The following is a 57,274-nucleotide window of genomic DNA, read 5'->3' as shown; positions in this document are numbered from 1 at the left end:
GGCGGGGCGGCTGCGCCTCATCCGCTCGTCCTCGGCGTCGCTGCCGCCCCAGGTGATGGAGGAGCTGGAGCAGGTGTTCGGCGTGCCGGTGCTCGAGAGCTACGGCATGACGGAGGCCTCGCACCAGATGGCCTCGAATCCGCTGCCGCCGAAGCCGCGCCATCCGGGCTCGGTGGGTATCGCGGCGGGGCCGGAGGTGGCCATCATGGACGAGGCCGGAAACCTGTTGCCGCGAGGCTCGCTCGGCGAGGTCGTCATCCGGGGCCGAAACGTCATGGCCGGCTACGAGAACAACCCCGAGGCCAATGCCAAGGCCTTCACGCACGGCTGGTTCCGCACGGGGGACCAGGGGGTGCTCGACGAAGCGGGTTACCTGCGGCTCACCGGCCGGCTCAAGGAGATCATCAACCGGGGGGGCGAGAAGCTCAGCCCGCTGGAGATCGACACGGTGCTGATGGACCACCCGGCGGTGCAGCAGGTGGTGACGTTCGCCCTGCCGCACCCGAAGCTCGGTGAGGACGTGGCCGCCGCCGTGGTGCTGCGCGAGGGCATGAGTGTCACGGAGCGCGAGCTCCAGGACTTCGCCTCCAAGCGGCTGGCGGACTTCAAGGTGCCGCGCAAAATCGTCTTCCTGGCGGAGATTCCCAAGGGAGCGACGGGCAAGCTGCAGCGCATCGGGCTCGCCGCGCGCCTGGGGCTCACGTCATGAAGCTGGCCATCTTCGGCGCGGGAGCGATGGGCGGGTTCTTCGGGGCCCGGCTGCTCCAGGCGGGAGTGGATGTCACCTTCATCGCGCGAGGAGCACACCTCGCGGCGATGCGCGACAAGGGCCTCACCCTGCGCAGCGGCGGCGAGAGCATCACCGTGCGCCCTCGTTGCACGGACAACCCGGCCGAGGCGGGGCCCCAGGACTACGTCCTCGTCACGCTGAAGGCGCATGCGTTGCCGGGCGCGGCGGCGCAGATGGTGCCCCTGCTGGGCCCCGAGACGGCGATCGTCACCGGCACCAACGGCGTGCCCTATTGGTACTTCTACGGGCTCGAGGGGCCCTACCGGGACCGGCCGGTGGAGAGCGTGGACCCGGGAGGCAAGCTCTGGGAGACGCTGCACCCGTCGCGAGCCATCGGCTCGGTGCTCTACCCGGCGGCCGAGGTGGTGGAGCCCGGCGTCATCGAGCACACCTACGGGGACCGCATCACCCTGGGTGAGCCCGATGGCACCAAGAGCCCTCGCGTCGAGGCGCTGTCAAAGTTGTTCATCCAGGCGGGCTTGAAGGCGCCCATCCGCCCGCGCATCCGCGATGAAATCTGGGTGAAGCTCTGGGGCAACCTCGCCTTCAATCCGCTCTCGGCGCTCACGGGCGCGACGCTCGACACACTGGCAATCCAGGGAGACCTGCGAGCGGTGGCGCGCTCCATGATGGCCGAGGCCCAGGGAGTCGCCGAGGCGCTGGGCGTGCGCTTCCCCATCGACGTGGACAAGCGGATTCAAGGCGCGGCCGAGGTCGGCGCGCATAAAACATCCATGCTGCAGGACCTGGAGCGGGGCCGGCCGATGGAGATCGACGCGCTGCTGGGCGCGGTGGTGGAGCTCGGGCAACTCGTGAGCAAGCCAATGCCCACGTGCGAGCTGGTGCTGACGCTGGTGCGCGAGCGGGGGCGGCGGGCGGGCTGCTACCCGGCCGCGAGCCCGTGACGATTTGTCCGCATGGAGCGGACCATTCCACGCAGTCGGGGTCATTATGGAGAGCCTGGGATTCGCGCCATGCCCCCAATGCTTGGCTTAAGCAGCGCGTCTCCGGGCTACTTCGCGGCGCCTCCGCCGAAGTACCAGCCCGGCGAGCGCTAGCACTCCCACGCTCCAGCCCGGAGCGGAGCCGCAGCCACAGGCCCCGGGCTCGGTCACCTGGGGCACGGGTCCGGGAATGCCTCGCATGTCCGCGGTGCGAGCAATCCACAGGTGACTGGTAACGGTGCGCGGATGGCCGTTCATCCACACCTCCACGCGGAAGCGGTCTTCCCCATGCTCGGGCGCTGTGACTTCCCGCTCCACCACGAAGTCCTCCGACGTCACCTCCACGAGCGGCAGGCGCACGCTATTGTGGACGAAGCGCACCTGGAGTCCCTGGGCGCCGGTGACCCGGGCACTCAGCTTCGCGCGCTCGGCGAGCACGGTGTCTCCAGTGGGCGTCACGTTGCTCGTCAGCTCCGCCATGGGGTCCTCGGGCCCCTGGAGCTTCACCACGGTGCGGCTGTCGCGGATGCCGTCCAGCAGCGCCGCCACGCTCAGCTCGCGCGCGTACACGAGTGTGGCGGGGTTGCCGATGGCGCTCTGCTTGTAGTCCAGGTCCACTCCGGCCCGGTGGTCATCGCTGCCTCCGAGCGCCGCGGCGTGGTGCCCCTGTGAGAGCAGCCAGTCCCAATACCCGATGGCCCCCTCGCTGAAGAAGCGCCCCAGCTTCTCCCACTCGGGATTGGCCACCTCGACCGCGTCCACTCCGCCCGGCGGCACGGCGTGTTGCCACGCGCAGCCGATGCACAAATCCCCCACGTCATACACGGGGTGGTTGATGGAGAAGAGCGCGCCCTGGCGGTGGAAGGCCTCCATGGCCTCCTCCAGGGTGATGCCCTCGCCCAAGCGCGGCGGCACGTAGCCGGTGGCGCCGAGCGCGTTCGCATGGCCCGCGTAGGTGGTGTACTCGACGCCCGGCACCAGCAGCAGGCCGGGGAAGCGCGACTGCGCGTCCACGAGGAAGTCGAGCGTGGACGTGGTGTTGTGGTCCGTGAGCACGACGAAGTCGAGCCCGTGTCCCCGCGCGTAGCGGGCAATCTCATCCAGTGGGGGACGGGCATCTCCGCTCTCGCGCGAGTGCACGTGGAAGTCGCCCGTGTACCAGCGGGCCTGGTCCGAGAGCGCGTCGGAGGCATGGTAGGGCTGGCGCTCGGGCTGGGGCGCGAGCGTGGCCTGCGTGCGCAGGTGCACTTCAATCCGGTAGCGCGCGGGCGTCTTGCCAATCTTCGCCTTGCCCACCGTCACCTTCCACGTGCCCGCGGGCAGTGGCCCCGCGAGGTACGAGCGCGACGCCGCCTTCTCGCTCACGAGGGCGGGCTCCTCGTTGCCGCCGCCATAACCCCGGAAGCCGTTCGGGTCCTCCAGCCCCCAGTCGAGGATGTTCTCGCTGGCGAGGTCGTCATGGCGAACCTCCAGCTCCACGGTGCCCGGAGGCACCTCGAAGGGGACGTCGAAGAAGCTGCCCTCGGTGGGCACCTCTCCCTCCAGCACGAGCGGGCCAGCGGCCAGCGCGGAGGAGCAGACGAGAAGACAGACGAGCAGTGTTCCGGGAGTAGGAATCAGGGGGCGCAAGGGGCCCGCAGCCTACCCGATACCCGCTGCCGGATTCTCCGTGCCCTGTCCCGAGCGCGGCGTCAGCTCGCCGAGGAAGTCCACCTGGAGCCCGCCGTACTCCGAGCGTCCCAGCTCCAGGCTCCACCCGTGCAGCACCGTCACTTTCCAGGCGATGTTCAGGCCCAGGCCGTGCCCGTGCACCCCGCGCGTGCGTGCCGCGTCGCCCCGGACGCGCCGCTCGAGGATGCCTGACAGCTCGTTCTCGGGGATGCCGGGCCCGTCGTCGAGCACTCTCAAGCGGAACGCCTCTCCGGGCGTGCGCTCGAGCACCACGGCCACATGGCCATCGCGCGAGTTGTAGCGCACGGCGTTGTAGACGACGTTGCTCACCGCCTGCTCGATGAGCGTGACGTCTCCCTCCACGATCACCGGGGACTCGGGGACGGCGCTCTCGAGCGCCACGCCGAGCTGCCTCGCGATGGGCCGGTGGCGGCTCATGCACCGCTCCACCAGCGCGTTGAGGTCCACCGGGGCCCGCTGCACGGCCGGCTCGCCCGCTTCCAACCGGGCCGCGGCGCCCAGGTTGTGGATGAGCGCCGCCATGTAGTGCGCCTCCCGGCTCGCCGCCGTCACGGTCGACGCGTCCACCGGCTCTCCCCGGGCCGCGCGCTGCTGCAGCTCGGCCAGGTGCCCCTGGAGCACCGTCAGGGGGATCATCACGTCGTGCGTGGTGTTCTCCAGGAAGGTGCGCAGCGTCTGCTCGCGCTTCTCCTTGAGGTCCATCTGCGCGTGCACTTCGCGTCCCGCCTCGTCGAAGGCGCGCGCCAGCTCGGAGATTTCATCGTTGCCCCGCGAGGTGATGGTTCCCTGATAGGCGCTGCGCACGAAGGTCCGCACCTCGCCGGTGAGCTGGCGCAGGCGGCGCACCACCGGAGCCATCGTCAGCAGCACGCCCGCCAGGGCGCTCAAGGTGGGGAGCAACCAGAGCTCGGGCGGGGGCAGCGCGTGTCCCCGCTTTCCCTCACCGGGCGGCTCCTGCTTCCAGACGAGCACGAAGGCGCACGGGCCGGAACCCCAGGGCATGCGCACCAGCAGCTCGCTCGGGCCGTGCGGTCCGTGACCGGAGGACCGGCTGGCCGTGTCCGCTCCCCGCCGCATGGCCTTCACGAGCGCTTCGTCGAGGGGCGGCGCGCTGGGGTTGCGCGACGAGAGCCCGGCGTCGTAGGCGAAGAGCTGCATGCCCATGCCCGCTCTGCCCGGGCCCAGGTTCGGCGGCGGCTTCGGGCGCCCTCCGGGTCCCCCCGGCCCGTCCGGAGGGAAGGGCGGCGCTCCACCTTCTGCTGGCTCGGACGGGGGCGCGGACAGCGTGCCCCGGGGCGGGAGTGGGCCCCGGAAGGATGGGGATTGGAGACTCCAGGTCCCGGGAGTGGCTTCGCAGCTCTCGCGTCCGCCCTCGAGCATGGTCGCGACGACGTACTCGGAGAGGACAGACTCGTGCGCGTTCGCCTCGACGGTCTTGTGGACCCACCCCATGCCCAGCGTGATGGGGATGGCCACCGCCGCCGTGGTGAGCGCCAGCCGCACCCGCAGCTTCACGAGTCCCCTCCCTCACCCAACCGGTAACCGATGCCCCACACCGTCTCGATGTGCTTGCCGGGGCCCAGCTTGCGCCGCAGCCGTGACACGTGCACGTCCAGGGTCCGCTCGGTGCCCTCGCGCTCGGGGTCCAGCACGTGGTCCACCAGCCACTGGCGCGTCACCGCCGCTCCGGGGCGCCGGGCGAGCGCGGCCAGCAGGTCGAACTCCACGCGCGTGAGCTCCACCGGCTTGCCCTGGACGCGCACCTCGCGCGCCTCGAGGTCCACCTGGAGCGCACCCATCTCCACGCCGCCCTGCCGCTGCATCACCGGCCGGCGCAGCCGCGCGCGCACGCGCTCCACCAGCTCCTCGGGCCAGAAGGGCTTGGTCATGTAGTCGTCGGCCCCCAGCTTCAGGGCCCGCACCTTGTCGGAGCTCTCGTTGCGCGCGCTGAGGATGAGCACCGGCACGTCCGAGCCGTCGCGCAATTGACGCAGCATGTCCATGCCATGCGTCCCGGGCAGCATCAGGTCCAGGATGACGAGCCGCCAGGCCACCGCGTCTCCGGGCGCCACGGGCCGGCCCTCGGTCCACCAGGTGGGCTCGAAGCCCGCCTTGCCCAGGCAGTCGACGATTTGAGCTCCCAGTTGTGGGTCGTCCTCGACGAGCAGGATGCGCTCTCCCATGGGGTGTTCGTCCTCTCCGTGGCACCCCGACCGTCAGGGTGCCGTCATGCTTCATGCCCTGGGGTACGGGACAGCTCGTAAGAGAATCTTAAGATTGCCTCTCTAGCCAGGGATGCGGTGGAGCAGGCCACTGCTGCACCGCTGGGATACTGGAGAAGCGAGGAGTCAGGACCATGAGGCGTTGGCTGGATGCGAAGAAGGGCCTGGGCGGCGGGACGCTGCTGGGGGCCGTGATGCTCGCGATGGCGCTGGGCGCTGGCTGCAAGGGGGACTCGACGACGGAAGCTCCCGCGGCCGCGGCGAGCGATGCGCTGGGGATGGCGAGCGACTCGTCTCATTTCGCGGAGCTGGAGGGGTTGATCGCCGGGGTGGAGGGTGAGCTGGGCCGCCCGGGGCGCAACCAGCAGGACGCGTTCCGCTGTGACCCGGAGCCGGACGTCACCGAGGTCCCGGTGTGCGACCGGACGATTCCCTCGCGGATGCACTTCGAGTGGAGCGGCTGCGATCTCACGGCGATGCCCCAGCGTCCGCCGCCGCCGCCGGGCATGGAGCCGCCGCGGGGAGACGGACAGCGTCCGCCGCCGGGGGATGGACAGCACGCGCGGCCCGTCAGCTCCAGCGGCACGGTGGAGCTCGTGCACGACGTGACCGTGAATGGCACGTGCGGGAGCGGGGACGAGAGCTTCGACAGCCTGGAGAACGCGACCTTCTCCACCACGCAGACGCTGTCGGACGGAACGGTGCGCAGCTTCCAGGGGACGACGACCTCGACGGGGAGCCACTCCGCCAGCGAGACGGTGTTCACGCGCACCGGCACGCTCGACACCACGCGCGAGGTGCGGGACGCCGACGGGCAGCTGACGCGCGGCCTGCACCTGTCGGGCACGCTCGCCGTCACGTTCGATCGCTCGAGCGGAGAGCCGACCCGCACGCTCGATGGCTCGTTCGAGGCCACGTATTCGGACAGCGCGACGTCCGTCATCACGGTGACGAACCTGTTGCGGCCGGCGCCGTTCGTCTGCCGCTTCCCCACGGCCGGCACGGTGAAGCAGGTGCAACAGGATGGCACCATGCATGTGCTGGTCTACGGCCCGGAGTGCGGCACGGCCACGCTCGATGGCGCGGCGTACACGCCCCACACGGGTGGCCCCGGTGGGCACGGAGGCCCGGGTGGGCACGGAGGCCCGGGTGGACACGGGCCTCGTCCGGGTGGCCCGGGCCGTGGCCCGCATTGAGCTGAGTGGCCGTGGTGGATGACCCGGCCCGGCGCCTCTTCACGGAGACGCCGGGCTTTTCATGGGCGACGGCGCCGCGCCATGAATGCGCCTGGCTTCGCGGAAGAGCTGGGTCATGGAGTAGTCCAGGGGCGCGTCCTTGCCTTCCAGGGCATGGCGGGCGCGCAGGAAGGGCAGCCAGGCCCGGTCGCCTACCACCACGGCGGTCTCCTCGAGGTTGCGGCGGGGGACCCAGCGGCCTCCCAGCTCGCGTACCAGCATCACGCCGAGGTAGGCCCCGAGCCCCTTGAAGAGGATGTCGCGGGTGATTGGGAGAGCGTTCTTGCTGCCCCAGCCCATGCGCCACACCCTCCAGTCCATGTGAGGCAGCGCCTCGAGCGAGCGGGCCTTGATGGCGGGCGTCAGCTTGTTCAGCGGAGACTGGAGTACCTGGATGAAGCTCCGCTCGAAGGCATCGAGGTATCCCCGCACCTTCTCGGGGCCGCCTACGTCCGGCCAGCGCTGCTGGTCAGCGGGGAGCCACTCGGAAACGGGAGGCGGGTGGTAGGCGTTGAATTTCTCCACCATCTCGCGTTGACGGAAGAGCCCATGGAACCTCACCTCCTCGAGGAGGATTTCGGCCACGTCGGGGTGGAACTGGATGGGCACCGGGACGAAGTGGAGGGAGCGCTGGCGAAGGGTGGTGAGGGTTTCCTCCAGCTTCAGGTCCGGGCGGAGGTGCACGAGGGCGCGCGCCTGGGCGAGACGGGACTCCTCGGAGTCGAAGTCCGCGGGAGTGGGGCGAGTGAGAAGCATCACCGCGCCGTGGGGGAGCTCCTCGACATGGGCAGCGGGAGTGGAGAACACACGCTCGCGGCCCATGGCTTCCACCAGGCTCGGGCCGTACACGTTGAGCCAGTAGGTTCCGATCGCCTGCTCGGGAACGAACTTCTTACGGAGAAGTGAGGATTCCGGCCCGAGGCGGTAGTCGGTGAAGCTGTGGGCGTAGCCATAGGACAGTGGAAGCCGGGCGGCGAGGGCGCGCACGAGGTCCAGGCAGCGCGCGGCACGTTCCTCCTCCTTGCCGGGCTCACGGAACCAGGCGAAGGGCTCGACGTGGAAGTCCAACGTGAAGCGTGCGTTCTGGGTACCTTCGAAGCAGGAGATCCACCACGAGGCATCCGGGGGCCGTGAGCGGAAGAGGATGATGCTCGTATCGCCACCTACCCCCGTGGCCTTGTCGATGTGCTTGCGCAAGGCCTGACGCGAATACTTCATCCGGCGCTTGATGACGGACAGCTTGTCTGGCCGCAGCTCGTCCATGGACTCGATGACATCGAGTACTTCTCCCAATCCATCAACGCCCCGGCTGAGTGGGTACACCGGGGAGTGGAGCTCGAGCTCAAACCTGTCTGACTTGTTCCAGTCATTGGGGTTCATGGAAGTGGATCTCGACGTTCTTCCTACGCAGTGCCTGCTCAAGAAGACCCCTGACGTCTTCAGTGGCCATCGCTGCGTCATATACGAGATGAACCTTGGATACGGTAACCTCCTGGCCGAAAAGGGGATGACCGGCACGCCTCACCTGGAGGATGCCGCCGTACTTGGTCAAAGCCTCGTCCGCATCAAGAACTGCTTGTTCGCGGATTTGCTCTTTGCTCATGCTGTTGAAGTCGCGGCTCTTGTTGCTGAAGGCCTCGACGTGAGGCCGGGTACCCGGTTTCAGCGTGGCTTCGTCGACGACGAGTTGGTCGGGATAGAGGACCTGGGGTCGGCCCGTACGGGCCACGCCGACGTTTTCCGCCAGCAGAGGCTTCTTCATGTTGGGAACCAGGTGGCGTTGCGCTTCGGGGAGCGTCAGTTCCCACCGCATCGCCTCGGAGACGGAGCGCTGGAATTCACTGCCGCGCAGGACGGTGTCCTGGAAGTGGTGGTAGGCATCCCACGTGAGGGGTGGTTTCGGCTTCGGTGCTCCAGCGGGAGTCGGGCTCTTTCCCGCAAGCTCCGCGTAGCGCTGCTCCCAGTAGGCCACGTAGTCGCTCCACATCGCGTCGCCGCTGGCCGTGCCCTCGGGCGGGTTGTCGAGCGCGGGGCGGAGACGGGCGAGCTTCGACGGGGCCGCTGGATGCCGCGGGCCCGTGGCCAGGGCTTCTTCTTCCAGCAGCCGTGCCGCCAGGGCTTCGGCGTCGGTGGAGACCATGGCGAGCTGGCTCTCGGTGCCCGCCTGCAATTCACTTCCCGCCGCTTCGCCTTCCGCGGCCACCTCCTTCATCACCGCCATGGCCGTGCCGCCGGCGAGCAGCAGGTTGAGCGAGGAGACGATGATGGACTTCTCCAGGCCGCGTCGCTGGGCGCGTTGCTCGAAGGTCCGCGCGAGCGTCAGCCGCAGGTGCTGTGCACCCGGGCCGCGCGAGGTCATGAACCGGTCGACGAAGGCCCAGTCCGTCACGCAGCCGCGCAGCGGCAGGGCCAGACAGCGCACCGAGGTGGCCGCATCGGCGGCCTGTTGTCCGATGAGGACGAAGGTCTCCTCGAGCTGCCGGAAGACCTCCCGGGCGCGCGCCTCGCCGTGCCTCGCATCCGCGTACACCCGCTCCAGGTGTGACGGGCGGCGCACGAGCAGGACGGCGGAGTCCTCGCCCACGAGGGTGCCTCGGGTATCGCAATAGAGCCCGTAGTCGAAGGCGGGCTCCTCGACGGAGGAGAGGGCGCGGACGTAGGGCTCGTCCTCGGTGCAGGCCGCATGCGAGACGGCCAGGAGCAGCATCAACCCCGCGGACAGTGGACGGAGCAGCTTCATGCTCGCCAGCCTGTCACGAACGACAGGCGCCTGGCCGCATGCTTCCCGAGCGTGAGTGACTCCAGGCAGGCAGGCATCGAAGCGCCGCGGGTGTGTTCCATCCGCCCCTGCCGCGGATGCAGCGGGCTCCCATCATGTCCACATCACCCTGCGGTGCGTCAGGAGGTGGTGTGGCGTGAGCGAGAGCACGGAACGCCGGGATGTCGGGCGGAGGGCCTCCAGGAGCAGGGCGGGCAGGTGCGGAGCCCTCGTGGGGCTGGGCCTGCTCGTGCTCTCGGGCTGCAAGCAGGCGGGCCCGGAGTCGGCCAGCGCCCAGGCCCAGCAGCAGGCACCGGTGGCGCTCGGGCCGGAGGACGTGGTGCGCGTGGAGCAGCGGGAGCTGCAGAGTGGTCCCGTCCTCTCCGGCACGCTCCAGGCCCGCCGCGCCGCCGCCATGCGCTCCGAAGTTCAAGGCGCCGTGGTGGAGATGGCCGTCGAGCAGGGCCAGGAGGTGAAGAAGGGCCAGCTGCTCGCGCGTATCGAGGACACCACGCTGCGGAACCAGCTCATCGCCGCGCGCACCGCGGTGCGGCTGGCGCACAACAGCCTGCAGGTGGCCCGGGCCGAGGAGGAGCGCAATCGCAAGCTGTCCGACGCGGGCGTCATCACCCGGAGAGAGCTCGAGCGCGCGGTGCTCGCGCACTACCAGGCCCAGGCGCAGCTCTCCGAGGCCGAGGCCCGGCTCGCGCTCGCGCAACAGCAGCTGAGCCGCACCCACCTCCGCGCGCCCTTCGATGGCGTGGTGAGCGAGCGCCACGCGAGCGCGGGCGACATCGTCCAGCCGGGCGCGCCGCTCTACACCGTCATCGATCCCACCAGCCTGCGGCTGGAGGCCTCCGTCCCGGCCTCGCAGTTGAATCTGCTCGAGCCCGGCGTGCGGGTGGACTTCAACGTCAGCGGCTACGGCGAGCGCACCTTCGCGGGCCGCATCGAGCGCATCAACCCCGCGGTGGACCCCGCCACCGGCCAGGTGCGCCTCTACGTCACCCTGCCCAACACTGAGCAGACGCTGCTCACCGGGCTCTCCGCCGAGGGCCGGGTGGCGGCGCTGCAGCGTCAGGCGCTCGCGGTCCCCGTCTCCGTGGTGGACACGCGCAACGAGCCCCCCGTGGTGCTGCGCGTGAAGAATGGCCGCGTGGAGCGAGTGCCGGTGACGCTCGGCATGACGGACGCGTTGGCGGGCCAGGTGGAGCTGCGCTCTGGCGTGCAGCAGGGGGACGTGCTGCTGCGCGGCTCGGCGAAGGACCTGGCCGTGGGCACGCGCGTGCAGGTGCGGGCGCCCGAGCGGCCCCAGGAAGCCGGGCCGGGCGTGGGCGGCGCGGGCACTCCCCAGGACGACTAGCGCCGCGCCCATCCTCACCGAGAGGGAGCCATCCCGTGTTCATCTCCAACTTCGCCATCAAGAAGCCCATCGTCACCATCACCGCCATGTTGGCGCTGGTGGTGTTCGGCCTGGTGGCGCTCGTGGTGTTGCAGACGGACGAGTTCCCGGACGTCCAGCAGCCCATCATCAACGTCACCATCGTCTACCCGGGGGCCTCGCCCGAAGTGGTCGAGCGCGAGGTGGTGGAGCCCGTCGAGGACGCGCTCTTCAGCATCAGCGGGGTGGATGCCGCGAAGTCCACCTCCAGCGCCATCGACGGCCTGGCGCAATTCACCATCTTCTTCGACTACGAAAAGGACATCCAACAGGCGGCCCAGGACGTGCGCGACGCCATCTCCGGCAAGCGCAATGACCTGCCGGACGAGATGGAGGAGCCCGTCCTCACCCGGTTCGATCCGGCGGACATGCCCATCGTCTCGCTGGCCATCACCTCGGACAACCTGCCGGCCACGGCGCTCACGCGGCTCGCGGACCCGGGCATCGTGGGCGAATTGCGCTCCATCCCCGGTGTGGCGCAGGCCTCGGTGGTGGGTGGCATCGAGCGGGAGATGACGGTGTTCGTGCGCCCCGAGGCGCTGCGGGCCGCGGGGCTGAGCATCGGGCAGGTGGTGCAGGCGCTGCAGGAGCAGAACCTCGCCGCGCCGGTGGGGCGGCTGGACGGACCGCTGGAGGAGACCACCATCCGTCTCAAGGGCCGGCTGGAGACGCCCGAGGACTTCGCGCGCGTCGTCATCGCCGAGCGCGGGGGCCAGCCCATCCGGCTCGGCGAGGTGGCCAAGGTGGTGGATGGCACCGAGGACCCTCGCACCCTGGCCCTCTTCAACAACCGCGAGGCGGTGGGCATCGAGATCCTCAAGGCCAAGGGTTACAGCACCACCCAGGTGGCGGACCTCATCCGCGAGCGCATCGCCGCGCTCCAGCCCACGCTGCCCCCGGGCGTGAAGATGGAGATCGTCCGCGACTCGGGCGTCCGGGTGGAGCAGGCCGTGGACAACGTGAAGTCGGCGCTCGTCGAGGGCGCGGTGCTCACGGTGCTGACGGTGTTCCTCTTCCTCAACTCGTGGCGCTCCACGGTGATTACCGGCCTGGCGCTGCCGGTGAGCGTGCTGGCGTCCTTCATCAGCGTGTGGGCGTTCGGCTTCACGCTCAACACCATGTCGCTGCTGGGGCTCAACCTCGCCATCGGTATCCTCATCGACGACGCCATCGTGGTGCGCGAGAACATCGTGCGTCACATCGAGATGGGGAAGGCCCACTACACGGCCTCGCGCGAGGGCACGAGTGAGATTGGCCTCGCGGTGGCGGCGACGACGTTCTCCATCGTCGCGGTGTTCGTGCCGGTGGCCTTCATGTACGGCGTGGCCGGGCAGTGGTTCAAGCCCTTCGCCCTCACCATCGCGTGCTCGGTGCTGGTGTCGCTCTTCGTGAGCTTCTCGTTGGACCCGATGCTCTCGGCGTACTGGCCGGACCCGGCGGTGGAGCAGGGGGCGCACAGGGGCCCCATCTCGCGGGTGCTCGCGCGCTTCAACCGCTGGTTCGACCGGCAGGCGGACCGCTACAAGGGCGTCATCGCCTGGGCGTTGGACCACCGGCTGGCCATGGTGCTGGTGGCGGTGGGCTCGCTGGTGGGCGCGCTGGTGCTGCAGGGGGCCTTCGGCGGCGCGGGCTTCGTCCCGATGAGCGATCGCGCCGAGGTGGAGCTGCTGGTGGAGACGCCCGCGGGCTCCAGCCTCGACTACACGCGGCGCAAGGTGGAGGAGGTGTCCCAGCTCGCGCGCAACCACGCGGAGGTGCGCTACACCTTCACCACCATCGGCACGCCGCTGCCGCTGCGCTCGCCGGGCGTGGACCAGGCGCTGGTGTACGTGCGGCTCACGCCCAAGCATGAGCGCCACGTGAGCCAGGATGTGATTGGCGCCACGCTGCGCCAGGAGCTCTCGCGCGTGGCCGGGGTGAAGGTGTCCGTCTTCACCAGCGGCTTCGGCGGCGCCTTCAAGCAGATTCAGCTGGAGCTGCGCGGGCCGGACGCGCGCGAGCTGACGCGGCTGGCCGAGCAGGTGCGCCGCGAGGTGGAGCAGGTGCCGGGCGCGGTGGACGTGGGCCTGTCCACGCGCGGGGAGAAGCCGGAGGTGGAGGTGGAGGTGGACCGCGGCGTGGCGGGCCGGCTCAACGTGACGGTGGCCCAGATTGGCCAGTCCTTGCGCGCGGCCTTCGCGGGGGTGGACTCGGGCGACTGGGTGGACCCCTCGGGCGAGACGCGGGACGTGGTGGTGCGGCTGGTGCCCGAGGCCCGCACGCGCCCGAGTGACCTCGAGCAGCTCCCGCTGGTGGCGGGCGCGTCGCCGGGGGGCCCTCCGGCGCTCGTCCCACTGGGCCAGGTGGCGCGCATCCGCGAGACGGTGGGCCCCGCGCAGATCAACCACCTCAACCGCGAGAAGGTCATCAACGTGCAGGCCAACGTGCAGGGGCGCTCGCTCTCGGAGGTGATGACGGACATCCGGGCTGGGGTGGGCAACGTGCGGCTGCCTCCGGGCTACATGCTGGGCGAGGGCGGCGAGGCGCGCGACCAGGCCGAGGTGTTCGGCCGCGTCTTCCTCGCGCTCGGGGTGGCGGTGCTGCTCATGTACCTCATCCTCGTCATCCAGTTCGGCTCGTTCCTGGATCCGCTGGCCATCCTCGTCTCGCTGCCGCTGTCGCTCATCGGCGTGGTGCTGGCGCTGCTGATTACAGGGGATGCCATCAACATCATGAGCCTCATCGGCGTCATCCTGCTGATGGGGATTGTCGCCAAGAACGCCATCCTGCTCATCGACTTCGCCAAGTGGGCGCACTCGCGGGGCAAGCCCATGCGCGAGGCGCTCATCGAAGCGGGGCGCATCCGCCTGCGGCCCATCATGATGACGACGTTCGCCCTCATCGCGGGCATGGTGCCGGTGGCGCTGGGCACGGGCGAGGGCGGTGACTTCCGCGCGCCGCTGGGCCGGGCCGTCATCGGCGGCGTCATCACCTCCACGCTGCTCACGCTGCTGGTGATTCCGACGGTGTACGAAATCCTCCACGACTTCCGCACCTGGGCGTTGGGCAAGCTGCGGCGGAGCGTGGGGCAAGGCGGCCACGGGCCGATGCACGGCCCTCCCCAGGCCCGTCCGGGGGCGTAGAAGGGCACCGGGTTGGGGCTCTCCCTCTGCCGGGGGCTGGTACAGGCCCATGGGGGCTCGCCACTGAGCGGGCGGGCAGGCATCTGGTATCGAACAGTCCGGGCGGGTGTGCCACACTGGCGCCCCGGTTTCCGCGTGGTGGCGGAGGCCGGAGCCTTTCGGGGGTAGCTCCCATGACGGACATGCGCTGGACGAACGAGTTCCTGGATTCCATGCGCCAGCAGTGCGACGCGCCGGCGGACGAGGCGGTGCGCAGCCTCTTCGCGCAGGGGCAGGTGGGCTCGGCCAACGAGCTGATGCGGCAGCTGGTGGCCCACGAGACGGTGGTGGCCGAGCAGCTCCCCGCGCCGCTGCGCGGCTACTTCGAGCAGAGCGCGCGCCTTCCCTCGTGGGCGGACAAGCAGCTCATCTACGAGGGGCAGGCGGTGTTCAGCCGCTGTGGCTCGCTGTCGATTGTCGCGCTCATCTGCGCGGCGCTGCCCACCTGCTACGCGGGCGCCCAGGGCGTGCAGGTGCTCCACCTCACCGCGCGCCTGGAGACGGACACCAAGCGCCGCATCGTGGAGACGGCGCAGATGGTGGTGGACGTCATGGGCCATGGCGGCCTGGAGCCGGACGGCTGGGGTGTGCGGGACGCGCAGAAGGTGCGGCTCATGCACGCCGCCGTGCGCCACCTCATCCGCCAGAGCGGCCAGTGGAAGCCCGAGTTTGGCGAGCCCATCAACCAGGAGGACATGGCGGGCACGCTGCTGACGTTCTCGGTGGTGACCATCCGCGCGCTGGTGAAGCTGGGCTACACGCTCGAGGCGCGCGAGGCGCAGGCCTACTACCACGCGTGGCGCGTGGTGGGTTACATCATGGGCGTGGACGAGCGGCTGCTGCCGGAGAACCTGGAAGACGCCGAGCTGCTGGCGGACGCCATCTTCAAGCGCGTGTTCCGCGCCTGCCCCGAGGGCCAGGCCATGACGAAGGCCCTCATCGAGCAGGTGGAGCACATCATCCCCGGCGACCTCTTCGACGGCCTGTGCCGCACGCTCATCCGCCACCTGGTGGGCGACGACGTGGCGGAGCTGCTCGCCGTGCCCCCCGCGGACTGGACGCGCGCGCTCATCAAGCCGCTGCAGCTGCTGGGCTGGGTGATGGACGAGGGCGACGAGGCGAACGTGGTGAACGCCAGGCTCAGCGAGCTCTTCGGCCGCAAGCTGCTCGAGGGCGTCGTCTGGGTGAGCCGCGGCAACGAGCGCCCGCCCTTCCGCATCCCGGAGCAACTGCGCGAGGCCTGGAAGGTGCGCAGCCGCGAGCAGCAGCTCTGAGGTGTGAAGCACGGGCGGGGCCGCACGTCGCCCCGCCGATGTCCAGCCCAAAATCGGCGTTTGTCGGGAACGCGCGCTTGCTGGCGTACCGCGGGGTGGGTCCCTAGCTTGTCCAACACCGGCGCGCTTATACAGCCCCGGTGTGCGTGCGAGGCGTGACATGGCAATCGGAAAGGCGCGAGTAGGCCAGAAGGCCCTGGGTCTGGGAGTGCTGCTGGTGTGGCTCGGGGGATGCGGGTCCGGACTGGAGGAGACGAAGGACTCCGAGACCCCGGTGCTCCCCGAACCCTCGCCGGACGACGCGTCCGAGCCGCCTCCGGATGGACGGTTGGTTCCCCCGGGAGGGCAGCACGGCGATTCGAGTGCCCCCGCGGTGGCCCTGGATGCACGTGGCCGGCCCGTGGTGGTGTGGAGTGAGTTCGACGGCTACCGCCGCTACCTCGCCGTGCAGGCCTGGAGTGGCTCGAAGTGGCAGGCCCTGGGCGAGGGGCCGGGAGTACGGGTGGTGGACTCGTCGCCGTCCTGGCCCACGGTGGCCGTGGACGCGCGGGGCCGGACCGTCGTGGCGTGGACGGACACGTCCGCGGAGGGCAACGACCGCGACGTCTACGTCAGCCGGTGGGAGGGCCAGCGGTGGGTGGCCCTCGGCAAACCCCTGCACATCTACTCGGGGTACCTCTCGGCCGCCCGGGCGCCGTCCCTGGTGCTCGACGCGGAGGGGAACCCGGTCGTCGCCTGGCTCGAGAACAACGGCCGCACCGATGACGTCCTCGTGTGGCGCTGGAACGGGATGACGTGGCTGCCGGTGGGGGACATGCAGAGGGCAGGGCCCACCGAGGCCGAATCGCAGGCGGGCCCCGTGTCGCTCGTGCTCGACCCTCGGGGCCGTCCGCTCGTCGCGTGGCAGGCGGGCGCGAGCCCCAGCCGCATCTTCGTCCGGGCGTGGGACGGGAGTGCCTGGCGGCCCCTGGGCGCGCCCCTGAGCGCGCGCGAGGACACCCTCGCTGGAGATCCCTCGCTCGCGCTGGCGCCGGATGGAACGCCCTACGTCGCCTGGACCGAGTCGGACGGCCAGACGCCCGGCCGGGTGTATGTCCGCACGTGGGATGGCGCCGCGTGGAAGCCCCTGTCGGAGCAGGCGGCGGGAATCGACCGGGCGTACTCGGCCCGGCTCGCCGTGGATTCGGACGGAGTCCCGAGGCTGGCCTGGGTGGAGTGGGGTGACTCCGCGAACGGGCTGCTCCACCTGGGGCGTTGGAACGGCTCCCAATGGCTGCCCGAGCCGCTGCCGCGTCACCAGGGACAGGCGCCCGCCCTGGCCGTGTCGTCCCGGGGCCGGCCCTTCCTCGCGGCGCTGGAGGGCAGCGGCCCCAATGGCACGTATGGGGTGCTCGTGCTGCGCCCGGAGACGGCGCCCTAGCGGGACTGGAGGGCCTCGGCGGCACCGAGTGTGAAGCGGAACGTGCTGCCCTGGCCCGGCGTGGACTCCACCCAGATGCGCCCGCCGTGGCGCTCGACGATCTTCTTGCAGATGGACAGGCCGATGCCCGTGCCCGGGTACTCCTCCTTGCCGTGCAGCCGCTGGAAGATGGCGAAGATGCGCTCGTAGTACTGGGGCTCGATGCCGATGCCGTTGTCCTCCACGGCGACGGTGACGGTGTCGTCCTCGCGCGTAGCGGACACGCGGATGAGCGGGGGCCGCTCGCCGCGGAACTTCAGCGCGTTGCCCACCAGGTTCTGCAGCAGTTGCGCGAGCTGGGGCTCGTCTCCCTTCACCCACGGGAGCGGCTCCACCTTCACCTGCGCGCCGGACTCCTCGATGGCCAGCCGCAGGTGGGACAGGGCGCGCTCCAGGCTCTTCTCCAGGGGCATGGGCACCAGCTCCTTGCCCCGCGTGCCCACGCGCGAGTAGGCCAGCAAGTCATTGATGAGCGCCTGCATGCGCGTGGCGCCGTCCACCGCGTAGCGGATGAACTCGTCCGCGTCCGCGTCCAGCTTGCCCTTGTAGCGCCGTGACAGGAGTTGCACGTAGCTGGCCACCATGCGCAGCGGCTCCTGCAAATCATGCGAGGCCACGTAGGCGAACTGCTCCAGGTCCGCGTTGGAGCGGGCGAGCTCCTGGGCGCGCTGGGCCAGCTCGGCCTGGGCCTGGCGCAGGCTCTCCAGCAGCTCGGTGGTGTGCTGGCGGGCCCGCTCGGCCTCGGCGCGCGCTGCCTGCTCGCGCACCAGCCGCCGCGCGTCTTCCTCCAGGGCGAGCCGCTCGGTGATGTCGGTGCACACGCCGGTGAGGCGCGAGGGCTGGCCCTGCTCGTCCAGCGTGAGGTGGCCGTGGGCCTCCAGCCAGCGCACCTGCTCGTCCGGACGGATGATGCGGTACTGCACGTGGTGCTCCGGTTGGCGCTCGGCCACCACGCGCTGGATGCTGGAGATCACGTGCTCCCGGTCCTCCGGGTGCATGTCGCTCTGGTAGTCCTGGAAGGAGCCGCCGAAGCTGCCCTCGGGGATACCGTGGATGCGCTCGAGCGTGGGCGCCCAGGTGACGCGCTGGGCTGGAATATCCCACTCCCAGGCGCCCATGCGGCCCGCCTCGAGCGCCACCTCCTGCCGGGCCTGGGCGCGCTTCGCCTCCGCGTAGAGGCGCGCGTTGTCCACCGCGAGCGCCGCGCGGCGGGCCAGCTCCTCCACCAGCCGCAGCTCCTCGGGGCCCAGCGGGCGCGAGGACTCGGCATTGGCCACGGTGAGGGTGCCCAGCGTCCGGCCCCGGGCGTTGAGGGGCACCACCATGATCGAGCGCAGGCCCAGCTCGCGCAACATGCGCAGGTGCTCCGCGTCGTGCGCGGCCGCCACCAGCATCTCATCCGTGATGTGCGGGGTGAGCTGCGGCTGGCCCGTCTGGATGACGTGGGCGATGGTGCCGGAGCTGCGCGCATCCGCGGGGTAGAGCTCGCGCATCCGGCGGGCCAGCTCCACCTTGGTGGGGTCTGCGTGGACGGACGCCACCTGCCGCGAGGACGCGGGGCCCTCCGCCAGGTCCACCCCGCACCAGTCGCCCAGCCGGGGCACCAGCAGGCGCGCGGTGGCGATGAGGGTGCTCTCCAGGTCGAGCGAGGCGGAGAGCAGCTCACCGGCCTCGGCCAGCAGGCTCAAGCGCTCCTGGGTGCGCATCACCTCGGTGATGTCCCGGAAGACGTTGACGGCGTACACCACCTGGCCGTGCGCGTCGCGCACCGGGGCCGCGGACACCCGGCTCCACGACTCCTGGCCCGTATGCCTGTCGCGGAAGCGCAGCACGCGCTCGGTGACGCTCTGGCCCGCGAGCACCTGGCGGCCGGGCAGCGAATCGAGGTCGAGCGGCCGGCCCGAGGCGTCGAGCACCTGGAAGCGCGCGAACACCGCGGCGGCCACCGGTCCCAGCAGCTCCTCCGGCGAGGACGCCCCGAGCAGGCGCGCGGCGGCGGGGTTGACGAAGCACAGCGAGAGGTCCGGGGCCTGCACGGTGACGCCGTCGTTCACCTGCGCGAAGAGGGCCTCCACCAGCGGGCGGGCGCGCTCGAAGAGTTGAGCCAGCATCTCCGCCGACAGCCCCGCACCGGCCCGAGTCGTAGGTAACTCCATGCCCGGACCCTCCCAACCGCGGGCGGGAGCGTCCATGCACACGCCGTCCCAGTGTTCAGAACCGTTTCCACTTGGTGATGCGCACCAGGGTGCCCTGGCCGGGCTGGGACTCGATGTGGAACTCGTCCACCAGCCGCCGGGTGCCGCTCAGCCCCAGGCCCAGGGACGCCGCGGTGCTGTGTCCGTCGGTCAGGGCCCAGTCGAGGTCGGGGATGCCGGGCCCCTCGTCGTGGAACTCCGCCCGGATGCCCGTGCGCACTCCGTCCGTCACCTCCTCGATGAGGGCCCTGCCCCGTTGGGCATGCACCCACACGTTGCGGCTGAGCTCGGTGACGGCGGTGGTGAGGGCCGCCGTGGTGAACGAGTCGAAGCTCCGGGCCTCCGCCAGCAAGCGCACGGCGCGGCGCACGAGGACCACGTCCTCCTCGTTGTCTATCTTCAGCTCCTGCAGGGAGAGGACGTGGAGCGTCATGGCCCGCCCACGGGAGCTCGCATGGCGCGAAAGGTGGAGAGGTGGTCGTTGCGAGGCAAGAGGCCTCGAGGACAGGTCGCGCACAACGTGCCCGGGAGGGCATACGAGAGAGGGCGGGTGGGGGTTGCCATTGCCCTGGAGTCGGAGCCGCTCAGTGCGGCAGCGGCTGCTCCTCCCGCGCGGGGGCGGTGGAGATGGGCACGGTGAAGACGAACGTCGTTCCCTGTCCCAACTGGCTCTCCACCCAGATGCGGCCGCCGTGCGCCTCGACGATGCCCTTGACGATGGCCAGGCCCAGCCCGGCGCCCTCGGTGCGCCGCTCCTGCCAGAAGGGCTCGAAGAGGTGGGGCAGGGACTCCTGGGCGATGCCCGGCCCGGTGTCCGTCACCGAGAGGTGCACCTCCTGGCCCACCCGCCAGGCCTTCAGCGAGATGCGCCCGCCCTCGGGGGTGAAGCGCAGGGCGTTGCCCATCAGGTTCTGCAGCACCTGGAGAATCCGCTCCCGGTCCACCGACACCGCGGGCAGGGCCCCCTGCACGGACTCCTCCAGGTGGATGCCCTTCTCCTCGGCCAGCGTGCGCTGCAACTCCAGCGCGTCGTGCATCAGCGGCGCCACCTCCTCGCGCCGCCGCTCCACCGACAGGTGCCCGGCCTCCATCCGCGCCACGTCGAGCAGGTCCTGGATGAGGCGGTTCATCCGCTCGGCCGAGCGCTGGATGGCCTGGAGCTGCCGCCGCTCTCGCGTCTTCTCCGGGGGCGTCTTCTCCAGCAGCAGCTTGCCGCTCATGGAGATGGTGCTGAGGGGATTGCGCAGGTCATGGGAGACGATGGCGAGCACCTCGTCGCGGGCGCGGGTGGCGCGCTGGGAGGCGTGGTAGAGGCGGGCGTTCTCGATGGCGAGCCCCGCGCGGCTGGCGAGCTCCTCGGCGAGCACGAGGTCCGCCGGGCCGTAGTGCCGCTCCCGCCGCGACGAGGCGAGGAAGAGGGCGCCGAGGGTGCGCTCGCGGAACGTCAGCGGCACCAGCATCACCGAGGTGGGGGCGAGCTCGCGCAGGAGGCGGAAGTGCTCCTCGCCGCGGCTGATGGCCCGGAGCCAGGCCTCGGTGACGTCGCTCACCCGTTCCGGCTCGCCCACGCGGAGCACCCGGGAGATGCCCTGCTGCTGGTCTCCTTCCGGGGGCAGGCCGCGCAGCCTCTCGAGCAGCTCCCCGCTGTCCTTCCCGTGCAGGGCCGCCGCCACCGGCCGGGCCTTGCCGTCCCTTCCCACCCAGTAGGTGATGCAGCAGTCCGCCAGCCGCGACACCGCCAGCCGGGTGAGGCTGTCGAGGACGGCCTGGCGCTCGAGCGACCCGGCGAAGGTGCGGCTGGCCTCGGAGAGGAACTGCTGGGCCTCCTCCACCTGTTTGCGCTCGGCGATGTCGCGCGCGATGGTGGAGAGGTACGCCACCGCCCCATTCGGCTGCCGGTGGGCGATGAGGACCTGGGAGGTGGGCAGCTCCTTGCGGTCCGCGCGCACCACGGCCGTCTCTCCGCTCCAGGAGCCCTCGCGGATGGCGGTGGGGATGCCCTCGCGCAGCAGCAGCGAGGCGGCCCATTCCGGGTGGAGATCCACGAGGGTGCTCCGGGTGAGCTGCTCCTCGTCCAGTCCGAGCAGCCGCCGCCCCGCGCGGTTGAGGTACAGCAGCCGCCCCGCGGCGTCGAAGGTGCCCACCAGGTCGGGGGTGGCCTCGAGGATGGCGGTGAGGCGCCGCTGCTCCGCGAGCAGGGCCTCCATCCGCCGGCGCGCCACCTCCGCCTCGGTGCGGGCCGCCTCCTCCCGGGCCAGCTTCAACGTCATCTCCTCCGTGCGCTTGCGCTCGGTGATGTCGCGCACGAAGCCGACCATGCGCGGGGTGCCCTTCCCGGCGCCGGAGTAGAAGCAGCCGGTGTCCCAGACGTGGCGCACCGAGCCGTCCTTGTGCAGGATGCGAAAGCCCAGGTCGAGCCGCGTGCCCTCGGTCCTCGTCTTCTCCAGCTCGGTGATGAAGTGGGCCCGGTCCTCCGGATGGATGACCTCCATCGCCTGGGTCAGCGTGCCGGGCATCTCCTCCGCCGAGTAGCCGATGACCCGCTCCACATCCCCGTCGAAGGCGATCTCATCGCTGATGGGATCCCAGTCGAAGAAGAGCTGGCCGCTGGCGTGGACGGCGGCATCGAGGCGGCTGTTGGCCTCGAGGAGCTTCTCCCGCTCCCGCTTCTGCTCGGTGAAGTCGATGCTCACCGACACGGCGCCGGTGATGCGGCCGGTCGCGTCGCGGATGGGACGCGCATGGTGGAGGATGCTCTTGTGCTCGCCGGTGAAGGTTTCGATCTCCAGCTCCTCCGGGCCGGAGATATCCCCCTTCTCGATGGCGCGGGCCATGCCCCACTCGTGTGCGCCGAGGCGGCGGCCCGTGCGCGGCCACCACGCCTTGAAGCGGTCGTAGTTCTCCGGCGTCTCCCCCAGGGGCATGCCGGGGCCCCAGAGGGCATAGGCGGCGGGATTGGCCTCGATGAGCTGGCCCGAGCGATCCGCGAGGGTGACCCCGACCGGAAGGATTTTCAGCACCGCCTGGAGCCGCTGCCGCTCGGTGGCGCGCACGAGGAAGGACGCGACGAAGCCGGCCAGGAAGCTCAGGTGCTCCACGTCCGCATCGCTGAAGGCGTTCGGCCCGTCCGAGTGCAGCTCGAGCACGCCGATGGGCCTGCGGTGGTGGAAGAGGGGGGCGACGAGCAGGGAGCGGATGCCCATGCGCCGCAGCAGCTCCGCCTCCTTCCGCTCATCGGCCCACGAGTCATCGAGCTTGAGGGCCTGACTGGTCCGGACGCTCGAGCCGCACAGGGTCTCGTCGAGCCGGAAGCGTGCACCCTGGTGGGCGATCGCCTGGCCGCTGGCCATCTGGAAGACGAGCGAGTCGTCCTCGAGCAGCGCGATGACGGCGCCCGTGGAGCGCATGAGCGCCTGCACCCGTCCGGTGATGAGGCTCATGAGCGCGTCCGGCTCGAGCTCCTCGGCGGCGAGCTCCCGCTGGAGGGCGATGAGATCGGCGCGGCGGGCGGCCTGCTCCCGGGCCGCGTCGGTGGTGAGCTTGTTGTCGGTGAGGTCCCGGCTCACCTTGACGAAGCCGATGAGCTGGCCTTCCTCGTCCCGGAGCGCCGTGGTGACGATGCGGGCCCAGAGACGGCTGCCGTCCTTGCGCAGGTACCACCGCTCGTCCGTGACCCTGCCTTCCGTGCTGGCCGTGGCCATCAGGTGCTCCGGCGCGTGCCGCTCGCGGTCCTCGGGCGTGAAGACGAGGGAGCAGGGTTGGCCCAGGAGCTCCGCGCTCCGGTACCCGAAGAGCCGCTCGGACCCCAGGTTCCAGCCGGTGATGAGGCCGTGGGGGTCCGCCGTCGCGATGGCCACGTCCTCGATGCTCTCCACCACCCGCCTGCAGAGGGCCGCATCGTGGGCAAGCGCGTCCCGCTCCCGCTCGGGCCCGGACCGGGTTGATGGGGTCGGCTCCGCTTCGCTGCGATGGCTCTCGGGCAAGGGCTCCTCCTGTGCTCGAGATGGACGTTCCTCGGCCCGATTCCACAATGTTCATGGCAACGTGCTCATTCCACGCTCGGAGGGCATCGCCCGGGAGGGCCTGGCTGCTGCGCCCCAGGGAGGGCAGGGCTCCTCCCGGGGCGGGGAGTTGTTCAGGAGCCGGGGGGTGGGGCGGGCAGGGGTTCACGGCCCCGCCGCTATCTCGTAGGGTGGGGGGCCCCTCCCCCGGAGCCGTGCCGATGCCCCGAGGAACCCTGCCCGAAGACTACCGGCGACACGTGACGGCGGCGCTGGCCGCGTTGAACGTGCGCAACCTGGTGCTGAGCCTCCACGACCCGAGCTTCCCGAGCGCTCCGGGCGAGGACGTGGGCCGGGGCTCGCCGTACTCGGAGGGGGGCCTGGGCTTCCTCGAGTTCGCGCGCGAGCTGGGCTTCAACGGCATTCAGCTCGGCCCGCAGGGGCAGAGCACGGAGGACAACGCCTCGCCGTACGACGGGACGCTCTTCTCGCGCAACGTGCTGAACGTGGCGCTCGCGTCCCTCACGAACGAGGAGTCCTGGGGTGGACTGCTGCGGCCCGAGCGGGTGCAGGCGCTCGTCGGGGCGCGGCCCGGCGGTGACGCCCGGGTGAAGCACGGCTACGTCTTCCGCGCCCAGCACGAGGCGTTGCAGGAGGCGTGGGAGGCCTTCCAGCACAAGCGCGCGCGGGCGGCGCCGGGCAGTGCCATCGCGTGGCTCTCCGGGCACTTCGACACCTTCCAGCGCGAGCACCGCGAGTGGTTGGAGCGCGACTCGCTCTACGACGCGCTGTGCACGGAGCACGGGCGCCCCTACTGGAAGGAGTGGCCGAGCGAGTGGGACCGGCGGCTGTGGAGCCCGCGTCCCGGCGAGGAGGCGGCGTTCGGCACGCGCCGGCAGGTGCTGCTGAAGAAGTACGCCGGGCAGGTGGAGGCGTATGCGTTCCGGCAGTTCCTCGTGCACTCGCAGCACGCGGCGCTGCGGGAGCGGACGGCGGCGTGGGGGCTGAAGCTCTTCGGGGATTTGCAGATTGGTTTTTCGCCGCGGGATGCGTGGGCGTACCAGGGGCTGTTCCTGGGCTCGTACCTGATGGGGGCGCCTCCGAGCCGCACCAATCCCGAGGGCCAGCCGTGGAACTACCCGGTGTTGGATCCGGCGCAATACCACGCGCCGCCGGCCACGACGGGCATGTACGCGGGGGTGCCCCAGCCCGGCCCGGTGTTGTGGTTCATGGGCCTGCGGGTGAACAAGATGCTGTCCGAGTACGACGGGCTGCGCATCGACCATCCGCACGGACTGGTGTGCCCGTGGGTGTACCGGGCCGGGGAGATGAACACGCTGCGCGCGGTGCAGCATGGCGCGCGGCTGTTCTCCTCGCCGGACCTGCCGGACCATCCGGAGCTGGCGCGCTGGGCGATTGTTCCGCCGGCGCAGTTGGACCGCTCGCTGCCGCGCCACGCGGACGGCTGGGTGCGCGAGCTGAACCCGGCCCAGGTGCGCCGCTACGGCGCCATCTTCGATGCCATCATCGCCGCGGCGCAGGCGCAGGGGCGCAAGGTGTCGGACCTGCTGTGCGAGGTGTTGAGCACGCAGCCCCATCCGCTGAAGCGGGTGGTGGAGCAGTACGGGCTGGGACGCTTCCGCGTGACGCAGAAGGCGGACCTGACGAATCCCCAGGACGTGTACCGCGGCGAGAACGCCGCGCCCCAGGATTGGATCATGGTGGGCAACCACGACACGCGGCCCCTCTGGGCGCTGGCGGAGCGGTGGCGGCAGGAGGGCGAGGCGAAGGCGCAGGCGGACTACCTGGCGTGGAGGCTGCACCCGGAGGAGGAGGGGCGCGAGGAGCTCGCGAGGCGGCTGCTGACGGAGCCGGGGATGCTGGAGCAGGCGAAGTTCGCGGACCTCTTCGCGAGCCGGGCGGAGAACGTGATGGTGTTCTTCGCGGACCTGCTGGGGATGAAGGAGACGTACAACGCGCCGGGCACGGTGAGCGAGGAGAACTGGAGCCTGCGCGTGCCCAACGACTACCGGCGCGAGTACGTGGAGAAGCTCGGGAGCAACGCGGCGCTGAACCTGCCGAGGGCGTTGGCCCTGGCGCTGCGCGCGGGCGGTGCGGAGGCCCGGGCGCGGCACCGGCAGCTCATCGCGGCGCTGGAGCGTCTGGCCGAGGAGCTGCCACGCGGGTGAGGGGCGTGCTCAGTGCCGCACGTCCACCACGAGGCGGGTGGGCTCCTTCAGCTCCATGACACGGTACGTGTTGGGGTGCTTCACGCCGAGCACCCAGGTGGTTTCGCCCTCGAAGTCGCACGTGAGCTCCAGCTCCTCGAGGAGGGGCAGCCCGGGCTTGCGCTCGCGAGCGCCGACGGTGGCCTTACCGCCCTCGTGCGCCTGCGCGGGCTGCAGGCGCACCTGGAGCCAGCCCTGGCCGGCGATGGCCGTGGGGTCTCCCGAGCCGCATTTGATGACGGGCGCGTCGATGTACTCGAGGTGGTAGCCGGGCAGTTGATCGCCGTCGAACTGGAACACGACGCGGTCGAAGCCCTCGTTGCGGGCCTCGCGCACCTCGCGCAGCGTCACGGGCTTCAGGCTGGCGCGCGGCAGGTCCACGACGCCCGCGGTCCACTCGCGATTCTTCGGGTTCTCCGGCGCGACGGCCTGGGTGCCCGGGCCGGGCGGGGGCGTCTGTTGAGTCGCTCCGGGAGCGGGCGCGGCACCGGCGTCGGCCTCGGGGGGCGCACCGGCGTCGGCCTCGGGGGCCGGAGGAGCGCCCGCGTCGACGGGCTGCGCGGCGGGAGCGGAGGGCTCCGCGGGCGGGGGCGGAGCCGTCTCCTCCTTCTTGCAGCCGGAAGCCGCGAGGCAGGCGGCGAGCCCGAGCGTCGGCATCCAGCGTCCCAGCATCTTCATCATCATCCTCCCTGCGGCCCGAGAGGCCGGGCCGGACGGGGCCCCATGTGGCACGAGCGCCGTCCGAGTTCCAGCACGATTGCCGGGGAGGAGGAGGGCGTCAGTAGGTGACGTTGCTGAACTGGCCGCGAATCTCCCCCATGGGGAAGTTCTCGGAGTGGATGTTTACGTAGAAGAGCCCGCCCTTGAAGGCTGTCTTCTGGGTGTCGTTGAGCGTCTTCTTCCCGGAGAAGGCCCCGCTGCGCGAGTCGGCGCCGGGGGTGACGTCGAGGTTGAAGACGATGTCACCATTCTGGCCCGCGGCCGCCTGGTGGACGTGCGCCCCGCTGCCGGACACCTCGTGCAGGGCGCTCGACAGTCCGCTGAAGCTGCCGGTGACGGTGAGGTCATCCCCATCGAGCGTGGCGGTGGCCGTGCCGGTGGCGGAGGACGACGTCGGGGGAACCTCGTTGGTGCCCTGCAATTGAGTGGTCGATACGGACGCGCCCCCGCAGCCGGCCAGCAGCAGCCCGGCCACCATCGACGTCAGCACCGCCAAGCGCTTCGTGTCACGAATGTGCATCACAGTCTCCTGTCTGTACCCCTGGAGGGTGGGGCAGCGTGTCTAAAGGACTTCCGCGGCGCCATTGATCCACGAGGCGGAGAAAGTGCCCGGTATCGGGCAGTTGCCCGGGGCCGAGTGAGGAAGGAGGCGTTCGGAGCGGGTGCCCGCGGGGGAGGCGGAAAATCCCACGCGGCACTTGGGATGGCGTACCGCGCCGCGTATATCGTTCGGCTGGACGCGGCCCCCCACCCCTTGGAGTGAAGCTCCCATGGCACTCGACCTTACCCCCCTGCTCGGCACCCGGAGGGACGACACCGTCAGCACGCTGGCGCGTGGCCTCATCGGCAGCGAAATCCTCCGCATCTCGGGGGAGATCCGCGAGCTGGTGACCCAGGGCAAGCAGGTGTGCAACCTCACCGTGGGAGACTTCAACCCCAAGGAGTTCCCCATTCCCACCGCGCTGGGCGAGGCCATCGCCGCGGCGCTGAAGGCGGGCGAGACGAACTACCCGCCCTCGGATGGAGTGCTGTCGCTGCGGCAGGCGGTGCAGCGCTTCTACGAGCGCGCGCTGGGCCTGAAGTATCCGCTGGAGAGCGTGCTCATCGCCGGAGGCGCGCGGCCGCTCATCTACGCCATCTTCCGCGCGGTGGTGGATGCGGGGGACACGGTCGTCTACCCGGTGCCGTCGTGGAACAACAACCACTACTCGTACATGGCGGGGGCGAAGCGGGTGGAGGTGGTGACGTCCGCCGAGCACGGCTTCATGCCCACGGTGGAGCAGCTGGCGCCGCACCTGCCGGAGGCGCGGCTGTTGTGTCTGTGCAGCCCGCTCAATCCCACGGGGACGATGATTTCGGCCGAGGCCCTGCGGGACATCGGCCAGCGCGTGGTGGAGGAGAACCGCAAGCGCGAGGCGGCGGGGCGCAAGCCGCTCGTCGTGATGTACGACCAGATTTATTGGACGCTCACGTTCGGGCAGGCGAAGCACGTGACGCCGCTGGAGCTGGTGCCGGAACTGGCGCCGTACACGGTATTCGTGGATGGCATCTCGAAGGCGTTCGCGGCGACGGGCGTGCGCGTGGGCTGGTCGCTGGGGCCGCCGTCCATCATCTCGAGGATGAAGGACGTGTTGGGGCACGTGGGCGCGTGGGCGCCGAAGGCCGAGCAGGTGGCGGTGGCGCGCTTCCTGGATGACGTGCCGGCGGTGTCGAGCTACCTGGAGACGATGAAGCGGCGGGTGGACGAGCGGCTGGTGGCGTTGCACCAGGGCCTCTCGGCGATGCGGGAGGCGGGGCTGCCGGTGCGCTCCATCGCGCCGCAGGGCGCCATCTACCTGTCGGCGCAGTTCGACCTCGTCGGCAGGGCGGGGCTGAAGACGAACGACGACATCCGCAAGCTGCTGTTGGACAAGGCGGGCTTCGCGCTGGTGCCCTTCCAGGCCTTCGGCCTGAAGGACGAGACGGGTTGGTTCCGCCTGTCGGTGGGCGCGGTGTCGATGGAGGAAATCAAGGCCGCGCTGCCGAGGGTGGAAGCGGTGCTGCGCGAGGCGGTGGGCAAGTAGCCGCACCCGAGGGCTGGGGGCGCTTCACGCGAGGTCCTGGAGCGCTCCGGCCGGGGGGCTGGTGGGAGCCATGAGGCTCGGGAATAGTACCTACGTGCCGCGGTTGGTGGCGGCACGCTCGGGGGGGAAGCACCCCCTGGCCGAGTGCACCCGGGGACGGCACCAGCACCCATGCTCAAGAGATTCGTGAACGTGAAGGACGAGGAGGTGGGCTCGGTCCTGCTGTCCTTCGTCTACTTCTTCACGCTGATGTGCGGCTACGCCATCCTCAAGCCGCTGCGCGACGAGATGGCGACGGCGGGGGGCGTGAAGAACGTGCCGTGGCTCTTCACGGCGACCTTCGTGGTGATGCTGGTGGCGGTGCCGGCCTTCTCGGCGCTGGTGGCGCGCTGGCCGAGGCAGCGGGTGATACCGCTCGTCTACCGCTTCTTCCTGCTCAACCTGCTGGCCTTCTTCGGGGTGCTGAAGCTGGGGGTGGCGCGGGACGAGGTGGCGCGGGCCTTCTTCGTCTGGGTGAGCGTCTACAACCTCTTCGTCGTCTCCGTCTTCTGGAGCTTCATGGCGGACCTGTTCGTGAGCGAGCAGGGCCGGCGCCTCTTCGGCTTCATCGCCGCGGGAGGCACGGCGGGGATGTTGGTGGGGCCCTTCCTGGTGAAGCTGCTGGCCGAGCCGCTGGGGGCCACCCACCTGATGCTGCTCACCGCGGTGCTGCTGGAGGGCAGCGCGCGGTGCGTGCGGCTGTTGTCGCGCCGGGCCACGCTCGTGCAGCCCCGGGCGGGTGCCACCGAGGCCCCGGTGGGCGGCGGCGTGTTCGCCGGGCTGCGGCTGCTCTTCTCCTCGCCGCTGCTGCTGGGGCTGGCGCTGCAGATGCTCCTGTACGCCGCCACCTCCACGTTCCTCTACAACCAGCAGGCCCACATCGTGGACAAGGTGGCCTCCGGCGCCAACGCGCGCGCGGCTGCTTTCGCGGACATCGACTTCTGGGTGCAGGTGCTCACGCTCGTGTTGCAGACGGTGGTGACGGGGCGCCTCATTCCGCGCTTCGGCCTGGGCGCGGCGCTGGCCATGGCACCGCTGCTCACCGCGCTCGGTTTCGCCGGGCTGGCGGTGGTGCCCTCGCTGGGCGTGCTCATCGGCTTCAAGTCGCTGCGCAATGCCTCGCACTACGCCTTCGAGCGGCCCGGCCGGGAAATCCTCTTCACCAGCGTGGACCGCGAGACGAAGTACAAGTCCAAGGGCTTCATCGACACGGTGGTGTACCGCGGCAGCGACTCGGTGAGCGCCTGGATGTACACGGGACTCGACACGCTCGGGCTGGGCACGGCGGGGCTGGCGCTGGCGGCGGTGCCCGTGGCGGGCCTGTGGCTCGCGGTGTCCCTGTGGCTCGCCCGGCACCAGCGCACCTCCGCTCCGGCCGAGGCGCCCGTGCTCGCTCCGGCCGCCGACGCGGCCCGCTGAATCGCCGGCCCGTGGGACGGCACGCTTTCATCCGTTGCACTCGAAGAGGGGGTCATCCACATGAAGCTGTCTCGTAGAGGGGTGCTGAAGGGAGCCGCCGCGCTCGGCTCGCTCTGGGCCGTGCGGTGTGCCGCGACGAAGGAGGGCCAGACGGCGCCTGCTGAAGCGGCCCGGACGTCCCCGCCGCGGGGTGGGAGCAAGCGCATCCTCATCCTCGGAGGGACGGGCTTCCTCGGTCCCCAGTTGGTGGAGGCGGCCCGGGCGCGCGGCCACACCGTCACCCTCTTCAACCGCGGCAAGACGCGGCCCCAGCTCTTCCCCGACGTGGAGAAGCTGCACGGGGACCGGGACCCGAGGAATGGCGAGGGCCTCAAGGCGCTCGAGGGGCGCGGCTGGGACGCCGTCATCGACACCTCGGGCTACGTGCCCCGCATCGTGCGCGCCTCGGCGGAGCTGCTGGCCCCCAACGTGGGCCACTACGTCTTCATCTCCACCATCTCCGTCTACAAGGAGCTGCCCCGGCCGGGCATGGATGAGAGCTCGCCGCTGGCCACCGTGAGCGACCCCACCAACGAGGACGTCCGCGAGAACTACGGCGCCCTCAAGGCCCTCTGCGAACAGGCGGCCGAGGCGGCCTTCCCCGGCCGCGCCACCCTCATCCGCCCGGGCCTCATCGTGGGCCCGGATGACCCCACCCAGCGCTTCACCTACTGGCCGGTGCGCGTGGCCCAGGGCGGCGAGGTGCTCGCTCCCGGCAACGGCTCGGATTCGGCGCAGTTCATCGACGTGCGCGACCTGGCCGAGTGGGCCATCCTCACCGTGGAGAGCCGGGACGTGGGCACCTTCAACGCCACGGGCCCGGACAAGCCGCTCACCATGAAGGGGCTGCTGGAGGCCTGCAAGCAGGCCAGCACCAGCGACGCCACCTTCACCTGGACCGACGCCGCCTTCCTGGAGAAGCAGAACGTGAGGGCGTGGATGGACATGCCCGTGTGGGTGACGCCCGGGGGCGAGCTGGCGGGCATGAGCGCCGTGAGCAACGCCCGGGCGGTGGCGCGCGGGCTGAGGTTCCGCCCCACGGTGGACACGGCGCGCGACACGCTGGCCTGGTTCAACGGGCTGCCCCCGGAGCGGCAGGTGGAGCTGCGCAAGCGCGCCGGCCTCACCCCGGAGCGCGAGCGCGAGGTGCTCGCCGCCTGGCATCAGCAGCAGGCCGGGACGGCCCAGGCGCGCTGAAGGCAAAAAAAATGGGGGATGCCTCGTTTCTGAGCGAGACATCCCCCATCACTCCGACCTCGACCTCGTCTGCCCGCCCCCTCCGGCGGGCAGGAGTCGTGGGGTCGTCAGCCTCGGAGTCCCACCCCCGTGGGGCTCCCAGGCCGGCCCCCCGGTGCACCAGGGGGGCTGAAAGCAAAGGCCCTACCAGCTGTAGATACCGCCCTCGTCCCCCCACTCGTCGGCGCCGTGGTGGGGGACGAAGCCCACCGGCTCGGAGCGCGAGGCCCGGCCGGCGCTGAAGCCTTCACCTCTGGCGAGCACGATGGGGGCCGCCGCCAGCCTCGGTGACAGCGGCCGGACCGCGGCCAGGCACGTCACCCCCGTGACCACCCGACGCAGCTCGGCCATCACCGCGGCCTCCGTCAGCACCGCCAGCTGGGTCCGCTTCGCCCCCGCGAAGGACGCCAGCCGGGGCACTTCCAGTCGGTTGCCCCCATCGCGCTCGGTCTGACCGGCCCTCCACGACAGCCGGCCCAGAGTCTTCGTCACCGACGCGTCGGGCTTCCCCCCCACATGCAGGACCACGCCCGCCTTCCCTTCCGTCCGCTTCCCGTGGCCCTGATGACGCGATGCATTCATGGCATCCTCCACCGTGAGCTGCATGGGCCGCCCCCCTCGTGGCGGGCCCGTGAGCGCGTGAGTGACAGGCGGGATATTGGCCAAAGTGCGATCGTGAGTTTTCCGCTGGGACGACAACCGCTTGCGTAAGGACGCCAAGCGGGTTGCCGAGCGCCGAAGGAAGGCAAGCGGGCGAGCGCCACTCATACCCCGCGTCTGCTCGCCTGCTCTCCGAGTAGGGAAGCGGGGTGGCTGAACGGCCTTGCAGGTGGGAGGGGTGGGCGCGGTATGCAGGAGGATGGGTTGCGATGAGGTGGGATGACCATGGGTGACGGAGGACGGGGCGTGCTGGCCGTGGTGGCGGAGAAGCCGGCCATGGCGCGCGACATCGCGCGGGTGCTGGGCGCTCGCGAGCCGGGCGAGGGGTGTTTCCGCGGCAATGGCTACGTGGTGACGTGGGCCATCGGCCACCTGGTGGGGCTGGCGCAGCCGCACGAGATGAAGCCGGAGTGGAAGCGCTGGCAGCGCGAGCTGTTGCCCATGCTGCCTCGGGACTGGCCGCTGGTGGTGGAGGAGAAGACGGCGAGCCAGTTCAAGGTGGTGCGCCGGGTGATGACCGCGCCCGAGGTGGACGGCGTGGTGTGCGCGACGGACGCCGGGCGCGAGGGCGAGCTCATCTTCCGCTACATCTACGAGGCGGCGGGGTGCCGCAAGCCGGTGCGGCGGCTGTGGGTGTCCTCGCTGACGGAGGGCGCCATCCGCGAGGGCTTCCGCGCGCTGAAGTCGGGCAAGGAGTACGACGGGCTGGCGGACGCGGCGCGGGGGCGCAGCCGGGCGGACTGGCTGGTGGGGATGAACCTGTCGCGCCTGTACACGCTGGCGTGCGGGGACACGTTCTCGGTGGGGCGGGTGCAGACGCCCACGCTGGCCATGGTGGTGGAGCGCGAGCTGGCCATCCGCGACTTCGTGCCCAGGGACTACCTGGAGATTGTCGCCACCTTCGGTCCGGCGGGCCCCGAGGGTCCCCAGGGTAGCTACCAGGGCACGTGGTTCCGTCCCGCCGAGCGGGGCCAGGAGAAGGAGTGGGACGCGCGCGAGGCGCGGCGGCTGAGCGCGGACGGCGAGGAGGCCGGGCGCATCGTCGAGCGCGTGAAGGCGGGCCGCGCGGCCGTGGAGTCCGTCACCTCCGAGACGAAGCGGATGGCGCCGCCGCTGCTCTACGATTTGACGGAGCTCCAGCGCCACGCCAACCGCCTGTATGGCTACAGCGCCCAGCGCACGTTGGAGCTGGCGCAGGCGCTCTACGAGAAGCACAAGCTGCTGAGCTACCCGCGTACCGCCAGCCGGCACCTGTCGAAGCAGGTGGCGGACACGCTGCCGGACGTGGTGCGAGCCATTCGTGGGCCCTGGGAGGCGCTGCTCGCGCCGGGCACCGGGCAGAAGCCGCTGGGCCGCCGCTTCGTGGACGACGCGAAGGTGACGGACCACCACGCCATCATCCCCACCACCACCTCGCCCGAGGGCGCGCGGCTGTCCGCGGAGGAGCGGCACATCTACGAGCTCGTCTGCCGCCGGCTGCTGGCGGCGTGGCACGAGGACTTCGTCTGGTCGGTGACGACCGTCATCACCGCCGTGAGCGCGAAGGCGGCGGAGGGCGAGGCGCCCGGGGTGGACCGCTTCCACAGCTCGGGGATGATGGTGGAGCGCCAGGGCTGGAAGGTGCTGGACGTGGGGGGAGGGGACAAGGCGCCCAAGCCTCGCGAGGCGGGGAAGAAGGGGCGCGGCGAGGCCGAGGCGGAGGAGCCGGAGGACGACCAGGAGCTGCCCTCGGGGCTGGCGAAGGGACAGGCGCGCACGGTGCGCGACGCGAAGCCGGTGACGAAGCGGACGCGGCCGCCGCCGAGGCTGACGGACGGGAGCTTGCTCACGGCGATGGAGACGGCGGGGCGGACGCTGGACGACAAGGAGCTGGCGGACGCGATGCGGGAGTCGGGGCTGGGGACACCGGCCACGCGCGCGGCCATCATCGAGACGCTGCTGGACCGGGGCTACCTGGTGCGGCGGGGCAAGTCGTTCGAGGCGACGGAGAAGGGAATCGGGCTCATCCGGGTGGTGCATCCGGACGTGAAGAGTCCGGCGATGACGGGGCAGTGGGAGGCGTGGCTGCAGCGCATCGAGCAGGGCAGTGGAGACCTGGACTCGTTCCTGCGAGGCATCGAGGAGTATGTGATTGAGGTGGTGGGCAAGGTGCCGCCCAACATCCCCATGCCGTCACTGCCCCCTCGCCCTCCGGCAGAGGGACGGGGTGAGGGGAGCCGGGCCCCGAGGTCCTCTCCGCGAGCCACCACCCCTCTCCTTCCGGTCCAGCCCGAGCCCCCGCGCAACCCGCTCGCGCCGGGCGCCGCGCGTCCCCGCAACACCGCGCGCCCTCCACTCACGCTCACGAGCCCCAACACCGTGCGGCCCGAGCGCAAGCCGCGCGAGCCCACGCCGCCCCAGGCGCTGCGTGGGCTGTTGCAGGAGGTGTACGGCTTCGCGGACTTCCGGCCGTACCAGGAGGCGGTGTGCCGCGCCGCCACCGAGGGCAAGGATCTGCTGCTCGTCATGCCGACGGGCGCGGGCAAGTCGCTCTGCTACCAGCTGCCGGGCCTGGCGCGCGCGGGGACGACGCTCGTCATCAGCCCGCTCATCGCGCTCATGGAGGACCAGGTGGCGCGGCTCCAGTCGCTCGGGCTGGCGGCGGAGCGCATCCACTCGGGGAGGGACAGGGCCACCTCGCGCCAGGTGTGCGCGGACTACCTCGAGGGCCGGCTGGACTTCCTCTTCATCGCGCCCGAGCGGCTCGGTGTGCCGGGCTTCGTGGAGCTGCTGGCCCGGCGCACGCCCTCGCTCGTCGCGGTGGATGAGGCCCACTGCATCTCCCAGTGGGGGCATGACTTCCGCCCGGACTACCGGCTGCTCGGTGGCCGTCTGCCCATGCTGCGCCCCGCGCCCGTCGTCGCGCTCACCGCCACGGCCACCCCGGACGTGCAGCATGACATCGTCCAGCAGCTCGGGTTGCGCGGTGCGGGCACGGCCCCCGCGCGCACCTTCATCCACGGCTTCCGGCGCACCAACATCGCCATCGAGGTGCGCGAGCTCAACCCGAGCCAGCGCTCCGACGCCATCCGCGAGCTGCTCGCCGAGCCCTCGCACCGTCCGGCCATCGTCTACGCCTCCACCCGCAAGCACGCGGAGCGCTATGCCGAGGCGCTCGGCATGGACTTCCGCACGGGCACCTACCACGCGGGCATGAGCGCCTCGGAGCGCGACGAGGTGCAGTCGGCGTTCCTCGGCGGACGGCTGGAGGTCATCGTCGCCACCACCGCCTTCGGCATGGGCATCGACAAGGCGGACGTGCGCACCGTGGTGCACGCCGCGCTGCCGGCGAGCCTCGAGGGCTACTACCAGGAGCTGGGCCGCGCGGGCCGGGATGGCAAACCCTCGCGCGCCGTGCTGCTGCACTCCTTCATCGACCGGCGCACGCACGAGTTCTTCCACCAGCGCGACTACCCCGAGCCCTCCGTGCTCGAGCGCCTCTACCGCTCCACCCGCGAGGAGCCCGAGCCCAAGGAGTCGCTCGCGGCCCGCGTCCGCATGCAGTCCGACGTCTTCGACAAGGCGCTCGAGCAACTGTGGATTCACGGCGGCGTGGAGCTCACCCCCGACGAGTCCGTGCGCCGCGGCAAGCCGGGGTGGATGGCCGCGTACTCGGCGCAGCGCGAGCACAAGCAGTCGCAGCTCGAGCACATGGCCCGCTATGGCGAGTCGCACGGCTGCCGGATGAAGCACCTCGTGGCGCACTTCGGCGACGTGCAGGACACGGGCGCCGCCTGCGGCCTGTGTGACGTCTGCGCTCCCGAGTCCTGCGCCACCCTGCGCTTCGGCGAGCCCTCGGCCTCCGAGGCCCAGGCGCTCACGCGCATCCTCGAGGCCCTCCACGAGCGCGATGCCCAGGCCACCGGCCGGCTCCACCGCGAGCTCTTCGGCGAGTCCCTGCCCCGCCGCGACTTCGAGCGGCTCCTCGGGGGCCTGGTGCGCGCCGGGCTCGTGCGCCTGTCCGAGGACACCTTCGAGAAGGACGGGCAGAACATCACCTTCCAGCGCGTGACGCTCACCCCCGAGGGCCGCCGCACCCACGCGCCCGCCCCCGGACAGGTGCAGCTGCCCCGGCCTCCCGACGAGGGCCCCGCTCGCAAGCGCCGTGGCTCCCGCGCCAAGGGCACCGCGGCTGGAGGCAGCCAGCGCACCTCGCGCCGCAAGCGGGCCGCCTCGGGGACAGCGAAGGCCGCCAAGGGCAGCGGGCGCAAGCGCGCGGCCTCGTCGCGGTTCGCGCCCAAAGCCGAGCCCGCTTCCGAGCCCGCTTCCGAGGTCGAGTACGAGCCGGAGTACGAGCCCGACTTCGACACCGGGGACGACGGCGACGAGGCGCGGCCGGTGGCGGCGGCTCGGGCGCCCGCGGGACGCGAGGCCCTGGCGCGGGCGTTGGAGCGCTCTCGGCGCAGCGGGGCGACGCTCGGGGTGAGCACGGCCTCGCCCCAGCTCGTCGAGGCCCTGCGCGCCTGGCGTCTCACCGAGGCCCGCCGCCGCCGCGTGCCCGCCTTCCGCATCCTCACCGACAAGGTGCTCGGCGCCATCGCCAGCTCGTGCCCCCGGGACAGCACGGCGTTGCAGCGCATCCACGGCGTCGGCCCCAAGCTCGCCGAGCGCTACGGCGAGGCCATCCTCGCGCTCGTCGGCCGCATGTCATCCTGAGGCCTACAGCCTCCCTCCGGCCCTGGAACCCGACCCAGGGGGTAGCGGACGCGTTTTTCTTTATGAGAAAGTGAGCATCCGTTCTCGACGAGGCAGGCGCCCGGGTGCCGGAACCGCTTTCCTGTGGGGGGCGCCGATGAGGTGCCAAAGGGAGCGAGATGCCAGCGGAGAAGCGGGTATTTGCCTCGGCCATCGAGGCGCTGTTCGTCCGGGAGCTGGGGGCGAACCTCACCCCCTTCGCCCGGCGGCGGCTGCGCGAGGTGGGGTTGGACCTGGAGCATCCGCTCGACGTCTCCTACCCGCTCGAGCAGTGGAAGGACTTCGTGCGCATCGGCGCCGAGTCGCTCTATTCCCACCTGCCTCCCGAACAGGCCCACTGGTGGATGGGCATCCACTTCATGGAGGGCCACCTCCTGGCGTCCACCGGGCGCGTGCTCTCGGAGCTGGCGCCGGCGCTCGGGCCCCGGTGGATGCTGGAGCGGCTCGGGCAGGACCTGCGCAGCTTCAACAACTTCAGCGAGGTGCGGCTGGAGCACACGCCCCGGCACTCGGAGCTGTGGGTGAATGACGTGCTCGACGCGCACCCCTCCTTCGTCGCGGGCTTCATCCTCCGCGCCCAGCAGGTGGCGGGCGCTCGCAACGTGCACGTGGACGTGTGGTCCTTCGACGGCACCGCCTGCACCTTCCTCGTGCGCTGGCGCGAGGCCACCATCCCCCAGGCCGTCAATGGCTGAAGCCATGTCCGGGGCGCGCGCTTCAGTGGCGCCACCCGGGGCCACCGCCCGGGCCCTTCTGGAGGCACTCCGGGGCGGGGCATATTCTCGCGCGCCATGGAGCCCCTGCCCGACGTCACCCGCTTCTTCCACCCCGTCCTCTCCGCCCGTGAGCTGAAGGACAAGCCGGTGCGCGTGGAGCTCGCGGGCCGCGCCTATGTGCTCTTCCGCGATGCCGAGCGCCGTCCGGCCGCGCTCGCCGACGCGTGCCCCCACCGCTTCGCCCCGCTGTCCTCCGGCCGCGTCACCCGTGAGGGCCGCCTCGAGTGCCCCTACCATGGCTGGCTCTTCGACGCCGGCGGCCACGGCCACAGCCCCAGCCAGCCCGACCTCAAGAAGTGCGACGCGCGCTCCTTCCAGCTCGTCGAGCGCTTCGGTTGGCTGTGGCTCTCCGCGCGCGACACGCCCCTGTCCGCCTTCCCCGACTTCGCGCCCCCGGGCTACGACTTCCACGGCGCCTTCTCCATGCTCTTCCGCGCGCCGCTGCACGTGGCGCTCGACAACTTCAGCGAGGACGAGCACACCCCCTTCGTCCACACCCGCCTGGGGTGGAATCGCGAGCAGGCGAAGGAGATTGAGTACGAGGCCCACAACTTCGAGGACCGCACCGAGGTGCGTTACCGCGCGCCCCAGCGGCCCTCGTACCTCCTGCCCCTGGTGCTGCTGCGCAAGGGCGACGTCTTCCACAACCACTGGGTGACGCGCTTCGACCCGGTGCGCACCGACTACACCGTCAGCTGGACGAGCTCCACCGGCCAGCCGCGCCCCTTCACCACCCGCGCCATCATCTTCTTCGTCCCGGAGACGGCCACCACCACGCGCCTGCACGCCTTCTCCTTCGGCCTGCTCCACGCCGCGCGCCTGCGCCCGCTCCTGCCCCTGGTGCGCCGGGCCGCGCTCGCCCTCACCTGGTTCGAAATCCGCGACGACGCCCGCTTCATCCCCCTGGTGGCCCACACCCCCTACAGCATGAAGGGCATGCGCCTGGGCAAGTACGACAAGCCCCTCATCCACCACCGCAAGCTGCTCGAGCGCCTCTACTTCGCCCAGGACGAGGCCCGCCTCCCGCCCGCTCCTCGCGAGCTGAGGCCGGGTTGAGACACAGGCCGGGGAGGCACGCGTCCCTGGCCCCTACGCCGGGGATGGCGCCGAGGCCTCGTCGAGCAGCTCGTGCGGCTCGAAGTAGATGAGCGTGCGCACGTGGTCCGCGTCCTCGATGTCGAGCAGCTCGAGCTCCCCGCGCTCGGTCTCCTCGGCCCACACGTGCTCCGGATGGATGATGCGGTGGGTGAGCTCCTCGCCCGGATGGCCCACCGTCACCTCGATGGCGCCCGCCTCGCTGCCCTTCTCCGCCACGGCGATGTCCACCAGCGGCAGGCTGCCCACCACCGGCTCGTCTCCCACCTCGGGCCCCCGGGCCTGGATGCGCACCGGATGCTCGAACTCCACGGTGCTCAGCAGGGAAAGGTAGTCGGCCCACCCCTCCCGGGGAATCTCACGCGTGTGATGCATGGCTCACCTCGCTGGCCGCTGCCGCGGCGCTCACTTCTTCTGGGGGGCGGAGGAGGCGGGGAGGAGCTCCACCGTGGTGGCCTCGTACTTCCCCTGGTCCTCGTCGTAGGAGGCGCGCACCTGCACGCCCTCGCGCAGCTGGGCCCGGTCCGCCGGCTGGCCCTCGCGCACGAAGCGCGTGTCCTCGTCCAGCGCGAGCGTCATCGTGGTGCTCCCACTGGGGTTGCGCACGGTGAGGCTGTTGCCGGCCACCCCCGTCACCGTCCCGTAGATTTCCTGGTCCGCCAGGTCCTCGCCGCCGGTGAGCTCCGGGTTCTGCTCGGGCTGGCGCGAGTCGGCCAGCGGGGTGTCGGCGCCCTCGTGGCCCGGCTGCACCGTCTTCGCACGCTCGGCGCGGCCCTCGTCGTTGCTGTCTCTCTTGCAGCCGGAGGCGAGTCCCAGCAGGGCCACCGCCGTCAGGCTCCACGTCCACTTGTGCAGGCTCATGCGCTCTCCACCGCGTTCGAGGGCTCTCCGGCACAAGGTGGGCAGCGGGAGCGAGCGGGCACAACCGGGCGGGAGGGGAGGGGCCGCTCCACCGCCTGTCTGGTGGGCGGGCGCGAGGCCGGGCGTCGAGCCCCTGGAGCGAGGGCGAGCCACAGCCGGAAACGACGGCCCCGCTCGCGTGGACGCAACGAGCGGGGCCGGGGGACGACGGAATTACAGCGTGGGGGCGCCGACGATGTTGCCGCAGTAGCCGCTGGAGCCGCAGGTGGTGCCCTTGCTGGTGTACCAGGCCGAGGCGCGGGTGCCGTACTGGCGGTTGTCCGAGTGCGAGTGCGGGCCGGTGGCGCTGCCGGTGCCGCCGACGAGGCCCAGCGCGCAGCCGTCGCACGTCGCGGTGCCGGAGCTCACGTTGCTGATGAAGTGCAGCTGGCGGAAGTCCCAGCCGTTGGCGCCGGTGACGACGTAGTAGTTGCCCGCGCCGCCGTTGCAGGTCGAGCCGTTGCAGGCCGCCGCACAGCCGCCGTAGAACACATAGCGGTAGCTGCCCGACAGCATCGCGCGGTGGTTCCACTCGTTGCAGGACGCGTTGCCGATGTCGAGCGCGGTGTGGCTGCTGCCCGAGCAGTTGTAATACGTGGTCGAGTTCACCCACGCGCTGGTCTCGCAGATGGGACCCTTGGCGGTGGCGGACACGGCGACTCCGGCGTAACCGGCGGCGAGCGCCGCGACGGCGTACATCAGCTTCTTCACATTCATACTTCCTCCCTCTGGGTTTGAACTGCGCTACTGCGGTCCCCCCCAAAACGCCCCACGGCCGCGCTACTTGCGGATGCGCTCCTTCTCGCGCAGCACCAGGCGCCACTCCTGGAGGTTGCGCTCGAGCGCGGCCTTCCAGGCGTCGATCTCCGGGTCCAACCCGGGCGCCACGCCGCGCAGCGACTCGAGCGTGGAGAGAGAGCCCCCCATGCCCAGTTGCACGATTCCCCGCAGCGCCGCCTTGCGCACGGCCGGGTCCTTCTCGTCGCGGTAGAGCTTCACGAGCGCGTCGCGCGAGCCGCCCGACTCCGCCCCGGGCACGCCCCCGAGCGCCGTCGCCGCCGCCGAGCGCAGCGCCGGGTCATCCGAGCGCAGCGAGCCGCGCAGCCGCTCCACCGTCTCGTGGCCCACCTGCTCCATGGAGACCTCGGACAGCAGCTTCGCGGCCACCGCGGGATCCTGGGCGGCCAGCGCCGTGGCCACCGCCGTCTCGGACACGGTGCGGTCGTGGCCGAAGTACACCTTGGCGCTCTCGTGCACGAGGTTGTCCACCACCGCCTGGCGCACCTCGGGCGAGCTGTCGCGGATGAGCTGCTCGTACGTCACCACGTTGCCGTTCTTCGCCATGACCTCCACGGAGCCGCTGCCCTGGAGCCCCCGCACCGCCGCGGCGCGCAGGGCCGGGTCCGCGTCGCTCATGGCGCGAGCGAGCAGCGGCTGTAGCAGGCTGGCGTTGTTGTCGAAGCCCGCCTTGCCGGCCAGGGCCCCGCCCAGCGCCTCGAGCGTGTCCGCGTCGCGCTCCTGCGCCAGGGCGGCGAGCAGTTGGTCCGCGGGCAGGGTCCGGGCCGCCAGCTTCAGCCTCGCCTTCACGTACTTGCGGTAGGCGGGCGAGCCCGTCTTCAGCGCTCCGCGCAGCTCCTCCAGCATGCCCTCGAACGAGCACGCCGTCTGGGTGAGGGGCGCCGGGGTGCTCCCGGTGGCGGAGGAGGTGGCGGGCAGCAGCCAGGCCACGGCGGCCAGCAGCGCCGCGCGCCAGTGGGGAGAGCGGTTCATGAGGCGATTGCTTCCTTCGCGGGAGTGGGGGCTCATCAGTGCGGCGCTCCTTCCTCCACCAGGCACTGGTGGCGCTCTTCCTTGCCCAGCCAGATGCGGGCGAAGTCAACCGTGCCCTCGGCGTAGAGCTTCTGGAAGTCCTGGTAGTCCTGGAGGAAGCGCGGATCCTGCGCGGCCATCTGCTGGAGCAGCGGCAGCGCCTGGGCTCCGGCGGTGCGCACGGCGAAGCGGAAGATGGCCCAGCGCACGCACTCGTCCTGCTCGGCCGGGAAGGCGTCGCGGTAGGCCTCCAGCGCCTTCTGCGGCTCCTCGGTGACGGCGAGCTGGAAGGCCGCCCGCTCGCGCACGTCGCGCTCGCGGTCCGTGCGCATGATTTTGCTCAGCCGCTCGATGGAGTCCCCGCCGATGAGCGGATCCGAGTACGAGGGCATCTCCAGCGCGAGCAGGCGCACGGCCATGTCCTCGGACTTCTCGCTGAGGTCCAGCAGTTCCTTCCAATAGGGGGCGAAGTTGCCGGTGCGCTCGTAGTCCTCCTTCATCACCCGGCCGAGCGTTCGCGTGGCCACCCAGCCCGCCGAGTCCGTGGACAGGTCCATCGCCACGGCCTTGAGGCGCTGGAGGTTGGCCGGCGACAGGCGCTTCTGCGTCTCCAGCGTGTCCAGGGCCGCGGCGCGGTTGACGAGCTGCGAGCCCTTGTCCTCGCCCATCTTCAACAGGCGCTCCACCACCTTGGGGTCCTGCACGGCGGGCGCGTTCTTGAGCGCCTCCATGTAGACGCCCAGCTCCGGCTGGCTGGACTTCTCCGCCCAGTCGAGCACCTGCATCGCCTTGGTGGTGTCTGCCCCGACGAGCTCCGTGAGCCGCTCCTGGAGGTACTCGGCCAGCTCCTTGTCCTGCGCGCCCGCGGCGGCGGCCAGGGCCTGGCGGAAGTTGTCGAGCGAGCCGTTCTTGTCGAACCCGGCCACGCCGTCCCAGCACCCCGGCAGGGGCAGCACCTCGCCCTTGGGCCCGGGGTGTTGGGGCTCGGCGGGGCCTCCGGCGTTGGACGGAGCGGGGGCGTTGCGGGCACTCCCGGACGACGGGTCCGCGGAGGCGCGGGAGTCCGAGGACTCCTCCCCCGTGGACGGACGGCGCGACAGCAGCGCCGCTCCGAGGACGATGAGCAGCAGGGCGCCGAACAGGACAGCACCCTTGGCGGATGGACGGTGCATGATTGATAACCAGTTTTCCTGGTATCACGAGAAATGATTGAGTACCAGTTATTTCTCGGATAGTGAGGACCCCCCATGCCGCGCCACCCCGCCTACGCGCCCTCGGTCTCGGGCATGTCGAGCTCGCTGTACTCGGGGCTCGCGGAGCGCCTGTCGAGCCGCTCCGGAGAGGTGTACCCGCTGCACGTGGGGGACACGTGGATGGAGCCGCCCGAGGGCTGCCGGATGGAGGATTTCCGGGTGGCCGAGCACCCCGGGCTGCACCGCTACGCGCCGGTGCAGGGGATGCCGGGGCTGCTGGACGCGGTGGTGGAGCGGGTGCGCGCGAGGACGGGCGTGCCCACGGAGCGCTCGCAGGTGCTCGTCACCACGGGGGCCACGGGCGCGCTCGGCGCGGTGATGGGGGGACTGGTGTCGCCGGGCGAGGAGGTGCTCATCCTCGCGCCCTACTGGCCGCTCATCGCGGGCATCGTCACGGCGTTCCACGGCCGGCCGGTGCCGGTGCCCTTCCTCGAGTGCGACAGCGCGGAGTCCCTGGTGGAGGCGGTGCGCGAGCGCCTCTCGGAGCGCAGCGTGGCGCTCTACCTCAACACGCCCAACAACCCCTCGGGGCGGGTGCTGCCGCGCGCGTGGGTGGAGGCGCTGGCGGAGCTGGCGCGCCGCGAGGGGCTGTGGCTGCTCTCGGACGAGGTGTACGAGGACTATGTCTACGCGGGCGAGCACACCTACGCGCGCGCGCTGGCGCCGGAGCGGACGCTCTCCTCGTACTCCTTCAGCAAGGGCTACGGCATGGCGGGCAACCGGGTGGGCTACGTGGTGGGCCCGGTGGAGGCGGTGGCGCAGCTGCGCAAGGTGAGCACGCACTCCTTCTACAGCGCGCCCACGGCCGGGCAGCTCGCGGGCGAGCGCGTGCTCCGAGGCCCCGGAGACGCCTGGGTGGAGCGGGCCCGCGCGCAGTACCGCGACACGGGGACGAAGGCGGCCGCGCGCCTGGGCGTGCCTGCGCCCGAGGGCAGCACCTTCCTCTTCCTGGACGTCTCCCAGCACCTGGACGAGCAGGGGCTGGCGGGCCTGTTGGAGCGGTGTGTCGAGCGCAACCTGCTGGTGTCCCCGGGGCCGAGCTTCGGGCCGTTCCCCCACCACATCCGGCTGTGCTTCACGTGCTCGCCGCCGGACGTGGTGCTGCGCGGCGTGGAGGCGTTGGCGCAGCTTCTGGGCCGGTAGACGCAACTTCCGCGCCTCATGCCCCGAGAACCTCCCTGGGTTTGTTACTTCGGGTTCTTCCGCCCAGGGATTCGGCCATGAGCTACCGCATCAAGTCCGTCCACCAGTACCGCGGCTGAGCGGAGCCACGGCGAGCCAGGGGGGCACTCGAGAGCGGCTTCCCGGGACCTGGACGGACACGCGGTGCCGGTTCCCCACACCGGCACCGCGTTTTTATTTGGCGTGGGCCGCACGGTCCGGCGCGCTCTCTCCGCTTGCCTCCCTCGATGATGAGGATGGAGGGGAGCATCGACTCCTTGCCCGCCCCCGTTCCCGTGACCGGGAACGACTCGGGGCCGGAGTCCGCGAGTATCCCGGCGAAGGGCCCGGGCACCCCGGCGCCCTCGAGGATGCCCTGGTACTGCTCGGGCGGCAGGTGGTTGTAGGCAATCGCCTTGCCGGCCTTGCGCGACACCTCGGCGGCCAGCTCCGTCATGGTGAACGCGGTGTCGCCCGCCAGCTCGTACACCTCGTTCTCGTGACCCGGGCGGGTGAGCACCGTCGGCCCCAGGAAGTCCGCGCCCGAGGCCCCGGCGGGGGCGGAGCCGAAGAAGGAACCCCGGGTGCGGCGCGGGTAGACGGACACGAGGTCCGGGGCGCTGGCCGGTTCTCGACGAAGCCCCCGGACACCGAGAGCAGCCGAGGAGGCACCGGGGCCCACCACCGGACAGCGGCTCCAGCTCGGACAGCTCGTGGGGTGGAGGGGGCGGGGACTTCGGTGGCGGCGGCTCCAACTCCTCCTGGTAGCGCGAGCTGCTGGAAGGCCATCCGAGCCAGGTCCTGCCGGGGGAGGCTCCGGGCGCGTTTTCCCGCAACTGGTCCGATGGTCGTACCAGTCGGGACGAAGCGCGGCCGGAAGGTGCCTCGTGCTTTGCCAGCAGGCGCCCTTCATCGTTATGGGGTGTACGAGCTGTAGCTGTACGAGCACGTGTACCAGGTGCTGGCGGCCGTGCACGTCTCGGTGTTGCCATCCGTGTACGGACGGCAGTAAGTGATGGGAGCGGAGCCGCCAATGCATGTCAGGGATTGAGCGAGTCCGCATATTCAGACATTCCATCGGAGGAACTCTCTTCATGCAGTGGCGCAAATCCTTTCTCGCGTTGGCGATTGCCAGCGTCCTGTCCGCTTGCCCTGGGGGGAACGACGGCGGAGGTGGCGGTGGAGTGGATGGCGGGGGTAACGGCGGTGAAGTGGATGGCGGTGGGGTGGATGGAGGAAGTGACGGCGGGGAAGTGGATGGCGGGCGTGATGGCGGGGAAGTGGATGGCGGGCGTGATGGAGGTGATTCCACTCCGCCCGAGGTAGAGCCCTACCGGGCGACGGTCAGCCTCGCCGCGAGCCGGGCCGACAACCGTCTGGCCTGCGCCCAGGGCAATGGCGAGCCCGAGTGTGGGCTGCGCCTGTACCAGATCATGGTCGAGGCCTTCGTCGATGGCGACAGCACCGCGGACTACAACACGGGCTACGGCACCAGTCCCCACAAGGGCGACCTGACGGGGATTCTCAACAGCCTCGATTACATCCGCTCCACCGGGGCCAACGCCCTGTGGCTCACGCCCATCTTCAACAGCGTGCCCGTGAGCGGGCAGAGCGACTGGGCCGACCGCCTCGATGCCACGGGCTATTTCGCCTCGGACTATTTCAACGTCGACCCCCACTTCGGCACCAATGAAAAGCTTCGGGCACTGGTGGCCGCCGCTCATTCAAAGGGAATGTATGTGTTCCTCGATGGGGTGTTCGGCCACTTCAAGGTCAATGCGCACCAGTACGCCTCGCCCATGGGCCGCACGCTCTCCACCACCGGCCAGGCCCAGGGAGAGACCGGACGGTTCGCCGTCTATCCGGATGACCTCGAGTTCTTCAAGGAGGTCGTCACTCACTGGGTGACCCAGTACAAGATCGACGGCTGGCGCGTGGATCAGGCCCATCAGGTGCCGGTGCAGTACTGGGATGACCTCCGCACCGCCGTGGCCGATGCCGCGGCCACCACGAACTACACCAACGCCGCCGATCAGACGGTCCACCCGCTGGGCTACATGGTCGGAGAGGTCTGGAGTGGCGCGGGCGATATCGCCAGCCAGGGCTATGGTCCCGCCGGCAGCCCGGCGCTGCGCTCCCTGTTCGATTTCCCGGTGCGCTATGCCCTGGTGCAGACCCTCGCCGTCGAGGAGACCGGAGCGGGCAACCGCGCCGCGAGCAACCTCCAGACGGGTTACCAGAGCCACCTGCTCTACCCGGCCCACGCCATGCCCAACCTGATGCTGACCAACCATGACCTGGTCCGCTTCGGAGATCTCCTCCAGCGCGGCGGTCTGGCGGACGTCACCGATGACTCGTACTGGGCGCGGCACAAGGCCGCCTTCAGCTTCATGGCCGCGTACAGCGGTCCCATCACCCTCTACTACGGCGATGAGATCGGCCAGGAGCTGCCGGGCTTCGCGGCCCATGAGGACAGCTCGACCTGTGCCCTGGTGGGCCACTGCGATGACCATGTGTCCCGCACCGCCGCCATCGTGGAGGGCCTCGACACCGAGCTCTCACCCCGGCAGGCCGACCTGAAGCACCGCGTGGCGACGTTGATGGCGCTGCGCGATGCCCACCCGGCGCTGGCCAATGGCAGCCGGACGCACATCTACTCGGACAGCAATGTCTATGTGGATCGCAAGGACAAGGGCACCGACAACGTCTTGTACGTGTTGAACGCCAAGGCGACTCCCGCGGTGGTGACGCTGGCCTCGGTGGCCATTGGCAGCGCGGGCGGCCTCGTCGAGCTCTCGGGAGGCACCGATGTGGCGCTCGCCGGGGGCAATTATGAGATTGCCTTGAAGCCGTTCGAGGCCCGGTTCTTCGACATCGTCCTGCCCACGGCCGAGGGTCCCCAGACGGCCCCGGGGACCGGCCTGACGGGTGAGGGTCCGTTGGCGGACTGCCACACCCCCACCGTCGAGGGCCTCGGCCCCATCGGCAAGGAGATGTACATCCGTGGCAGCTATGCCGGCGGGGACAACTTCGGCGCCACGCCCGCCAGCCGCCGCTTCGCCTACAAGGGTGACAGCCTCTACCAGGTGGTGGTCAATGAGCCGGTGGCCACGTCCTACACCTTCAAGTTCGCCAGCGCGGACTGGTCGAAGGAGCTCGCGGTGCAGGGCTCGGCCGCGGTGGTGATCGCCACGGAGCAGCCCCTGGCCATCGCCGCGGGCCCTGGCACGGAGTCCTCGCTCACCCTCCCAGAGGCCGGGGACTACGTCTTCAGCTTCCGCATCAACGCCGCCCTCAACGGCGGCGAGCTGATGGTGAGCAAGTGCCAGTAATGCACGGCGCCTGAGCGGCTCCGTCCGCGTGGGATTAGGGGGAGGAGGCGAGAACCATCACCTCCTCCTCCGCCCGCGCGCTCAGCGGGTGACGACGCCCACCTGCTCGCCCTGGAGCACCAGGCGCACCGTGGACACCTGGGGCTCGCCGAAGTGGTCGTACGCGGCGCGCTCCAGCTGGGGCACCAGCGCGGCCCTCAGGCCTCGCGCGCCCGTCTCGCGCTTGAGCGCCCGCTGCACCACCCACTCGCGCACCGCGGGCTCCACCTCCAGGTTCAACCCCTCGTGGGCGAACTCGCGCTCGTAGGCGCGCAGCACGTTCTCCTCGAGGATGCTGCCCAGCGTCGCCGCGTCCAGCGGCGAGAACGAGACGATGCGGCTGAAGCGGCCAATCAGCTCCGGAATGAAGCCGTAGCGCGCGAAGGCCGTCGTCTGTTCGATCTGCTCGTCCGATACCTTCTCCGCGATGGCCTCCGCGCGCTTGGACGACTCGCGCCCGAAGCCCATGCGCTCCTTGTGGCCGCCCAGCTCCTCCGCCGTGTTCTTCAGCCCGCTGAAGGCCCCGCAGGCGATGAAGGTGAGGGCCGACAGCTCCATGGGCATCGGCGGCGTGCGGCTGGTGAAGCCGAAGTCCGGCGGGAAGTCCGCGCGCGGCGCGCTCAGCAGGTTGAGCAGGCTGCGCTGCACGCCGAAGCCGCTCACGTCCTTCGTCGTCTGCTGCCCGGCGAAACGCGCGTCGGAGCGGCTGGTGGCGAGCTTGTCGAACTCGTCCATGCAGATGGCCCCGCAGGCCGCCCACGCCACGTCTCCGCCCGCCGCCTCGTACAGGCGCGAGAGCATCGTCGTCACGTCGTCCCCCACGTAGCCCGTCTCGGAGAACTGCGTGGCGTCCACGATGAGCGTGGGCACGCCCAGAATCTGACGGAACAGCAGCTCCACCAGGAACGTCTTCCCGCTGCCGGTGGGGCCCAGGAACAGACAGTTCTCGCGCGTGCCGGGCTCGGGGGCGATGCCCTCCAGGTGAATCCGCCGCAGCCGGCGCACGTGCCGGTAGGCCAGCACCGACGCCGCGCGCCGGGCTTCCTGCTGCCCCCGGTAACCCAGCTCGGAGAGGCGGTCGTCAATCTCACGGGGGGAGAGCACCTTCAAAGCGGCGACGCGGTCGCGAACGGACTCGCCGCGCTCGAAGGAGAGGGCCTGCAGGTGGTCAGGACGTGGGCTCATGAAGTGGGCGGCATCTTTCCGTCGCGCTCGTCCCGGGACAAGCGTTGCCTGCTGACAGCGCCAGTGCCCGCCCGCTCTCGGAGGGGGCATTCACCCCTGCCTGCCCGGGCCACCAGTGAACATCTTCCCGCACCATTGGCCTGTAAGACACCTGCGCGGGGCGTGGGGGTGGATAAGTAAGGCCCCTATGAAACGAGCAGGGGACATGCGGAAGCCGGTGCCTCGCCTGGGTGCCTGGGTGGAGCCGGGCGAGGGCGTGCGCTGGCGCGTCTGGGCGCCTGGTCACCAGAAGGTGGAGGTGGTGCTTCAGGAGAGGGACGGCCAGCCGGGCACCTCGCTCCCCCTGGCCGACGAGGGCGGCGGCTTCTTCTCCTCCTCGCTCGCCGCGGCGGGCCCGGGCGTTCGCTACAAGCTGCGCGTGGATGGGGAGGGGCCCTTTCCGGACCCGTGGAGCCGTTCACAACCCGACGGGGTGCACGGCCCCTCCGAGGTGGTGGTGCCGGACTTCGTCTGGACGGACGCCGCGTGGAAGGGACCGGACCCCGAGGCGCAGGTCCTCTATGAGGTGCACGTGGGCACCGCCACGCCCGAGGGCACCTTCGAGGCCCTCATCCCCCGGCTGCGCTCGCTCAAGGAGCTGGGCGTCACCACGGTGGAGCTGATGCCGCTGGCCAGCTTCCCGGGCACGCGCAACTGGGGCTACGACGGGGTGGAGCTCTTCGCGCCCCAGGCCTCCTACGGCGGCCCCGAGGGACTGCGGCGGCTCATCGACGCGGCCCACGCCGAGGGGCTCGCGGTGCTCATCGACGCCGTCTACAACCACTACGGGCCGGACGGGAACTACCTGCGCTGCTACTCGCCGCACTACTTCACCGGCCGCCACCACACGCCCTGGGGCGAGGCCATCAACTACGACGGCGAGGGCTCCGAGGTGGTGCGCGCCCTGGTGCTCTCCAACGTGGAGATGTGGATTCGCGACTACCATGCGGACGGGCTGCGCCTGGATGCCGCGCATGCCATCCTCGATGACGGCTCGCCGCACCTGCTGGCGGAAATCGCCGAGCGCGCCCGGGCCGCGGCGCCCGGCCGGCGCGTCGCCGTCATCGCCGAGGACGAGCGCAACGACACGCGCCTGGTACGCCCGCCCGCCGGAGGCGGCTACGGCCTGGACGGCGTCTGGGCGGATGACTTCCACCATCAGCTGCGCCGCGCCTTCGCCGGGGACAGCGAGGGCTACTACCGCGACTACACCGGGAGCGCGGAAGACATCGCCCGCACGCTGCGTCAGGGCTGGTTCTACGAGGGCCAGCCCTCCCAGGTGCAGGGCCACCCCCGCGGCACGCCCGCCAGCGCCGCCGAGCCCTGGCAGCTCGTGCACTGCATCCAGAACCATGACCAGGTGGGCAACCGGGCGCACGGCGAGCGGCTGGGCGCCGACGTGTCTCCGGCGGCCTTCCGCGCCATGAGCGCGCTGCTGCTGCTCTCGCCCTACACGCCCCTGCTCTTCATGGGCCAGGAGTGGAACGCGAGCACGCCCTTCCTCTACTTCACCGACCACCACGCCGAGCTGGGCAAGCTGGTGACGGAGGGGCGGCGCAAGGAGTTCGCCGGCTTCGCGCGCTTCTCCGGGGACAGCGTGCCGGACCCGCAGGCGGTGGAGACCTTCACGCACTCCAAGCTCGACTGGAGCGAGGCGGGGAAGCCGGAGCATGCCGGGGTGCTCGCCCTCTACCGCGAGCTGCTGCGCCTGCGTGCCACGGACCCCTGCCTCGAGGAGCACCGCCGCGGGCACTTCGACGCGAGAGCCGTGGGCCCGCACGCCCTGGTGCTCGAGCGCAAGGGGCCGCGGGGCGCGCTCCACGTCCTCGTCAATGTGAAGGGCACGCTGACGCACCGGCTGCCCGCCGGGACCGAGGTGGTGCTGTGGACCGAGTCGCCCCGCTTCGGCGGCACCTCGTCCGAGGCACCGCTGCGAAGCGGGGAGGTGAGGCTCGAGGGGCCCTCGGCCGTGGTGGTTCGCATCACCGGCTGAGAGGCCCCCCCCGGGGAGCCAGGGCGGTGGTTAGAACGCGCCGCCCACCTGCAGGCCGACGTTGACGTTGTTGCCGGTCTGCCCCGCGTCCAGACTCTCTCCGCCGAGGATGCGGTAGGAGGCGCGCACGCCGGCCTTCACGCCGCCGAACTTGTAGTCCACGCCCGCGGCGAGCGGCACCTCGGTGACGAAGTCATTGCCGAAGATGGCCTCCGAGCCGCCGCTCGGGTTGAGCGAGCTCACGCCGAAGCCCGCGCCGACGAAGGGCCTCAGGTCGCCATTCCTGCCGAGCTCCGGTCCCACCTTGGCCAGCGCGCCCACGTTGTGCCGCCACAGCGAGCCGTCGAGGTTCTCGAACGAGTTGCGCGAGCCCTCGTAGCCGAGCTCCAGCCCCAGCAGCGGCAGGGGCCGCGAGTCGGCCTGGATGCCGAGGGAGGCGCCCGTCTTCGTGTCGTCGCCCAGGTCGCCCGTGTACGCGTTCACGCCGCCCGTGATGTTGACGCCGAGGTCGTTGAAGAGGCCCCGGCTCTGCGTGTTCTCCTCGATGATGCGCTCGGTGCTGTCCCCCTGTGCGGCGAACGCGGGAACGGCCAGCAGCGCGGCCGCGGCGACCGCGCCGAGTCCCCAGCTCTTCTTGAAGCTCATGGTGTTGCCTCCCTGTTGCCCCCCCATTCGTTCGGGGGGTCTGTCAAAAACTGGGCTCGGGCACTGGGGACCGGTAGCTCACCGCGCCACCCGCCCTTCCGTCACACTCCCTCTCCAGCCAACCAGTGCACCGCTCCCAAGGCCGCCCGGAGCTATTCCCACTGGAAGTCACTTGCTATTCACCCCTCACCCGGATGACCCACGAGGTCGCCCGGTGAGCAGCCGGCGGGAGGCCCTCCTGGGGCCGGACGCCAGCACGTGATGCCCGAGGTCCATCGGCCCGATGGTACCTGCCAGGCAGGGTTGCGCCCGTAACCCTTTGGAATTCCTCGGAAATTCGTGGGAATTGATTTTGGCATCAAACGTTTGGACGCCAACACACGGGATGAACGTGGCTGGAATTTCCGTCGGACGCGGCCATCCCCCCAACGCGAAGGAAAGCGACACAGTGAATCGACTCAACTCCCGCCGCATGCGGCTGTCCGCCTTCGGGCTCGCCTCGATCATCTCCCTCTCCGGCGCCCAGGCGCTGGCCGCTGGTGGCTTCACTTCCACCAGTGCGAGCGGGGATGACGGCAACAAGCCGGCCAATGCCATCGACGGAAGTCTGTCCACCCGCTGGTCCGCGGATGGCCGGGGTCAGTGGCTCCAGGGTGACCTGGGTGCCGTGACGTCCCTGAGCGCCCTGGACATCGCCTGGTACAACGGCGACCTGCGCGCCAGCTCGTTCGTCATCTCCACGTCCACGGACGGCACCACCTATACGACGGCGTTCTCCGGCACCTCCTCCGGGAAGACGGCCGCCGCCGAGCGCTACAGCTTCGCGGCGCGCAACGCCCGCTATGTGCGCGTCACCGTGAATGGCAACACCCAGAACACCTGGGCGAGCATCTCGGAGCTGGTGGCCACCACCGGCACCACCACGCCGACGCCCACGCCCACGCCCACGCCCACGCCGACTCCCACGCCCTCCACGGGCCAGGACGCGTTCGGCGTGACGATGATCTACCCGACGAAGACGGGAGGTGAGACCTGGTCCCTCAAGGACGACCCTCTCAAGGACACGCGCTTCGATGCCCAGGACACCATCACGCGCAACGCGGACGGCTCCTGGAAGATGAAGAGCAGCCAGGTGCGCATGGAGGCCTTCACCTCCACGGGCTACAACACCAGCGCGATTCCCACGTATGACCCGGACGTGCTGGCGAGCCGTGGCTATATGCAGGCCGCCAACGACTGGAAGAACGTGGAGATGACGGGCTTCGTGAAGGTGAACGCGGCGAGCGACCTGAGCGACAACTTCGCCTGGTACGCCCGCGGTGGCCGCCACACCGACTCCATCGGCTGCGAGGGCACCTCGTACAAGGGCAGCCTGCACTATGACGGCCGCGCCCGCTGGCAGAAGGAGTCGTGGCACGTGAGCTACGACCAGACGGCCTACCAGACGGCCACCTCGGCGCTGAAGGGCCGCTGGGTGGGCTTCAAGTCCATCATGAAGAACGTCACCTACAACTCGAAGCCCGCGGTGAAGCTCGAGCTGTGGCTCAACGACAACGCGGACAAGGTGACCTGGAAGAAGATCTACGACACCGTGGACTACGGCCAGATTGGCGGTGACCTCAACCACTGCGGTGGTGCCGTGCCCGCCGCGCCCATCACCTGGGGCGGCCCCATCGCCACCTTCCGTTGGGACAGCACCTCGGACGTGGACTTCAAGTGGCTGAGCGTGCGTGAGATCGCCGAGTAGCCAGGGCCGTCATCGCCTCACCCACCACGGGTGAAGCACCGGGCGCGGGGAGTCACCCTCCCCGCGCCTTTTTCATGGCCTCCGCGCGCGGGTGGCGCAGGTGCCCCGGCGCGGTGGGGGCGCATAAAAGATTGGGGGCGGGTAGGGGGCGCGTCTATACCGGCGGCCCATGGAAGCACTCGAGCGTTTCTTCCTCATCCGTGAGCGGGGCTCGTCCGTGGGGACGGAGCTGCGCGCGGGCCTGGTGACGTTCCTGACCATGGCCTACATCCTGCTGGTCAACCCGCAGATTCTGTCGGACGCGGGGATGCCGGTGGCGGATGTGACGGTGGCCACGGCGCTGGGCGCGGCGGCGGCCACGCTGCTGATGGGGTTGTACGCGAAGTTCCCCTTCGCGGCGGCACCGGGCATGGGGCTCAACGCCTACTTCACCTATGGCGTGGTGAAGGGGCTGGGCGTGGACTGGCGCTTCGCGCTGACGGCGGTGTTCGTCGAGGGCCTGCTGTTCATCGTGCTGTCCTACGGCGGCATCCGCACGCTCATCCTCAAGGCCATTCCGCCGCCCATCAAGCTGGCGACGACGACGGGCATCGGCCTGTTCCTGGCGCTCATCGGGCTGAAGAACGCGGGGCTGGTGGTGGACAGCCCGGCCACGCTGGTGCAACTGGGCGTGCTGCACGCGCCGCTGCCGCTGCTGGCGCTGGCGGGGCTGGTGCTCATCGGGGCGCTGATGGCGCGCAAGGTGAAGGGGGCGCTGCTCATCGGCATCGGGGTGGTGGCGGTGGCGGCGTGGGGGATGGGACTGGCGCAGGCGCCGCGGACGTGGGTGAGCGTGCCGAGCCTGCCGCGCGAGACGTTCTGGGCGTTCGACTTCTCGCAGGTGCTGACGGGGAAGTTCCTCACGGTGATGCTGACGTTCCTGTTCGTGGACGTGTTCGACACGGCGGGCACGCTGCTGGGCGTGGGGCGCATTGGCGGCTTCCTCACGCCGGAGGGGGAGCTGCCGGGCGCGGGCCGGGGCTTCATGGCGGACGCGGTGGGGACGACGGTGGGCGCGGTGTTCGGCACCAGCGCGGTGACCTGCTACATCGAGTCGGCGGCGGGCGTGGAGGAAGGCGGGCGCACGGGGCTGACGGCGGTGGTGGTGGCGGGGCTGCTGCTGCTCTCGCTCTTCTTCGTGCCGACGCTGGCGGCGATTCCGCCGGTGGCGACGGCGCCGGTGCTGGTGGTGGTGGGGGCGCTGATGATGGGCGGAGCGCGCGAGCTGGACTGGCGCCGGATGGATGATGCGCTGCCGGCGTTCCTGACGATTGCCCTGATGCCCTTCACGTACTCGATTGCCAACGGCATCAGCGCGGGCATCGTGTCGTACGCGGCGCTGAAGCTGCTGTCGGGGCGTCCGCGCGAGGCGCACCCGGTGGTGTACGTGCTGGCGGCGCTGCTGGTGCTGCACTACGCCACGGGTGGCGCGGCCTGAGCTCGGGAGTGACGACTCGACGAGCGCGCCGGTGAGCCGCCGCACCAGGGTTCCACCGCGGACTCGCGGAGTTCTCGCGCCCTTGGAGCGAAGGCCACCGGGTCCTCTCTCTCCCTGGCTGTAGCGGGCGGCGTGCGGGGCCCGGGAGCTCCTCTCCCGAATGTGCCTCCTTGCGCGCAGCAGGTAGGGCGCGACCTCATGTTCCCCCACTCCTGGTGCATCCACTCGCTGGGACGGCTTCATCCAACCGGGCCCGAGCGCTCCGGGGGGTCTGGCCCCCATCCTCGGAGGCGGCACCTGGAAAAAAACGATGTTCACCAAATGTATGGACGACTTCTCTCCTAGTATGTTATTTGATGTTTACAGCTTTTGGGCCTTAGTTGATTTATTCGGGAGGAGCGGGATTTGGAGAATGATCTGGTCTCGCTCGAGCCGCACCACGCCAGGCCTACGGACGGATGGGGAGACCGCGATTGAGCCCGGCTCTTGCATTCACAGACACCTGAGCGCCAATCGCTCTCTCCTCATGGGGCCTCGCCGTTCTCTACCCGGCGGTGGCGAGGGTCTGCGCACGGGTCGAGAACGGGCCATGGATGGAATTGTAGACGTCGTCGATGCCGTAGCCGAGGTGTTTGGGGTTGGCGTTGAACCCCGGTCTTCCACCACCAGAAGGAGTCTGACATGAAGGGATTGTTTGGGGCTTGTGCCGCATTCTTCGCCATCGCCGTGCTTCTGCCCGGAGCCGCCGATGCACAGCCGATCCTCCAGCAGCGGTGTAGCACCGACAGCCTGGATACGGCGCAGGCCGAGGCCCGGCTCAACTGGGCTCGCCGCTGCTCCCTGGTCACGCACGTCATGAACCCCGCCAACTACTTCGACACCGGTATCCCCGCGTCGAACGGTGGCTTCCTGTACGAGTACGCGGAGGATGACCAGGCCGTCAACTGGGACGGGCATAACCGCTACACCGGTCAGAGCGATGCCTACGAGGTGAACAACTCGTTCATCGGCAAGCTCTACCTCAGCGGAGGCACCACGCAGGACCGGGACGGCGACAACTACTACCGGTGGGCGCGTCCGGTGAGCCGCAAGAAGGCCCGCCCGCAGTACCCGACGTTCGGCTCGCTGTACGACATCTACAGCACCTCCAACCTGCAGCTCTTCCCGCACCCCACGCTGGCCAACTGCAACCTCTACACCGATCGCAACGGCGTCAACGTGGCCCCGAACTTCTTCGTCAACGGCTACTGCGAGTCCTCCTGCTACACGCCGGAGCAGAAGGTCCTCTTCTCCGACGGCTACGCCTCCATCCTCGATGCCAAGAACAGCCTGCGTGAGGACGTGATCACGCTCGCCGCCGACTCGAGCCTCGACAACGTCAAGCTGCAGCAGGGCCGCACCTACAGCTACACCGCCGAGTTCCGCGACAGCGAGCACCCCATCGTGGAGATCCGCACCGCTTCGGGCGGCCTGCTGCGCGTGACGGTGACGCACCCGGTCGTCAACGGCGAGGGCCGGCTGGTGGCCGCCCAGTCGCTCAAGGTGGGTGACGAGCTGGTGAAGGCGGACGGCTCGCGCGACGCCATCGTGAGCGTCAACCACACCAAGCACTTCGGCAAGGTGTACAACCTGCGTCCGGGCGCCAGCGGGCTCGTCTCCAACGTGCTGGTGGCGGAGGGCTACCTGGTTGGCTCCTCGCTCTTCCAGAACGATGAGGTCGGCTACATGAACCGCGTCATCCTCCACAAGCACGTGCCGGCCGAGGTCATTCCGTAATCCACGGCTCGAGCATCCGTTTTGATGTAAGGACCAGGGGGCCACGTCGGCCCCCTGGTTTTTTTCTATGCTGGCAAAGCGCTCCTGAGCTCCTCTTCGAGAGCGTGGAGCCAGCCAGCGGGATGTTCGCGGAGACGCCGCCCCAGGACACGGGGCTGGCGACGCGAGTGAGGTTCGTTCCACCCAGCCCTGGGCGCGCTCCAGGAACGGCCACGTGTGGGCGGTCCCCTTGAGTCCTCGCCCCGCTCCTGGCTCCCCGTCCAGGGCCCGCACTCCCCGGCCCTGCTTGCCCGTCACCTCGCACCCTGCAAAGCGAAGGGCCGGCCAGGTGGCTTCCGCCACCCGCCGGCCCTCGCCATCCCCTCGGTGGGAGGCGTTACGGCTTCAGGGTTCTGCCCCTCGGCCGGGCCGTGGTGAGCAGGAAGGCATCCCGTCCGCCATTGTTCGTCACGCCCAGCAGGTTGCCCGTCGTGTAGCCGCCGATGAAGGCCTCGCCACACGCATCCACCGCCACGCTGGCCGGGTGGTCATCCCCCTCGCTGCCCCACTGCCGGACCTGCAGCAGGTTGCCGTCCTGGTCCAGCTTCAGCAGGAACACGTCGTAGTCGCCCTGGGGCACCGCCGCCGGCTCCACCGTCCCGAGCGTCTCGCCCACCAGGTAGATGTTGCCCTCGGCATCCACCGCCATGTCCGTCACCCAGTCGGTCTCCGAGGAGCCGAACTGGTAGGTCCAGAGGGGCGCGCCGGTCTCCTTGTCCAGCTTGCGCACCACGACGTCCTGCTGGCCATAGGCGACCTTCCCCAGCGTCGCGAAGGTCGAGCCGGCGACGAGCACGTTCCCATCCGGCAGGACGTGGGCGGCCATCATCATGTCCACGCCTACCGCGGTCTGCCGCTGGTTCCAGAGCTGCTTGCCAGCCGCGTCGAGCCTCTTCACGAACGGGCCGCGCTGGGTTCCGCTGAGGTAGGCACCCGTGATGTAGATGCCGGAGGGGTCTTTCGGGTCCACGGCCAGGCCGTTCACGTAGTCGGAACCGGAGGTGCCGAACTGCCACCACCACGCCTCCGTCATCGAGCTCCCGTCCGGGTGCAGCTTGAGGACGAAGGGATCCTCCCACGCCTCCACGTAGTTGCTGGGCACGTAGGTGTCGTCATACCCGGCGATGACGAGGTCTCCCAGGGCATCGAAGGCGAACCGGCGCGGGTGCTGCGGGCGCTCCGTGCCGCCCTGGTAGAGGACGCCCATCTGGGAGACGGCGTTGGGACCGCCGACGAAGATGTCCTGCTGGCCCTTGTGGGTGAAGCCGGGGAAGGCGTCCGTGGTGCGGCCCATGAAGTAGAGGGCGCCCGTGACGGGGTGGAAGGTCAGCGCCTCGATGGTGTCAGCCCCCGCCGTGTCGTAGTCCTGCTTCCAGTAGGGGATGATGCCGCCCGTCGAGCCCGGTCCGAACTTCAGCAGCACGCCGCGCGCATCCCCCGAGGGATCGATGTTCGCCTGCCCGGTGATGCCGTTCTCGTACCCGCCCACGTAGAGATTGCCCTTGGGGTCGATGGCGACCGCCAGCACTTCCTCGCTCAGCGGCGTTCCCCACACCAGGCCGCCGCTGGTCCAGTCCGAGGGCAGCTCGACGCACTTGGGGGTGTCGTCGCCTCCTCCGTCGGGCGTCCCGGAGTCGGGCGTCCCGGAGTCGGGCGTCCCGGAGTCGGGCGTCCCGGAGTCGGGCGTCCCGGAGTCGG

At 70.5% G+C, this 57,274-nt stretch carries 42 protein-coding genes (1 of these 42 cut by a window edge); 21 read left to right on the top strand and 21 right to left on the bottom strand.

Annotated features, from left to right (window positions below):
- Together ACJ8AN_RS02140 and ACJ8AN_RS02135 are read left to right on the top strand one after the other, a co-directional pair.
- Positions 1-709 carry the 3' end of an acyl--CoA ligase gene (locus ACJ8AN_RS02140; RefSeq protein WP_407753508.1) on the top strand. The gene continues 821 nt to the left of window position 1, outside the view, so the window shows 709 of its 1,530 coding nt (coding positions 822-1,530); its start codon lies off the left edge, out of view; it ends in the stop codon at positions 707-709.
- Positions 706-1,695 carry a 2-dehydropantoate 2-reductase gene (locus ACJ8AN_RS02135; protein WP_407753507.1) on the top strand — a complete coding sequence of 330 codons (990 nt, stop codon included), beginning with the start codon at positions 706-708 and terminating at the stop codon, positions 1,693-1,695. Before ACJ8AN_RS02140 ends, ACJ8AN_RS02135 begins: the two co-directional genes overlap by 4 nt.
- Positions 1,696-1,782: 87 nt before the next feature.
- Here ACJ8AN_RS02135 and ACJ8AN_RS02130 read toward each other — a convergent pair whose 3' ends face one another.
- Genes ACJ8AN_RS02130 through ACJ8AN_RS02120 form a run of 3 tightly spaced genes read right to left on the bottom strand, consistent with a single transcriptional unit; the run spans position 1,783 to position 5,609 of the window.
- On the bottom strand, positions 1,783-3,363 hold the full coding sequence (locus ACJ8AN_RS02130) for a CehA/McbA family metallohydrolase (RefSeq protein WP_407753506.1): 1,581 nt from the start codon (positions 3,361-3,363) through the stop codon (positions 1,783-1,785).
- A gap of 12 nt (positions 3,364-3,375) precedes the next feature.
- Positions 3,376-4,941 carry a sensor histidine kinase gene (locus tag ACJ8AN_RS02125; RefSeq protein WP_407753505.1) on the bottom strand — a complete coding sequence of 522 codons (1,566 nt, stop codon included), beginning with the start codon at positions 4,939-4,941 and terminating at the stop codon, positions 3,376-3,378.
- Positions 4,938-5,609, bottom strand: a complete 672-nt coding sequence (locus tag ACJ8AN_RS02120; RefSeq protein WP_407753504.1) for a response regulator transcription factor — start codon at positions 5,607-5,609, stop codon at positions 4,938-4,940. The genes ACJ8AN_RS02125 and ACJ8AN_RS02120 overlap by 4 nt, the downstream gene beginning before the upstream one ends.
- 173 nt (positions 5,610-5,782) lie before the next feature.
- On the opposite strand from ACJ8AN_RS02120, the gene ACJ8AN_RS02115 reads away from it, so the two are divergent.
- Positions 5,783-6,844 carry a hypothetical protein gene (locus ACJ8AN_RS02115; RefSeq protein ID WP_407753503.1) on the top strand — a complete coding sequence of 354 codons (1,062 nt, stop codon included), beginning with the start codon at positions 5,783-5,785 and terminating at the stop codon, positions 6,842-6,844.
- A 39-nt stretch (positions 6,845-6,883) separates the two neighbouring features.
- On the opposite strand, the gene ACJ8AN_RS02110 is transcribed toward ACJ8AN_RS02115, so the two are convergent.
- Together ACJ8AN_RS02110 and ACJ8AN_RS02105 are read right to left on the bottom strand one after the other, a co-directional pair.
- The gene (locus tag ACJ8AN_RS02110; protein WP_407753502.1) at positions 6,884-8,263 is read right to left on the bottom strand and encodes a hypothetical protein; all 1,380 of its coding nucleotides are present in this window, start codon (positions 8,261-8,263) and stop codon (positions 6,884-6,886) included.
- Positions 8,250-9,590, bottom strand: coding sequence for a hypothetical protein (locus ACJ8AN_RS02105; protein ID WP_407753501.1), 1,341 nt, complete (start codon positions 9,588-9,590; stop codon positions 8,250-8,252). Before ACJ8AN_RS02105 ends, ACJ8AN_RS02110 begins: the two co-directional genes overlap by 14 nt.
- 283 nt (positions 9,591-9,873) lie before the next feature.
- Between ACJ8AN_RS02105 and ACJ8AN_RS02100 the strand changes: the two genes are divergently transcribed.
- The 4 genes from ACJ8AN_RS02100 (at position 9,874) to ACJ8AN_RS02085 (ending at position 16,937) form a co-directional block, all read left to right on the top strand.
- The gene (locus ACJ8AN_RS02100; RefSeq protein WP_407753500.1) at positions 9,874-11,004 is read left to right on the top strand and encodes an efflux RND transporter periplasmic adaptor subunit; all 1,131 of its coding nucleotides are present in this window, start codon (positions 9,874-9,876) and stop codon (positions 11,002-11,004) included.
- Positions 11,005-11,039: 35 nt separating this feature from the next.
- Entirely contained in the window at positions 11,040-14,204 is a 3,165-nt protein-coding gene (locus ACJ8AN_RS02095; RefSeq protein ID WP_407753499.1) for an efflux RND transporter permease subunit, read from the top strand.
- A gap of 173 nt (positions 14,205-14,377) precedes the next feature.
- Complete coding sequence (locus tag ACJ8AN_RS02090) at positions 14,378-15,517, top strand: oxygenase MpaB family protein (protein ID WP_407753498.1); 1,140 nt, start codon at positions 14,378-14,380, stop codon at positions 15,515-15,517.
- Between the two features lie 160 nt (positions 15,518-15,677).
- A complete protein-coding gene (locus ACJ8AN_RS02085) occupies positions 15,678-16,937 on the top strand; it encodes a hypothetical protein (protein ID WP_407753497.1) in 1,260 nt (419 codons plus the stop codon).
- Here the strand turns inward: ACJ8AN_RS02085 and ACJ8AN_RS02080 are convergent.
- The 3 genes from ACJ8AN_RS02080 to ACJ8AN_RS02070 all read right to left on the bottom strand — a co-directional run bounded on the left by ACJ8AN_RS02080 (position 16,934) and on the right by ACJ8AN_RS02070 (position 23,046).
- A complete protein-coding gene (locus tag ACJ8AN_RS02080; RefSeq protein ID WP_407753496.1) occupies positions 16,934-19,132 on the bottom strand; it encodes an ATP-binding protein in 2,199 nt (732 codons plus the stop codon). The two genes, ACJ8AN_RS02085 and ACJ8AN_RS02080, sit on opposite strands and share 4 nt — an antisense overlap.
- A 55-nt stretch (positions 19,133-19,187) precedes the next feature.
- Complete coding sequence (locus tag ACJ8AN_RS02075) at positions 19,188-19,604, bottom strand: anti-sigma regulatory factor (protein ID WP_407753495.1); 417 nt, start codon at positions 19,602-19,604, stop codon at positions 19,188-19,190.
- A gap of 151 nt (positions 19,605-19,755) precedes the next feature.
- Positions 19,756-23,046, bottom strand: a complete 3,291-nt coding sequence (locus ACJ8AN_RS02070) for a PAS domain S-box protein (RefSeq protein WP_407753494.1) — start codon at positions 23,044-23,046, stop codon at positions 19,756-19,758.
- Positions 23,047-23,393: 347 nt separating this feature from the next.
- On the opposite strand from ACJ8AN_RS02070, the gene ACJ8AN_RS02065 reads away from it, so the two are divergent.
- Positions 23,394-25,361, top strand: a complete 1,968-nt coding sequence (locus tag ACJ8AN_RS02065) for a 4-alpha-glucanotransferase (protein ID WP_407753493.1) — start codon at positions 23,394-23,396, stop codon at positions 25,359-25,361.
- A gap of 9 nt (positions 25,362-25,370) precedes the next feature.
- Here ACJ8AN_RS02065 and ACJ8AN_RS02060 read toward each other — a convergent pair whose 3' ends face one another.
- Together ACJ8AN_RS02060 and ACJ8AN_RS02055 are read right to left on the bottom strand one after the other, a co-directional pair.
- Entirely contained in the window at positions 25,371-26,078 is a 708-nt protein-coding gene (locus ACJ8AN_RS02060; protein WP_407753492.1) for a hypothetical protein, read from the bottom strand.
- A 100-nt stretch (positions 26,079-26,178) separates the two neighbouring features.
- A complete protein-coding gene (locus tag ACJ8AN_RS02055; RefSeq protein WP_407753491.1) occupies positions 26,179-26,640 on the bottom strand; it encodes a CHRD domain-containing protein in 462 nt (153 codons plus the stop codon).
- 250 nt (positions 26,641-26,890) lie between these two features.
- On the opposite strand from ACJ8AN_RS02055, the gene ACJ8AN_RS02050 reads away from it, so the two are divergent.
- From ACJ8AN_RS02050 to ACJ8AN_RS02040, 3 genes are all read left to right on the top strand, one after another.
- Positions 26,891-28,183 (top strand): pyridoxal phosphate-dependent aminotransferase, encoded by a 1,293-nt coding sequence (locus ACJ8AN_RS02050; protein ID WP_407753490.1) that lies wholly within the window; start codon positions 26,891-26,893, stop codon positions 28,181-28,183.
- 171 nt (positions 28,184-28,354) lie between these two features.
- A complete protein-coding gene (locus ACJ8AN_RS02045) occupies positions 28,355-29,641 on the top strand; it encodes an NTP/NDP exchange transporter (RefSeq protein WP_407753489.1) in 1,287 nt (428 codons plus the stop codon).
- Between the two features lie 60 nt (positions 29,642-29,701).
- A complete protein-coding gene (locus ACJ8AN_RS02040; RefSeq protein ID WP_407753488.1) occupies positions 29,702-30,877 on the top strand; it encodes an SDR family oxidoreductase in 1,176 nt (391 codons plus the stop codon).
- A 183-nt stretch (positions 30,878-31,060) separates the two neighbouring features.
- Here the strand turns inward: ACJ8AN_RS02040 and ACJ8AN_RS02035 are convergent, their stop codons facing one another.
- Positions 31,061-31,498, bottom strand: coding sequence for a hypothetical protein (locus ACJ8AN_RS02035; RefSeq protein WP_407753487.1), 438 nt, complete (start codon positions 31,496-31,498; stop codon positions 31,061-31,063).
- Positions 31,499-31,795: 297 nt separating this feature from the next.
- Between ACJ8AN_RS02035 and ACJ8AN_RS02030 the strand changes: the two genes are divergently transcribed.
- From ACJ8AN_RS02030 to ACJ8AN_RS02020, 3 genes are all read left to right on the top strand, one after another.
- Positions 31,796-36,271, top strand: coding sequence for a DNA topoisomerase 3 (locus ACJ8AN_RS02030; protein ID WP_407753486.1), 4,476 nt, complete (start codon positions 31,796-31,798; stop codon positions 36,269-36,271).
- 158 nt (positions 36,272-36,429) lie between these two features.
- Entirely contained in the window at positions 36,430-37,005 is a 576-nt protein-coding gene (locus ACJ8AN_RS02025; protein ID WP_407753485.1) for a DUF2378 family protein, read from the top strand.
- A gap of 96 nt (positions 37,006-37,101) precedes the next feature.
- Positions 37,102-38,142 (top strand): Rieske 2Fe-2S domain-containing protein, encoded by a 1,041-nt coding sequence (locus ACJ8AN_RS02020; protein WP_407753484.1) that lies wholly within the window; start codon positions 37,102-37,104, stop codon positions 38,140-38,142.
- A 33-nt stretch (positions 38,143-38,175) separates the two neighbouring features.
- Here ACJ8AN_RS02020 and ACJ8AN_RS02015 read toward each other — a convergent pair whose 3' ends face one another.
- The 5 genes from ACJ8AN_RS02015 to ACJ8AN_RS01995 form a co-directional block, all read right to left on the bottom strand.
- Complete coding sequence (locus ACJ8AN_RS02015) at positions 38,176-38,556, bottom strand: DUF5335 family protein (protein WP_407753483.1); 381 nt, start codon at positions 38,554-38,556, stop codon at positions 38,176-38,178.
- A gap of 30 nt (positions 38,557-38,586) precedes the next feature.
- Positions 38,587-39,042 carry a hypothetical protein gene (locus ACJ8AN_RS02010; RefSeq protein ID WP_407753482.1) on the bottom strand — a complete coding sequence of 152 codons (456 nt, stop codon included), beginning with the start codon at positions 39,040-39,042 and terminating at the stop codon, positions 38,587-38,589.
- Between the two features lie 213 nt (positions 39,043-39,255).
- A complete protein-coding gene (locus tag ACJ8AN_RS02005) occupies positions 39,256-39,798 on the bottom strand; it encodes a peptidase M23 (protein WP_407753481.1) in 543 nt (180 codons plus the stop codon).
- Positions 39,799-39,861: 63 nt separating this feature from the next.
- Complete coding sequence (locus tag ACJ8AN_RS02000) at positions 39,862-40,851, bottom strand: HEAT repeat domain-containing protein (RefSeq protein WP_407753480.1); 990 nt, start codon at positions 40,849-40,851, stop codon at positions 39,862-39,864.
- 35 nt (positions 40,852-40,886) lie between these two features.
- Entirely contained in the window at positions 40,887-42,062 is a 1,176-nt protein-coding gene (locus ACJ8AN_RS01995; protein WP_407753479.1) for a HEAT repeat domain-containing protein, read from the bottom strand.
- Positions 42,063-42,137: 75 nt separating this feature from the next.
- On the opposite strand from ACJ8AN_RS01995, the gene ACJ8AN_RS01990 reads away from it, so the two are divergent.
- Positions 42,138-43,286: a pyridoxal phosphate-dependent aminotransferase gene (locus tag ACJ8AN_RS01990; RefSeq protein ID WP_407753478.1), complete on the top strand. Its 1,149-nt coding sequence runs from the start codon at positions 42,138-42,140 to the stop codon at positions 43,284-43,286.
- Positions 43,287-43,368: 82 nt separating this feature from the next.
- Here the strand turns inward: ACJ8AN_RS01990 and ACJ8AN_RS01985 are convergent, their stop codons facing one another.
- Positions 43,369-43,911, bottom strand: coding sequence for a hypothetical protein (locus ACJ8AN_RS01985; protein ID WP_407753477.1), 543 nt, complete (start codon positions 43,909-43,911; stop codon positions 43,369-43,371).
- A 581-nt stretch (positions 43,912-44,492) separates the two neighbouring features.
- On the opposite strand from ACJ8AN_RS01985, the gene ACJ8AN_RS01980 reads away from it, so the two are divergent.
- Both ACJ8AN_RS01980 and ACJ8AN_RS01975 read left to right on the top strand, forming a co-directional pair.
- Positions 44,493-44,630, top strand: coding sequence for a hypothetical protein (locus ACJ8AN_RS01980; protein WP_407753476.1), 138 nt, complete (start codon positions 44,493-44,495; stop codon positions 44,628-44,630).
- Positions 44,585-46,636: an alpha-amylase family glycosyl hydrolase gene (locus ACJ8AN_RS01975; protein WP_407753475.1), complete on the top strand. Its 2,052-nt coding sequence runs from the start codon at positions 44,585-44,587 to the stop codon at positions 46,634-46,636. The genes ACJ8AN_RS01980 and ACJ8AN_RS01975 overlap by 46 nt, the downstream gene beginning before the upstream one ends.
- An 81-nt stretch (positions 46,637-46,717) precedes the next feature.
- Here the strand turns inward: ACJ8AN_RS01975 and ACJ8AN_RS01970 are convergent, their stop codons facing one another.
- On the bottom strand, positions 46,718-47,860 hold the full coding sequence (locus ACJ8AN_RS01970) for an AAA family ATPase (RefSeq protein WP_407753474.1): 1,143 nt from the start codon (positions 47,858-47,860) through the stop codon (positions 46,718-46,720).
- 205 nt (positions 47,861-48,065) lie between these two features.
- Here ACJ8AN_RS01970 and treZ point away from each other — a divergent pair, with 205 nt between their 5' ends.
- Positions 48,066-49,892, top strand: coding sequence for a malto-oligosyltrehalose trehalohydrolase (gene treZ / locus ACJ8AN_RS01965; protein ID WP_407753473.1), 1,827 nt, complete (start codon positions 48,066-48,068; stop codon positions 49,890-49,892).
- A gap of 30 nt (positions 49,893-49,922) precedes the next feature.
- Here treZ and ACJ8AN_RS01960 read toward each other — a convergent pair whose 3' ends face one another.
- Positions 49,923-50,537 (bottom strand): outer membrane beta-barrel protein, encoded by a 615-nt coding sequence (locus tag ACJ8AN_RS01960; protein ID WP_407753472.1) that lies wholly within the window; start codon positions 50,535-50,537, stop codon positions 49,923-49,925.
- A 448-nt stretch (positions 50,538-50,985) separates the two neighbouring features.
- On the opposite strand from ACJ8AN_RS01960, the gene ACJ8AN_RS01955 reads away from it, so the two are divergent.
- From ACJ8AN_RS01955 to ACJ8AN_RS01945, 3 genes are all read left to right on the top strand, one after another.
- Positions 50,986-52,284 carry a discoidin domain-containing protein gene (locus ACJ8AN_RS01955; protein ID WP_407753471.1) on the top strand — a complete coding sequence of 433 codons (1,299 nt, stop codon included), beginning with the start codon at positions 50,986-50,988 and terminating at the stop codon, positions 52,282-52,284.
- A 169-nt stretch (positions 52,285-52,453) separates the two neighbouring features.
- Positions 52,454-53,761 (top strand): NCS2 family permease, encoded by a 1,308-nt coding sequence (locus ACJ8AN_RS01950; RefSeq protein ID WP_407753470.1) that lies wholly within the window; start codon positions 52,454-52,456, stop codon positions 53,759-53,761.
- A 681-nt stretch (positions 53,762-54,442) separates the two neighbouring features.
- On the top strand, positions 54,443-55,537 hold the full coding sequence (locus ACJ8AN_RS01945; protein WP_407753469.1) for a Hint domain-containing protein: 1,095 nt from the start codon (positions 54,443-54,445) through the stop codon (positions 55,535-55,537).
- A gap of 376 nt (positions 55,538-55,913) precedes the next feature.
- Here the strand turns inward: ACJ8AN_RS01945 and ACJ8AN_RS01940 are convergent, their stop codons facing one another.
- Positions 55,914-56,225, bottom strand: a complete 312-nt coding sequence (locus tag ACJ8AN_RS01940; protein ID WP_407753519.1) for a hypothetical protein — start codon at positions 56,223-56,225, stop codon at positions 55,914-55,916.
- 694 nt (positions 56,226-56,919) lie between these two features.
- The coding region (locus tag ACJ8AN_RS01935; RefSeq protein ID WP_407753468.1) for a pentapeptide repeat-containing protein at positions 56,920-57,274 on the bottom strand (355 nt) is incomplete at its 5' end.

This window comes from Archangium sp. (assembly GCF_045802675.1).
In the GTDB taxonomy this organism is placed as follows: Bacteria; Myxococcota; Myxococcia; order Myxococcales; family Myxococcaceae; genus Archangium.
The sequence above is the reverse complement of the archived record's forward strand: the minus strand, read 5'-3'. Positions and strand labels throughout refer to the sequence as shown.

What these genes read in the sequence shown, in the direction of transcription:
- ACJ8AN_RS02135 (WP_407753507.1), top strand. Translation starts at nt 706, where the DNA reads ATGAAGCTGGCCATCTTCGGCGCGGGAGCGATGGGCGGGTTCTTCGGG.
- ACJ8AN_RS02120 (WP_407753504.1), bottom strand. Translation starts at nt 5,609, where the DNA reads ATGGGAGAGCGCATCCTGCTCGTCGAGGACGACCCACAACTGGGAGCT.
- ACJ8AN_RS02115 (WP_407753503.1), top strand. Translation starts at nt 5,783, where the DNA reads ATGAGGCGTTGGCTGGATGCGAAGAAGGGCCTGGGCGGCGGGACGCTG.
- ACJ8AN_RS02110 (WP_407753502.1), bottom strand. Translation starts at nt 8,263, where the DNA reads ATGAACCCCAATGACTGGAACAAGTCAGACAGGTTTGAGCTCGAGCTC.
- ACJ8AN_RS02105 (WP_407753501.1), bottom strand. Translation starts at nt 9,590, where the DNA reads ATGCTGCTCCTGGCCGTCTCGCATGCGGCCTGCACCGAGGACGAGCCC.
- ACJ8AN_RS02090 (WP_407753498.1), top strand. Translation starts at nt 14,378, where the DNA reads ATGACGGACATGCGCTGGACGAACGAGTTCCTGGATTCCATGCGCCAG.
- ACJ8AN_RS02085 (WP_407753497.1), top strand. Translation starts at nt 15,678, where the DNA reads ATGGCAATCGGAAAGGCGCGAGTAGGCCAGAAGGCCCTGGGTCTGGGA.
- ACJ8AN_RS02080 (WP_407753496.1), bottom strand. Translation starts at nt 19,132, where the DNA reads ATGGAGTTACCTACGACTCGGGCCGGTGCGGGGCTGTCGGCGGAGATG.
- ACJ8AN_RS02075 (WP_407753495.1), bottom strand. Translation starts at nt 19,604, where the DNA reads ATGACGCTCCACGTCCTCTCCCTGCAGGAGCTGAAGATAGACAACGAG.
- ACJ8AN_RS02065 (WP_407753493.1), top strand. Translation starts at nt 23,394, where the DNA reads ATGCCCCGAGGAACCCTGCCCGAAGACTACCGGCGACACGTGACGGCG.
- ACJ8AN_RS02060 (WP_407753492.1), bottom strand. Translation starts at nt 26,078, where the DNA reads ATGAAGATGCTGGGACGCTGGATGCCGACGCTCGGGCTCGCCGCCTGC.
- ACJ8AN_RS02055 (WP_407753491.1), bottom strand. Translation starts at nt 26,640, where the DNA reads ATGCACATTCGTGACACGAAGCGCTTGGCGGTGCTGACGTCGATGGTG.
- ACJ8AN_RS02050 (WP_407753490.1), top strand. Translation starts at nt 26,891, where the DNA reads ATGGCACTCGACCTTACCCCCCTGCTCGGCACCCGGAGGGACGACACC.
- ACJ8AN_RS02045 (WP_407753489.1), top strand. Translation starts at nt 28,355, where the DNA reads ATGCTCAAGAGATTCGTGAACGTGAAGGACGAGGAGGTGGGCTCGGTC.
- ACJ8AN_RS02040 (WP_407753488.1), top strand. Translation starts at nt 29,702, where the DNA reads ATGAAGCTGTCTCGTAGAGGGGTGCTGAAGGGAGCCGCCGCGCTCGGC.
- ACJ8AN_RS02035 (WP_407753487.1), bottom strand. Translation starts at nt 31,498, where the DNA reads ATGAATGCATCGCGTCATCAGGGCCACGGGAAGCGGACGGAAGGGAAG.
- ACJ8AN_RS02030 (WP_407753486.1), top strand. Translation starts at nt 31,796, where the DNA reads ATGACCATGGGTGACGGAGGACGGGGCGTGCTGGCCGTGGTGGCGGAG.
- ACJ8AN_RS02025 (WP_407753485.1), top strand. Translation starts at nt 36,430, where the DNA reads ATGCCAGCGGAGAAGCGGGTATTTGCCTCGGCCATCGAGGCGCTGTTC.
- ACJ8AN_RS02020 (WP_407753484.1), top strand. Translation starts at nt 37,102, where the DNA reads ATGGAGCCCCTGCCCGACGTCACCCGCTTCTTCCACCCCGTCCTCTCC.
- ACJ8AN_RS02015 (WP_407753483.1), bottom strand. Translation starts at nt 38,556, where the DNA reads ATGCATCACACGCGTGAGATTCCCCGGGAGGGGTGGGCCGACTACCTT.
- ACJ8AN_RS02010 (WP_407753482.1), bottom strand. Translation starts at nt 39,042, where the DNA reads ATGAGCCTGCACAAGTGGACGTGGAGCCTGACGGCGGTGGCCCTGCTG.
- ACJ8AN_RS02005 (WP_407753481.1), bottom strand. Translation starts at nt 39,798, where the DNA reads ATGAATGTGAAGAAGCTGATGTACGCCGTCGCGGCGCTCGCCGCCGGT.
- ACJ8AN_RS02000 (WP_407753480.1), bottom strand. Translation starts at nt 40,851, where the DNA reads ATGAACCGCTCTCCCCACTGGCGCGCGGCGCTGCTGGCCGCCGTGGCC.
- ACJ8AN_RS01995 (WP_407753479.1), bottom strand. Translation starts at nt 42,062, where the DNA reads ATGCACCGTCCATCCGCCAAGGGTGCTGTCCTGTTCGGCGCCCTGCTG.
- ACJ8AN_RS01990 (WP_407753478.1), top strand. Translation starts at nt 42,138, where the DNA reads ATGCCGCGCCACCCCGCCTACGCGCCCTCGGTCTCGGGCATGTCGAGC.
- ACJ8AN_RS01980 (WP_407753476.1), top strand. Translation starts at nt 44,493, where the DNA reads ATGGCGGGGGTAACGGCGGTGAAGTGGATGGCGGTGGGGTGGATGGAG.
- ACJ8AN_RS01970 (WP_407753474.1), bottom strand. Translation starts at nt 47,860, where the DNA reads ATGAGCCCACGTCCTGACCACCTGCAGGCCCTCTCCTTCGAGCGCGGC.
- treZ (WP_407753473.1), top strand. Translation starts at nt 48,066, where the DNA reads ATGCGGAAGCCGGTGCCTCGCCTGGGTGCCTGGGTGGAGCCGGGCGAG.
- ACJ8AN_RS01960 (WP_407753472.1), bottom strand. Translation starts at nt 50,537, where the DNA reads ATGAGCTTCAAGAAGAGCTGGGGACTCGGCGCGGTCGCCGCGGCCGCG.
- ACJ8AN_RS01950 (WP_407753470.1), top strand. Translation starts at nt 52,454, where the DNA reads ATGGAAGCACTCGAGCGTTTCTTCCTCATCCGTGAGCGGGGCTCGTCC.
- ACJ8AN_RS01945 (WP_407753469.1), top strand. Translation starts at nt 54,443, where the DNA reads ATGAAGGGATTGTTTGGGGCTTGTGCCGCATTCTTCGCCATCGCCGTG.
- ACJ8AN_RS01940 (WP_407753519.1), bottom strand. Translation starts at nt 56,225, where the DNA reads ATGGCGGTGGATGCCGAGGGCAACATCTACCTGGTGGGCGAGACGCTC.